Source organism: Magnetococcales bacterium (genome assembly GCA_015231755.1).
GTDB lineage: Bacteria > Pseudomonadota > Magnetococcia > Magnetococcales > Magnetaquicoccaceae > Magnetaquiglobus.
In genome coordinates, this window is the sequence record JADGAZ010000008.1 from 1 (window position 1) to 57,671 (window position 57,671).

At 59.3% G+C, this 57,671-nt stretch carries 52 protein-coding genes (1 of these 52 running past the window's edge); 30 read left to right on the plus strand and 22 right to left on the minus strand.

Going from position 1 to position 57,671, the window contains the following annotated elements; translation table 11 throughout:
* Positions 1-368 precede the first annotated feature (368 nt).
* The 7 genes from HQL98_06770 (at position 369) to HQL98_06800 (ending at position 8,844) form a co-directional block, all read left to right on the plus strand.
* Positions 369-632 carry a hypothetical protein gene (locus HQL98_06770; GenBank protein ID MBF0271745.1) on the plus strand — a complete coding sequence of 88 codons (264 nt, stop codon included), beginning with the start codon at positions 369-371 and terminating at the stop codon, positions 630-632.
* Between the two features lie 68 nt (positions 633-700).
* On the plus strand, positions 701-1,189 hold the full coding sequence (locus tag HQL98_06775; GenBank protein ID MBF0271746.1) for a hypothetical protein: 489 nt from the start codon (positions 701-703) through the stop codon (positions 1,187-1,189).
* 101 nt (positions 1,190-1,290) lie between these two features.
* Positions 1,291-3,249, plus strand: a complete 1,959-nt coding sequence (locus tag HQL98_06780; protein MBF0271747.1) for a M10 family metallopeptidase C-terminal domain-containing protein — start codon at positions 1,291-1,293, stop codon at positions 3,247-3,249.
* A gap of 27 nt (positions 3,250-3,276) precedes the next feature.
* Positions 3,277-3,609 (plus strand): hypothetical protein, encoded by a 333-nt coding sequence (locus HQL98_06785; protein ID MBF0271748.1) that lies wholly within the window; start codon positions 3,277-3,279, stop codon positions 3,607-3,609.
* A gap of 30 nt (positions 3,610-3,639) precedes the next feature.
* The gene (locus tag HQL98_06790) at positions 3,640-5,793 is read left to right on the plus strand and encodes a peptidase domain-containing ABC transporter (GenBank protein ID MBF0271749.1); all 2,154 of its coding nucleotides are present in this window, start codon (positions 3,640-3,642) and stop codon (positions 5,791-5,793) included.
* The gene (locus HQL98_06795; GenBank protein ID MBF0271750.1) at positions 5,783-7,591 is read left to right on the plus strand and encodes an HlyD family type I secretion periplasmic adaptor subunit; all 1,809 of its coding nucleotides are present in this window, start codon (positions 5,783-5,785) and stop codon (positions 7,589-7,591) included. The genes HQL98_06790 and HQL98_06795 overlap by 11 nt, the downstream gene beginning before the upstream one ends.
* Positions 7,592-7,788: 197 nt before the next feature.
* Positions 7,789-8,844: an NAD(P)-dependent alcohol dehydrogenase gene (locus HQL98_06800; protein MBF0271751.1), complete on the plus strand. Its 1,056-nt coding sequence runs from the start codon at positions 7,789-7,791 to the stop codon at positions 8,842-8,844.
* 186 nt (positions 8,845-9,030) lie between these two features.
* Here the strand turns inward: HQL98_06800 and HQL98_06805 are convergent, their stop codons facing one another.
* The 3 genes from HQL98_06805 to HQL98_06815 form a co-directional block, all read right to left on the minus strand.
* Positions 9,031-10,245 (minus strand): cation transporter, encoded by a 1,215-nt coding sequence (locus tag HQL98_06805; GenBank protein ID MBF0271752.1) that lies wholly within the window; start codon positions 10,243-10,245, stop codon positions 9,031-9,033.
* Positions 10,246-10,334: 89 nt separating this feature from the next.
* On the minus strand, positions 10,335-10,544 hold the full coding sequence (locus HQL98_06810) for a PepSY domain-containing protein (protein MBF0271753.1): 210 nt from the start codon (positions 10,542-10,544) through the stop codon (positions 10,335-10,337).
* 213 nt (positions 10,545-10,757) lie between these two features.
* Positions 10,758-11,360: a cytochrome b/b6 domain-containing protein gene (locus HQL98_06815; GenBank protein MBF0271754.1), complete on the minus strand. Its 603-nt coding sequence runs from the start codon at positions 11,358-11,360 to the stop codon at positions 10,758-10,760.
* Positions 11,361-11,481: 121 nt separating this feature from the next.
* On the opposite strand from HQL98_06815, the gene HQL98_06820 reads away from it, so the two are divergent.
* Complete coding sequence (locus HQL98_06820; GenBank protein ID MBF0271755.1) at positions 11,482-12,147, plus strand: response regulator transcription factor; 666 nt, start codon at positions 11,482-11,484, stop codon at positions 12,145-12,147.
* Complete coding sequence (locus HQL98_06825; protein ID MBF0271756.1) at positions 12,144-13,511, plus strand: hypothetical protein; 1,368 nt, start codon at positions 12,144-12,146, stop codon at positions 13,509-13,511. Before HQL98_06820 ends, HQL98_06825 begins: the two co-directional genes overlap by 4 nt.
* 25 nt (positions 13,512-13,536) lie before the next feature.
* Here the strand turns inward: HQL98_06825 and HQL98_06830 are convergent, their stop codons facing one another.
* On the minus strand, positions 13,537-14,430 hold the full coding sequence (locus HQL98_06830; GenBank protein MBF0271757.1) for an EamA family transporter: 894 nt from the start codon (positions 14,428-14,430) through the stop codon (positions 13,537-13,539).
* 292 nt (positions 14,431-14,722) lie between these two features.
* On the opposite strand from HQL98_06830, the gene HQL98_06835 reads away from it, so the two are divergent.
* From HQL98_06835 to HQL98_06875, 9 genes are all read left to right on the plus strand, one after another.
* A complete protein-coding gene (locus HQL98_06835) occupies positions 14,723-15,823 on the plus strand; it encodes an ankyrin repeat domain-containing protein (GenBank protein ID MBF0271758.1) in 1,101 nt (366 codons plus the stop codon).
* A gap of 224 nt (positions 15,824-16,047) precedes the next feature.
* Complete coding sequence (locus tag HQL98_06840) at positions 16,048-16,986, plus strand: ribose-phosphate pyrophosphokinase (GenBank protein MBF0271759.1); 939 nt, start codon at positions 16,048-16,050, stop codon at positions 16,984-16,986.
* A 129-nt stretch (positions 16,987-17,115) separates the two neighbouring features.
* Positions 17,116-17,709: a 50S ribosomal protein L25/general stress protein Ctc gene (locus HQL98_06845; protein MBF0271760.1), complete on the plus strand. Its 594-nt coding sequence runs from the start codon at positions 17,116-17,118 to the stop codon at positions 17,707-17,709.
* 44 nt (positions 17,710-17,753) lie between these two features.
* Positions 17,754-18,341, plus strand: a complete 588-nt coding sequence (locus tag HQL98_06850; GenBank protein ID MBF0271761.1) for an aminoacyl-tRNA hydrolase — start codon at positions 17,754-17,756, stop codon at positions 18,339-18,341.
* Positions 18,342-18,368: 27 nt separating this feature from the next.
* Positions 18,369-19,478: a redox-regulated ATPase YchF gene (gene ychF / locus HQL98_06855; protein MBF0271762.1), complete on the plus strand. Its 1,110-nt coding sequence runs from the start codon at positions 18,369-18,371 to the stop codon at positions 19,476-19,478.
* Between the two features lie 26 nt (positions 19,479-19,504).
* Positions 19,505-20,251, plus strand: a complete 747-nt coding sequence (locus HQL98_06860) for a class I SAM-dependent methyltransferase (GenBank protein ID MBF0271763.1) — start codon at positions 19,505-19,507, stop codon at positions 20,249-20,251.
* A gap of 72 nt (positions 20,252-20,323) precedes the next feature.
* On the plus strand, positions 20,324-24,253 hold the full coding sequence (hrpA, locus tag HQL98_06865) for an ATP-dependent RNA helicase HrpA (GenBank protein ID MBF0271764.1): 3,930 nt from the start codon (positions 20,324-20,326) through the stop codon (positions 24,251-24,253).
* 189 nt (positions 24,254-24,442) lie between these two features.
* Positions 24,443-26,620 (plus strand): PAS domain-containing protein, encoded by a 2,178-nt coding sequence (locus tag HQL98_06870; GenBank protein ID MBF0271765.1) that lies wholly within the window; start codon positions 24,443-24,445, stop codon positions 26,618-26,620.
* Positions 26,617-28,494, plus strand: a complete 1,878-nt coding sequence (locus HQL98_06875) for a GAF domain-containing protein (GenBank protein ID MBF0271766.1) — start codon at positions 26,617-26,619, stop codon at positions 28,492-28,494. The genes HQL98_06870 and HQL98_06875 overlap by 4 nt, the downstream gene beginning before the upstream one ends.
* 37 nt (positions 28,495-28,531) lie before the next feature.
* Here the strand turns inward: HQL98_06875 and HQL98_06880 are convergent, their stop codons facing one another.
* Positions 28,532-28,987, minus strand: coding sequence for a cyclic nucleotide-binding domain-containing protein (locus HQL98_06880; protein ID MBF0271767.1), 456 nt, complete (start codon positions 28,985-28,987; stop codon positions 28,532-28,534).
* Positions 28,988-29,021: 34 nt separating this feature from the next.
* Here HQL98_06880 and HQL98_06885 point away from each other — a divergent pair, with 34 nt between their 5' ends.
* Positions 29,022-29,252 (plus strand): hypothetical protein, encoded by a 231-nt coding sequence (locus tag HQL98_06885; GenBank protein ID MBF0271768.1) that lies wholly within the window; start codon positions 29,022-29,024, stop codon positions 29,250-29,252.
* A 27-nt stretch (positions 29,253-29,279) separates the two neighbouring features.
* Here HQL98_06885 and HQL98_06890 read toward each other — a convergent pair whose 3' ends face one another.
* The 7 genes from HQL98_06890 to HQL98_06920 all read right to left on the minus strand — a co-directional run bounded on the left by HQL98_06890 (position 29,280) and on the right by HQL98_06920 (position 35,167).
* Positions 29,280-30,128: a symmetrical bis(5'-nucleosyl)-tetraphosphatase gene (locus tag HQL98_06890; protein ID MBF0271769.1), complete on the minus strand. Its 849-nt coding sequence runs from the start codon at positions 30,126-30,128 to the stop codon at positions 29,280-29,282.
* Between the two features lie 31 nt (positions 30,129-30,159).
* Entirely contained in the window at positions 30,160-30,645 is a 486-nt protein-coding gene (locus tag HQL98_06895) for a CYTH domain-containing protein (protein ID MBF0271770.1), read from the minus strand.
* Between the two features lie 23 nt (positions 30,646-30,668).
* Positions 30,669-31,418, minus strand: a complete 750-nt coding sequence (locus tag HQL98_06900; GenBank protein ID MBF0271771.1) for a hypothetical protein — start codon at positions 31,416-31,418, stop codon at positions 30,669-30,671.
* 75 nt (positions 31,419-31,493) lie between these two features.
* Positions 31,494-31,928 (minus strand): CBS domain-containing protein, encoded by a 435-nt coding sequence (locus HQL98_06905; GenBank protein ID MBF0271772.1) that lies wholly within the window; start codon positions 31,926-31,928, stop codon positions 31,494-31,496.
* Positions 31,929-32,028: 100 nt separating this feature from the next.
* On the minus strand, positions 32,029-32,520 hold the full coding sequence (gene rimI / locus HQL98_06910; GenBank protein ID MBF0271773.1) for a ribosomal protein S18-alanine N-acetyltransferase: 492 nt from the start codon (positions 32,518-32,520) through the stop codon (positions 32,029-32,031).
* The gene (gene tsaB, locus HQL98_06915) at positions 32,517-33,233 is read right to left on the minus strand and encodes a tRNA (adenosine(37)-N6)-threonylcarbamoyltransferase complex dimerization subunit type 1 TsaB (protein ID MBF0271774.1); all 717 of its coding nucleotides are present in this window, start codon (positions 33,231-33,233) and stop codon (positions 32,517-32,519) included. The genes rimI and tsaB overlap by 4 nt, the downstream gene beginning before the upstream one ends.
* Positions 33,230-35,167: an ATP-dependent DNA helicase gene (locus tag HQL98_06920; protein MBF0271775.1), complete on the minus strand. Its 1,938-nt coding sequence runs from the start codon at positions 35,165-35,167 to the stop codon at positions 33,230-33,232. Before HQL98_06920 ends, tsaB begins: the two co-directional genes overlap by 4 nt.
* Positions 35,168-35,275: 108 nt before the next feature.
* On the opposite strand from HQL98_06920, the gene HQL98_06925 reads away from it, so the two are divergent.
* Positions 35,276-35,707 (plus strand): 6-carboxytetrahydropterin synthase, encoded by a 432-nt coding sequence (locus tag HQL98_06925; GenBank protein MBF0271776.1) that lies wholly within the window; start codon positions 35,276-35,278, stop codon positions 35,705-35,707.
* On the plus strand, positions 35,704-36,333 hold the full coding sequence (locus HQL98_06930) for a 7-carboxy-7-deazaguanine synthase QueE (GenBank protein ID MBF0271777.1): 630 nt from the start codon (positions 35,704-35,706) through the stop codon (positions 36,331-36,333). The genes HQL98_06925 and HQL98_06930 overlap by 4 nt, the downstream gene beginning before the upstream one ends.
* 22 nt (positions 36,334-36,355) lie before the next feature.
* Here the strand turns inward: HQL98_06930 and HQL98_06935 are convergent, their stop codons facing one another.
* From HQL98_06935 to HQL98_06970, 8 genes are all read right to left on the minus strand, one after another.
* Positions 36,356-37,327: a hypothetical protein gene (locus HQL98_06935; protein MBF0271778.1), complete on the minus strand. Its 972-nt coding sequence runs from the start codon at positions 37,325-37,327 to the stop codon at positions 36,356-36,358.
* 35 nt (positions 37,328-37,362) lie between these two features.
* Complete coding sequence (locus HQL98_06940; GenBank protein MBF0271779.1) at positions 37,363-38,049, minus strand: DUF3782 domain-containing protein; 687 nt, start codon at positions 38,047-38,049, stop codon at positions 37,363-37,365.
* A gap of 153 nt (positions 38,050-38,202) precedes the next feature.
* Positions 38,203-38,910 (minus strand): hypothetical protein, encoded by a 708-nt coding sequence (locus tag HQL98_06945; protein ID MBF0271780.1) that lies wholly within the window; start codon positions 38,908-38,910, stop codon positions 38,203-38,205.
* A gap of 122 nt (positions 38,911-39,032) precedes the next feature.
* Positions 39,033-40,250 (minus strand): 6-phosphofructokinase, encoded by a 1,218-nt coding sequence (locus HQL98_06950; protein MBF0271781.1) that lies wholly within the window; start codon positions 40,248-40,250, stop codon positions 39,033-39,035.
* Between the two features lie 84 nt (positions 40,251-40,334).
* Positions 40,335-41,471, minus strand: coding sequence for a CHAT domain-containing protein (locus tag HQL98_06955; GenBank protein ID MBF0271782.1), 1,137 nt, complete (start codon positions 41,469-41,471; stop codon positions 40,335-40,337).
* The gene (locus HQL98_06960) at positions 41,468-42,730 is read right to left on the minus strand and encodes an amidohydrolase (protein ID MBF0271783.1); all 1,263 of its coding nucleotides are present in this window, start codon (positions 42,728-42,730) and stop codon (positions 41,468-41,470) included. Before HQL98_06960 ends, HQL98_06955 begins: the two co-directional genes overlap by 4 nt.
* Positions 42,727-43,431, minus strand: coding sequence for an MTAP family purine nucleoside phosphorylase (locus HQL98_06965; protein ID MBF0271784.1), 705 nt, complete (start codon positions 43,429-43,431; stop codon positions 42,727-42,729). The genes HQL98_06960 and HQL98_06965 overlap by 4 nt, the downstream gene beginning before the upstream one ends.
* On the minus strand, positions 43,428-44,063 hold the full coding sequence (locus tag HQL98_06970) for an outer membrane protein assembly factor BamE (GenBank protein ID MBF0271785.1): 636 nt from the start codon (positions 44,061-44,063) through the stop codon (positions 43,428-43,430). Before HQL98_06970 ends, HQL98_06965 begins: the two co-directional genes overlap by 4 nt.
* Positions 44,064-44,140: 77 nt before the next feature.
* On the opposite strand from HQL98_06970, the gene HQL98_06975 reads away from it, so the two are divergent.
* Complete coding sequence (locus HQL98_06975; protein MBF0271786.1) at positions 44,141-44,641, plus strand: hypothetical protein; 501 nt, start codon at positions 44,141-44,143, stop codon at positions 44,639-44,641.
* A 17-nt stretch (positions 44,642-44,658) separates the two neighbouring features.
* Here HQL98_06975 and HQL98_06980 read toward each other — a convergent pair whose 3' ends face one another.
* Both HQL98_06980 and HQL98_06985 read right to left on the minus strand, forming a co-directional pair.
* Entirely contained in the window at positions 44,659-45,513 is an 855-nt protein-coding gene (locus HQL98_06980) for an alpha/beta hydrolase (GenBank protein MBF0271787.1), read from the minus strand.
* Positions 45,510-45,935, minus strand: a complete 426-nt coding sequence (locus HQL98_06985; GenBank protein ID MBF0271788.1) for an NUDIX hydrolase — start codon at positions 45,933-45,935, stop codon at positions 45,510-45,512. The genes HQL98_06980 and HQL98_06985 overlap by 4 nt, the downstream gene beginning before the upstream one ends.
* A gap of 281 nt (positions 45,936-46,216) precedes the next feature.
* Here HQL98_06985 and HQL98_06990 point away from each other — a divergent pair, with 281 nt between their 5' ends.
* The 8 genes from HQL98_06990 to HQL98_07025 form a co-directional block, all read left to right on the plus strand.
* Positions 46,217-48,661, plus strand: coding sequence for a phosphotransferase (locus HQL98_06990; protein ID MBF0271789.1), 2,445 nt, complete (start codon positions 46,217-46,219; stop codon positions 48,659-48,661).
* Between the two features lie 10 nt (positions 48,662-48,671).
* Positions 48,672-49,793, plus strand: coding sequence for a hypothetical protein (locus HQL98_06995; protein MBF0271790.1), 1,122 nt, complete (start codon positions 48,672-48,674; stop codon positions 49,791-49,793).
* A 159-nt stretch (positions 49,794-49,952) separates the two neighbouring features.
* Positions 49,953-51,494, plus strand: coding sequence for a D-alanyl-D-alanine carboxypeptidase/D-alanyl-D-alanine-endopeptidase (gene dacB, locus HQL98_07000; GenBank protein MBF0271791.1), 1,542 nt, complete (start codon positions 49,953-49,955; stop codon positions 51,492-51,494).
* Between the two features lie 95 nt (positions 51,495-51,589).
* Complete coding sequence (locus HQL98_07005) at positions 51,590-53,338, plus strand: AAA family ATPase (GenBank protein ID MBF0271792.1); 1,749 nt, start codon at positions 51,590-51,592, stop codon at positions 53,336-53,338.
* 7 nt (positions 53,339-53,345) lie between these two features.
* Entirely contained in the window at positions 53,346-55,082 is a 1,737-nt protein-coding gene (gene tadA / locus HQL98_07010) for a Flp pilus assembly complex ATPase component TadA (GenBank protein ID MBF0271793.1), read from the plus strand.
* A gap of 118 nt (positions 55,083-55,200) precedes the next feature.
* Entirely contained in the window at positions 55,201-56,787 is a 1,587-nt protein-coding gene (locus HQL98_07015; GenBank protein MBF0271794.1) for an AAA family ATPase, read from the plus strand.
* Positions 56,769-57,257: a hypothetical protein gene (locus HQL98_07020; protein ID MBF0271795.1), complete on the plus strand. Its 489-nt coding sequence runs from the start codon at positions 56,769-56,771 to the stop codon at positions 57,255-57,257. The genes HQL98_07015 and HQL98_07020 overlap by 19 nt, the downstream gene beginning before the upstream one ends.
* Positions 57,254-57,671, plus strand: partial view of a tetratricopeptide repeat protein gene (locus HQL98_07025; GenBank protein MBF0271796.1) — the beginning only. It continues 872 nt past the right edge of the window; the window shows 418 of its 1,290 coding nt (coding positions 1-418); the start codon lies at positions 57,254-57,256; its stop codon lies off the right edge, out of view. Before HQL98_07020 ends, HQL98_07025 begins: the two co-directional genes overlap by 4 nt.

Sequence of the window (57,671 nt, forward strand, 5' to 3'; positions counted from 1 at the left end):
GTCAATAATCACATTGTCAAGGCTTGGCACCTTCGTTTCTGATCTGAACGGTTACAAATTATGAATTAAAACACCCAGCACTTCCGGCCTTTTATATACGCTTGAATGGGCATATGAATATTTTGTGACGACATATGATTGTATAGTACTTATTCAGTTATACTATAAAGTATTATGGCACATTTTCGCCGACGAAGTCTTCCAAGATTCAACAAAACAAGAAAATAATATTCTTGGCATTTCGATTAATTTAATTTATTGTGAAACTCAGGACACAATAACTTAAAAATAGAATTTTATGGACCCTCCATAAGAACCGAAAGAATCAATCCAGCGGTTTCACCACAACGTTGACTGGGAGAATGATGATGCCTGATATTTTCGCGGATGCCGTGCAACATGTCGACTTTTCCGGGGGATTGGTGCGCCTGGAGCTGGTTTCAGCCTATCCGCCGGAAAAGTCCGGCGACGACCGGATCAATTTGCAACAGAGCGGTCGTTTGATCATGCCTTTGGATGGATTTCTCTCCACGTTTCAGGCCATGCAGAATTTGATTGATCAATTGCTGAAAGCCGGGATTGTGCAGAAACGTCAGGAGGGAGACGCCGCGATGCGCAACCTGCCGACATGAAACGAAGCGGATGGTTTTTGCTGTTTGCGGTATTCTGGATCTCCCCAACCCATGGGATGAGTCAGGCCATGTCGCCTAATCCATTCCATGGGGGCGTTTCCCGTTTGGGGGTGTTGTGCCGCGTGCAGGATTCTTCCACCTCATCCGATGGAACCGGTACACCAGATCAAACCACCGCCGAGGTGGTCGGAGTGGCCATGGTCGATCTGCTCTCCAACTCCATCCAATCGTCCAGGGTGGTGATAGAGCGGTTGCAGGAAAACAGCGATGCGTTGGCAGACCCCGGAACCCTGGTGATTCTGCTGCATGGTCGGATTGTCGCCCTGAGCGCTTTGACCGGGACGAAGTCGGGACGATTGCTGCTCTTGTCCATGAACATGTACCGTCATCATGCCAGCGATGGGGGACGCTCCCTTTTTCCGGCAGCACCGGTGGTGATTCTTTGGCCATCCGGGACGGATTGGGGGGGGGCTGACCATTCCGCACTTCAGGCGTTACACAAGGCGTTAGCCAGTCTGATCACGGCCGCGGGAGTTGAAAAAGTCTCCCCCTTCTGATGGGGCGCAGTGGCCGATCCGGTTCTTGAACACAGGTGGTTGCAACCTTTGCCGCGCATCAACGGTTCAGGAAGGAACGACCAATACCAGGGAGTATCGCCATGACGACCAGCAACCTACCCACCACCACTGATGGGGCTTGGTGGGCAGACAAACCCGATGCCACACTGCAACAATATATCAGCACACTGGATAGCGGACAGCATTGGGCCAGCAGTGCGGGCACCACCACCATCACTTACAACATCATGAATCAAGTCCCCAACAGTGGAGAACTGACCGAGGCGGCCGGATTCACGGCTTTCAACAGCACGCAACGAGCGGCGGTACCGGTGGCACTGCAATCCTGGTCGGACGTGGCCAATGTGCGTTTCGTCGAGACCTCCGGATTGGCCAATATCAATCTGGGCGCCTCTTCCACCACCCAGGGCGGCGGCACCTACACCCGCAAATGGATTTCCGGCCCCACCACCATTGCCCGTGCCAATATTTGGCTCAGCACCTCCTGGGCATCCAATCAGCAAATGGATCCCGGTCAATATGGTTTGACCGTCCTGATCCATGAATTGGGCCATGCCTTGGGCGTCAACCATTCGGGCAACTACGATGCAATCAATGGACAACCCATCGAAGCGGGACGTCTGTATGGCAACGATGACCGACAGCACTCGATCATGTCCTATTTCCAAAGTCCCGCCTATCTGAACCAACATCTCTATCCGTCGTCGCCCATGTTGATGGATATTGCGACGATCCAGGCCATGTACGGTGCCAACACCACCACCCGCACTGGAAACGATACCTATGTCTGGACGGATAAAGCCAGTTTCATCTCGGCGATATGGGATGCCGGTGGCACGGATACCATCAATGCGGGCAATCAGACCCTCCGTTCCATCATTGACCTGAATCCCGGCTCTTTCAGTTCCATCGGCGCCATGCCCGATGGCAGTGGCCCCGCCATCAACAATCTGGCCGTCGCCTACGGCGTCACCCTGGAAAACGCCATCGGTGGCAGTGGCAACGACACCCTGTTGGGCAACAGTGTGGCGAATGTGCTGACCGGCGGAGCGGGAGACAATCTGTTCAACGGTCGTGGCGGCAACGACACCCTCATCGGCGGGAGTGGCACCAACAGCTATCTGTTTGAAGGGGAATGGGGACAGGATACGCTGATCGCCCCCAGTGGCAACAATCTGCTGACCTTCAGGGATGTCGACCGCAGCCAGTTGCAATTTTCCCGCTCCGCGGACAACCTGATCATCCAGGGCAAAGGATCGAGCAATCAGGTGACGGTCAATGGCTATTATGCGGCCGGCTATTCCAGTGTTTTGGCAGATTCTGCAGGCCCCTTCACCTTTTCCCTCGTCACCACGACGGCTGCCGTAAGCATCACCGGGGCAAGCCTTTCGGTAACGCCGGTCGCCACGTCGGGAATGGTCGCCTCATCCCGCACGGGAGAGAAAACGACCGGAACGGGCAGCCCGGTGATCTTAAGCGCCATACCCGTGTCGACCCAGAATCGGGTAAGCGGAAGCGATCCCGGCGATCCTTTGATCCTCTCCGCTCTGGCCGTCAATCACACCAGAAGGGGAACAAGCAACCCGGAGGCCCTGGACGCCGCGCTGGTAACGGTCAGAGACCGCTCGGGCGGAAATGGACTGCACGATCCTGCCGCGCCGACCATGGCAACCGGGCAACCTCTGGCCACCCGTCTGGCTGGCTTGCGTGCCAGCGCCATACTGTCCCGTGACAACAACCAGGACACTCCATTCACCGTGACGGCCAATGCGGGCAACCATGCCGGGCAGACGCATCGGGGATTGGCCCTTGGCAATGATTATGTGGGAGTCGAGGGTTATGCGGACAAAGCGGATTATTCTTTAAATTTCTCTGGCGACAGTGGCCACTCTCCGGACCATGGATTGGGCTTTCATGCGCCACTGCACCCCCTGACCTATCGCGACGGCACCGGACCGGGGATCAACACGTTTGCCATGGTGGAGGATCCCGGCATGTCCAGGGCGCCTATGCTGGGCACTCTGGTCGGCAAAAGTTGAAAAAGACGGGACCGAAGGAGGACGCTTATGGAAAAACCGGTGGAAACAATTTTTGCCCATACCCTTGGACGAGCCGATTTGATCGGCGGCGTGGTTCGCTGTGAATGGACGATTCTGGTCCCGGATGACCAAGAGTCAGAATCTCCCCGATCGGTGACCACCCATGCCCTGATCATGCCGGTTGATGGATTCTTGCGCGCCTTCACCACGTTGGAAGCGTTTGTCCACAAGTTGACCGCAACGAAGGGGATTGGTCCGCAAGAAGAACGCGGGAAAAACCGAGAGGAGAAGAATGGCGTCCACCTGGAAGAGCCGTCGGGTGGCATGCCAAGACCGCCAACCTCCCCCAATTTCATGTGACCTGTTACCCAACCGTCGCGCCGGACTTCCATGGAGACTCTCAGCACACAACAACAGACCGCATTGAAAACCCTGGAAATGGTGGCCCGCCATCACGAAATGGATGTCAGCGTGGAGCGCATCATCCACGATTACGCCATCGGCACGGCCCCCATTGAGTCCCGTCTGCTGTTGCGCATCGCCCATGACCTGGGCTTCAAGGCCAAAAAGGTCGCCATGAACTGGGACGAATTGACCCGTCTGGGGGCGGCCTATCCGGTGATTGCGCGTTTGAACAACGGCAACAGCGTGGTGTTGGCCGGTCTGCGTCAGAAAGATGGGGTCGAAGAGGCGGTGGTGGCCGACCCCTTGGCGGACCGGGCTGGATTCATCTTTGTCGGCCGTGACCATTTCGAGGCCATGTGGCAACATGAGGTGATTTTAATCAAACGGCGTTACCGCTGGGACGACGAACAACAACCGTTTGGTCTGCGCTGGTTTGTGCCTGAATTTCTGCGGCAGGGGTCACCTTTCGCCCATGTGGCGGTGGCTGGATTGTCCCTGCACGCCATCGGGTTGATCACGCCGCTTTTTTTCCAGATCGTCATCGACAAGGTGCTGGTACACAACAGCGAGGCGACCTTGACCATCCTGGGAATCGGGGTGGTCATCGCCATTTTTTTTGAGTCGATCCTGGGCTTTTTGCGCAACTATCTGTTGTTGCACACCACCAATAAAATGGATATCCGTCTCGCCTCCCGCACCTTCGCGCATCTGCTGTCACTCCCCCTGACCTTTTTCGAGAACCGCTCCTCCGGTGTGATCATCAAGCATATGCAGCAGGCCGAGGTGATCCGCAATTTCATGACCGGAAAACTCTTTTCGACGGTCATGGATACCTGGGCCTTGTTCATCTTCCTGCCGGCGCTGCTGTTTTACAGCGTGACCATGACCATGGTGGTGGTACTTTTTTCCGGGCTGGTGGGGCTAACGCTGCTGGTGGTGATGCCCATCTTTCAGAGGGAGATCGAACGGCTCTATCGTGCCGAGGGCAAACGGCAAGGACAACTGGTCGAGGTGATTCACGGCATGCGCACGGTCAAATCCCTGGCCCTGGAGCCGGGATTGCGGCGCAGTTGGAGCGACAGTTCGGCCCAGGCCATCACCATGCAGATGCGGGTGGGCAAAATCTCCATCAGCGCGCAAGCGATCATCGGTTTCTTGGAGAAATTGTTATCCGTGGTGATTGTCTGGCTTGGGGCGGTGCAAGTCTTCCAGGGCGCGCTCACTGTTGGAGAATTGGTGGCCATTCAAATGCTGGCTGGACGGGTCAGCTCCCCGCTGGTGCAACTGGTGTCGCTGATCAATGAATTCCAGAAGACGGCCATGTCGGTACGCATGCTGGGTGAGATCATGAATCACCCGCCGGAACAGGCCATGACCCAGGTGGGGTTGCGTCCGCCCCTGCAGGGAAAAATCACCCTGGAAAGGCTGACATTCCACTATCCGGGCATGTCGGTGCCAGCACTCAACGACATCTCGCTGACCTTTGGCGCCGGCAGCATGGTCGGAATTGTGGGACGTAGCGGTTCCGGGAAAAGCACGCTGTTGCGTCTGCTACAGGGGCTGTATCTGCCGCAACAAGGGGCGATCCGCTTTGATCAGCACGACATCCGGGAGTTGGATTTTTCTCATTTGCGCCACAATCTGGGGGTGGTGTTGCAGGAGAGCTTCTTTTTCCGTGGCACGGTGCGCGAAAACATCGCGCAATCGTTGCCAGGAGCCTCGTTCAGCCAAGTGGTGACCGCCGCCCATCTTGCCGGCGCCGATGAATTCATCCAGCGTCTCGCCCAAGGCTATGAAACCCTCCTGGAAGAGAATGCCGGAAACCTTTCCGGCGGACAAAAGCAACGTCTGGCCATTGCCCGGGCAGTGCTGTCCCAGCCGCCCATCCTGATTTTCGACGAGGCGACCAGCGCCCTGGACCCGGAAAGCGAGGCGATCGTGCAGGACAATATGAGCCGGATCGCGCAAGGGCGGACCGTAATCATGGTCTCGCATCGTTTGGACACGCTGATTGACGCCGATCAAATTTTTGTCCTGGAGCAAGGGGAGGTGGTGGATATGGGTACCCATCAGGCGTTGCTCTCCCGGGAAGGAATTTATCGCCATTTATGGTACAAGCAGCATCGTCATGAATCGTGACCCGTCCATGAAGCCTGATGAAACGACCTCCGACCCGGTGGATGGAGATGGGGTGATCGAGGTGGTGGAACGGTTGTATGAGCGGGGCCAACTGATCTTCCAGGAAGGAGAGAGGGGCGATTGCGCCTATCAGGTGGTGGCAGGCCAGGTAGAGTTGTTCAAACAGTCGCAGGATGGTCCGTTTCGCTTGGCGATCCTGGGCAAAGGCGAAATTTTCGGCGAAATGGGCGTGATCGACAACACACTGCGCAACGCCTCTGCCCAGGCCCTGGAGTCGTTGACCCTGCGGGTCTATTCGCGGGAGGCCTTTTTCCAACTGCTGCGTCAGCGTCCGGAAAGTGCCCTGTCCGTGATCAAAATGGTCACGGCGCGGTTGCGTCAGGCCGACGACAACATCGCCCATCCTGATCGGGTGCAGACGGTCGGTGCGCATCCATCCCATCCATCGGGTTGGTGGAGGGGATGGTTTGGCGACAATGCCCGGCGTTTTCGTCGGGTGCGCCTGGAATTCCAGCCGGACGCCATCGAAATTGAAGAGCAACCGCTCCCCATGGCGGCCCGACTGATTTTTTTCACCTTGATCCTGTTCTTTCTGGTGGGGGGAGGATGGGCCTCGCTGGCGCATCTGGATCGCATTGTCAGTGGCGAAGGCAAACTGGTCACACGGGCATCCAGGATTTTCATTCAGCCTTTGGATACCATGATCGTTCGTTCCATCGATGTGCAGGTGGGACAGCAGGTCAAAGCCGGACAATTGTTGGCCCAGTTGGATCCGACTTTTGCCGAGGCCGAGGCCATTTCCAGCCAAGCCTCCATGCAGAGCTTCGCGGCGCAGGTGCAACGACTGACCGCGGAGCTTGAGGGGGAGACGCCCACGCAATTTTCCAAAGATCCCGGCGAGGAACGATTGCAACGCGGAATGCACGAGTCGCGTCGATTGGAGCGGAACAGCCAGCTGTTGGCCACCGATGAGACGATCCAGGAGTTGCGCGCCCGTCTGCACTCGACTCGTGAGGATCATCACGCCTTGCAGATCGATCTGGCCATCCTGATGGAACTGGAAAAGATGCGCCACGATCTGCTGGAGCAGGGTCATGGTTCCCGGGTGGCCTGGTTGGAAACCAAACGGCAATTAAGCACCTCCCAGCGTGACAGCATGCGTTTGTTGAGTGGCGTAAACGAAATCGGTCACAAATTGGCCGCTGCGGAGGCTCAACGCGGCGCCCTGACCGGGGAGTGGCGAAACAAGGATGGTCAAGAACTGATGATCGCCCAACGCGAGTTGATCAAGTTGACCGAAGTGGTGGCCAAACATGCGCGGATGCTCAAGCTGGTACAATTGACGGCTCCGGTTGACGCGGTGGTGTTGGAAATCGCGCCCCGCACGGCGGGTTCGATCATTCGCCAAGCCGAGGTGCTGCTCACCTTGATCGCCGTGGATATGCCGCTTCAGGCGGAGGTGAACATTTCCGCGCGCGATATTGGGTATCTGCGCCGGGGGGATCGCGCCAGGATCAAACTGGATGCCATCCCGTTTCAGCGCCACGGCACATTGGATGGCGAACTGTTGACCGTGAGCGAGGATATTTTTGAAGAGGAGATCGCCGGACGCAAACAGCCAATCTATCGGGCCAGGCTCTCGCTGGAGCAAAAAAATTTGCGTGACATCCCGCCAGATTTCCGTCTGATTCCCGGGATGAGTGCCATTGCCGAAATCAAAGTCGGAACCCGCAGTTTGCTTTCCTACTTTTTTTATCCCATCATGCGCACGCTGGACTCCGGTTTGCGAGAACCATGAAGGTGTATCAGTCTGTTGATAAAATTCATTGCAAGGCCATTACATCCGCAACCAATCCTTGGTTTGCCATGGTCTACTCAGTATATGTATCGAAATTGTATTCATGTGGGAAAAGAAAAACCGGTGGCCGCAAACCGGAACAGGCCTGACCAGCATCCAAACCATACCACGCATCCATTCATCCGGGAGAAAAAATCATGACCATGAACATACTCGGTTATGCCGTACAGTCCGCCGAAGAGAAGCTGGCCCCCTACCGTTTCGAGCGCCGCGAACCACGTGCCAACGATGTGGTCATCGAAATCCTCTACTGCGGCGTCTGTCACTCGGACCTGCATCAGGCCCGCAACGACTGGGGAGGCAGCATCTACCCCATGGTGCCCGGCCATGAAATCATCGGGCGCGTGGTCAGCGTCGGACCGGAGGTTACCCGTTTCAAGTCAGGGGACCGGGTTGGTGTCGGGTGCATGGTGGACTCCTGCCAGCATTGCGCGTCCTGTGAACAAGGGCTGGAGCAATATTGCGAGGCGTTCCCAACCTTCACCTACAATGCGCTGGATCGCCACGACAACAGGCCCACCTTCGGCGGATATTCCGAAAAAATCGTCGTGTCGGACCAATTCGTGGTGAAAATTCCCGATGGCATGAATCTGGCCGAGGCAGCACCGCTGCTATGCGCCGGAATCACCACCTGGTCGCCGCTGCGCCACTGGAAGATCGGCAAGGGCAGCAAGGTGGCGGTTATCGGCCTGGGCGGGCTTGGCCATATGGCGCTGAAACTGGCGCACGCCTTGGGTGCCGACGTGTCGCTGTTCACCCGTTCGCCGGGCAAGGAGCAGGATGCGCGGCGTCTGGGAGCGCACACGGTCGTGCTCTCCACCGACGAAGGGCAAATGGCCGCCGTGCAAAGACAGTTCGACCTGATCATCGACACCGTGCCAAGCGTCCACGATCTCAATCCCTATCTGCCCACGCTGACGCTCAACGGAACGCTGGTGCTGGTCGGCTATCTGGGGGATCTGCATCCCATGCTCAATACCGTATCGTTGATCATGGGACGCCGATCCGTGGCCGGTTCCGTCATCGGCGGCATCGCCGAAACCCAGGAGATGCTGGATTTCTGCGGCCAGCACGGCATCACCTCCGATATCGAGGTGATCCGGATCCAAGAGATCAACGAAGCCTACGAACGCATGCTCAAAAGTGACGTGAAATACCGCTTCGTGATCGATCTGGCTTCCCTGAATGCCTGAAAAAACGAACCCTGGCGATACGATGCAACGCCAGGGTTCACACCCTTCCGGCCAGGAACCGGTCGAGTAGTCGATCATCTTTGTTTCATCCAGCCCATCGCCGCACCCCGACCCGCTTCACAGGATAGTCATGACTGGCAACGCGGGTACGGCAAGCGGTTCACGTTTTAACGACAAAAACCAAGCTCACTCCGTGTCCCGCTGATCCTCCACCGATCTCAAACTGGTGCGCACTTCCACGACGCCTTTGTCGGCGTTCAACAGGCGGTCGCACAACTGTTGCACATCGGCATGGATCTGTTCAAAGGTGCAGGATTCATCCACTTTCAGCACCAGATCCAGATGAATCCCCTTGCGGGAATAGTTGGGTTGCAGTCGAATCACTCCGAGGACCGGTTGACCAGCCGGGATTTCTCCCACGATCCAGGTCATGATTTCCTGTCGTGTGGCGAGGATGGGCACATTGCTCACCAGATCGTCTTCGGTATCGACATGCACCACCACCTCGGTGATGGCGATCACATGTTGCAACAGACTGAACTTGACCTTTTCCGCCACCTGATGGCCTTCGGAAACAGTCAGATGCATCGGCACCACCACATGGACATCCACAATGATATCCGGTCCCAACTGCCGGGGAGTGACGAAATGGGCGGAAATCACTTCGGGGATGTCGTGAATCACCTGATTGATCTGTTCCCGGATCTCTTCGTCCACGGCTTCCGTGGAGTCGGTCAACTCCTTGATGGCATCATGTCCGATTTCCAGACCCACCTTGCTGACGAAAAAGGCCACGGCCACAGCCGCCACGGGATCAAGAATCGGATAGCCCATCAAGGCGCCCCCGATGCCCAGCATGGCGGCAAACGAGGAGATCGAATCGGCCCGATGGTGCCAGGCATTGGCCATGATGATGTTGGATTTTAGTTTCCGGCCCACACGCACGGTGTAATGAAACAGGGCTTCCTTGGTGGCGATGGAAATCAACGCCACCCAAAACGCCATTTGACCGGGTGCGGTCAATTTGTCCGAGCCCATGCGCTGGACCGCGTCCACCACGATTCCCACCGCCACAAGCAGCAGAATGACGGCCAGCAACAAGCTGATCAGCCCTTCAAATTTGCCATGGCCATAGGGGTGTCCCTCATCCGGTTTTTTGCGGGCGATTTTCATGCCCACCAGCACCACCAGATCGAACAGCAGATCCGCCCCCGAGTGAAATCCCTCTGCCACCAGGGCCGCCGATCCGGTCATCAGGCCAATGATCAGTTTCCCCAGGGTCAACAGGGTATCACCCGCCGTACCCACTTGCGTGACCCGCTTGGCTTCGACATAACGGACATCCCTGGTACTCGTGACCCCGTGTGACCCGTGTGACCCGTGCGACCCGTGTGGCATCATGATTTCCCCTGACTTGAGAAAGATTGAATAGGAACAGCATGGCTTAAAAAGGCCGGCATAGGCAAGGTTACAAAGCCGATCGATCACGCCTACTGTTTCTTTTTTTCGTGCAGGAATTGTCCGGTCCTGGCGTCGAACTCGTATTCCATGACCGATCCTTGTTCATCGAGCACATCCACTTCATAGATGAACCTTCCCTTTTCGTTTTCCAATTCGACATCGATGAGATGTTTCCCCCGGACCCGATGATCGCCATTCAAGATGCGCTCCAAAGGCAGGATCTCCCCGGAGCGCACCATCTGTCGTGCCAATTCGTGGTCGGTATGATGGGATGCCTCCGGGACCGTTTCATGGGATTTGGCCAGACAAGGACTGATACCCCATGTCGCCACGAACAAGAAAATACCATGCCACAGTTTGATGCGACAGTCGGTCACCATCCGGCATGCAGATGCAGGGTTCATGGCGGTATCCTTGGTTGCGTGTTCACGGGGTATCAGGCCTTGGAGCGTTCACACGGAACGATTGGAGGATGGATTTTTTTCCCACACCCGGATCATGGCGCCCATACTGCCATGGCCAGACCATTGATGCAAAATACCCATGACTCCATGGACCACCAGATACAACCACATCAGGCTGCCCAACACCTCGTGGACCTCCTTGATGTCGTGGACCAATCCGCTCATGGCGCCATTTTTCTCCATGCCGAAGAAAAGAATGGTGCCACTCACCCCCAACAGGGTGGCGGCGATCAATCCCAACCCCTGAATGGCGCTGGCCAGGGGACTGGCTTGAGCGGTATCGGGCAGACGGAATTCACGCACATGGTTTACGTACCGTTTCACATCCTCGCGAATGGCTCCGTAGCGTTCCGGCGAAAACCAGGGAAACAGCAAGGCGAACGGGATGTCGCCCCCCCGCACCAAACACCAGATCCAGTGAACGATGAGCAAGACCAGCAACACTTGACCCCAAATCTCGTGCAATGCATAGAATGCATTCGCCGATCGTCCCGGTTTTGGGTGTATCATGAGCAAAGAGTTCAGGAGTTGTCCGGTGATGCCGATGGCCATCATCAGGTGCAGCAGTCGTGTGACGCGATCATAGAGCATGGTTTGAATCCTCGTTTTGTTTGAAGTAGATGAAACCGGATTTTAAACAGGCCAATATGAAATGAACCTGAAAAAATTGGCGCTGCATTTTTTTTATTAAAAAAAGTGAAAGGAGTCTGGTGTGCGTCTGTTACTGGTGGAAGACGACAACGCTCTGGCTGCGGGTGTGCAAGAGAGTCTGGGGCGGGCCGGTTTTGCGGTGGATGTGGCCTCCAACGGGGTCGAGGCCGAGTATCTGGGCAACGAAGAGCCGTATGACGCGATCATTCTGGATCTGGGATTGCCGGAACGGCCCGGTCTGGAGGTGCTGCGAAACTGGCGCAAGGGAAACAACAATGTTCCGGTGCTGATTCTGACCGCCTGGGATGCGTGGCACGAGCGGGTGGACGGATTCAAGGCGGGAGCGGATGATTATCTGGGCAAACCGTTTCACACCCAGGAGTTGATCGTCCGGCTGATTGCCCTGATTCGTCGCAGTCACGGCAGGCTGCAAAGCGCCGTGCAGGCGGATGGCTTGGTGCTGGATGAACAGCAGCAGTGCGTGATCCTGTCTTCCGGGGAGCTGAAGAAATTGACCGGAACCGAATTCCGTCTGTTGCGTTACCTGATGTTGAACCCGGACCAACCCGTTTCCAAAACCCGTTTGACCGAACATGTGTACGAATACGACGAAGACAAGGACAGCAACGTCATCGAGGTCTACATCAAACGGTTGCGCCTGTTGCTGGGGCCGGAGCGCATCGAAACCCGTCGGGGCCAGGGCTATGTTTTTCGGAGTCGCGTATGAACCCGTCGTTGCAAAACCGTCTGGCCATTGGTCTGGCCATGGTGTTGATTCCGGTCTTTCTGGGTCAATGGATCCTGATGAGTGTGGCCCTGAATCGCATCAACACCGAATACGTCACCTCCCGGCTCGCCCATGACGCAGAGGCGCTGTTTGTCGCCTTGCAGTTTCCCCCCGCTCATCCCTCGACGCCCCGACTGCTGCCGGCCCGCATCAGTCCCATCTATGTGCAGCCCTGGTCGGGTCACTATTATCATGTACAGGTGGGAGACACGGTATTCCGCTCCCGCTCGTTGTGGGATACGGAACTGGTGGTGCCGGAAATGGGATCCCGTGTCGTCGAAACCCATACCATGATGCAGGGTCCGCGCAACGAACCGATTCTGACCCTGGTGCGTCGGTTTCACAAGCAGGAGCAGACCATCACCATCCTGGTCGCCGAAGAGGTCAGCCTGAACGACCGGATCGTCCAGACCACCCAGGTCTGGTACGCGGTCATTGCCTTGTTGGCGGTTGTGGTGCTGTTGATCCTGCAACGGGAAATGGTCAAACGTCGTCTGCATCCTTTGAAACAGGCCAAAGACGAATTGCAGCAACTGGAACGGGGCACGTTTCACACGCTCACCACCACCTCGGTGCCGTTGGAGCTACTGCCTTTCATTATCGAGATCAATCGGTTGTGGTCGATTCTGGCCAATCGGCTCAAAAAGTCGCGGGAGGTCAGCGGCAACTTCGCCCACAACATCCGCACGCCGCTGACCGTCTTGCTGCAATTGACGGAGAAACCGGAACTGGATCCCCATCCCGCGTTGCGCACCCGGATGCAGCAGCAGATCCAGACCATCGGTGCGTTGTCGGGTCGGATTCTCAAACAGGTGCGCATGGCCGGCTCCACCCAGGCCGCCCCCCCCATCGACGCGGGCGCTGAATTGACCACCCTGGTGGAAATGATGGAACAGATGTATGCCCACAAGGCCATTCGGGTGGAGGCCCACATTCCCGCCGGGTTGTCCGCCGGGTTGATGATCTCGATGGATCGGGAGGATCTGCTGGAGTTGGTGGGAAACCTGCTGGACAACGGCTGCAAATGGGCCAAAACCACGGTACGGTGTACGGTGGAGCGGGATTCCGGGTTACAGATCACCGTGGAAGACGATGGTCCCGGCTCTCCCCCGGAGCAGTTTGAACAGATCCTGAAACGGGGCGGACGGGCGGATCAGAGCATGCCCGGTTATGGCATCGGTCTGGCGGTGGTGCAAGAGATTGTCACGGTGTACAACGGTGAGCTGGTATTGGGGCGTTCCGAGGCATTGGGGGGATTTCAGGTTCGGGTGCGGCTGGATGCCAGCCGCCTGCTTTATGCCTGACGATTCCTGACGGGAAAAAATTCCCTCACAGGGATTCGGCGTTTTGCAGCCGTTTGCCGGGGAGACCCCACTGAAACAGGGCCAGACCGGCAAGAATCAGGATCGTACCCAGAAGCAATCCGCCATGGATCTGTTCCCGGTTGAACGCCACGCCGAGCCACAGGGCCACCGCCGGAGAGCTGAGGGTGACCAGCGAAGCGTTGGCGGCGCTGACCCGGCTCAACAGATAATAAAAGCAGACGAATCCAAGCCCGTTGCCCACCAGTCCCAGATAGACGATGGCCAGTCCGGAGCGGGTATACAAAGCCTCGGTGGGCCAGGGTTCTCCGGAGAGCAAAAACACGATCAGAAACAGCGGAAAGGCCACCCACAGAGATCCGGCGGCGACCCACATGGGAGCGATGTCCCGATTCCATTGTTTGATGCCGACATTGCCCGCCGCGTAGATGACCACGGAGAGAATCACCGCCGCGATGCCGATGGGGGTGTTTTCTCCCGCGATGCCGGAGTGGGCGAAGATCACCACCAGTCCGAACAGCCCCATGAGCGATCCGATCCACTTTTGCCGGGAGAAGGGTTCTTTCAACCAGGCCGCGGCCATCCATCCGGTCAGGATCGGTCCCAGCCCGAACAGCACCGAGATCCAGCCCGAGGGAATGTAGCGAGCGCCCCAATAGACACACAACATGCTGCCGAACAGATTGAGCCCGGCAATCAAGGAGACCACCAGCAGTTGTCCCAGGGAGGGTGCCGGGTGTCGTTTCAGCCAGGGGATCAGCAACAAGAACAGAACCACTCCGATACCGATACGGGCCATGACGGCAAAGCTATAACTCATGCCCGCCTGACTCCACTGAATCGCCAGGGGGGTGCTGCCCCAAATGAACGTGAGTGTCAAAAACGCCATCCAGATTGGCATGAATCCGATTCCGTGCGAGTCAGGTTACCCCCGAAAGATTTCAGTATAGGCCTGCTGTTCATCGGATGCAAAGCCGGGCTGCTACCCTGGAGCGAAAGCAAGCGGAAATGGTGACCGTCTCTGGAGAAACACCCCTTCTAAAGAGGCGATTGTAAGAGTCTGTGGGAGCGGTTCCAAACGGGTTGCAGGATGGGGCACGCTTATTGCGATCGTTGGGTTTGTCGATCTTAAGGATTGGCTTGCAAAAACCTTGTCGCGCGCCATCTGGCCGCCCTATTAGGATGCCCTGACGATGAAACCCGTTGCCAATCGGTCCGTATCGAAAACCCTCCATCGGTCCTTGCTGTGCGCCCTGGTGACCCTGGGCATGACCGCCACCATGGAGCGTGAACTGTTGGCCGCCTCCGGAACTCCCACGGAGAGCCAGACGGTCCAACCGATCCGAAGTTCCACCCGGACCCCGTTGCACAAGGCGATCGAGCTTGGGGAGCTGGAGGTTGCGATGCAACTGGTGGCCACGGGTCAAGACATCAACGTGCCGGACAGTTTCGGACTGGTTCCTTTGCATTTTGCGGTGATCCAGGGAAACGCGTCGCTGGTGAAGGCTTTGCTCGACAAAGGCGCGGAGGTCAACCACCGGGATCAACGGGGGGATACCGCCTTGCACATGATCGCGGCCAACAGCGGTTCCGAGGAGTTGACCCGCCTGTTGCTCGGGAAAGGGGCCAAACCCGATATACGCAATCGCACCGGTCAAACCCCGCTGCACTGGATTGCCGCCGAGGGAAAACTGGGACTGGCCCGACTGATGCTCACGGCCAAGGCGGATATCAATCTTCAGGATGAAACCGGGGATACTCCCCTGCAATGGGCGGCGGAGGCCGGACACGACAAGATGGTCGCCTTGCTGGTGGAAAACGGCGCCGATCCCAATTTGGCCAATGCCCTGGGTCGCACGCCGTTGTACTGGGCGGCCCGTTCCGGGGACATTCCCATGGCCGAATATCTGTTCGCCATGAAGGCCAAGCTGGATGTGCGTTCCACCACTGGGGACACGCCCTTGCACTGGGCGGCGGGAGAAGGACATGGCGCCATGGTCAAGTTTCTGATCCGCTGGGCCAGCGACATCAACCCCACCGCCGAATATCAGGAAACCCCGTTGCACTGGGCCGCCATGCACGGTCAAGAAGAGGTGACGGCCATCCTGTTGGCCCACGGCGCCAATCTGGAAGCCAAAGACAAGGTGGGCAACACCCCCATGGCCCTGGCCAAACAAAAAGGTCACGAAGCCGTGGTCAAGCTGCTCGCCGCCCGGGAGAACGCCCTCAAGACCGCGAAAAATGGATCCTCGTCGCTGCGGGTGGCGGCCAACCGACCCAACCTGGAACCTTAGATCCCGGTCTGATTCTCCCCTCTTCCCCCGGAAAAAATCGTTTCCGGGGGATTTTTTTTTCATTTTCCGATCCATTCGCATGCCATGGGTTGCGTTTCGGGCGACGAGCGGGTATATTCCCCTGCTGTTTTTTTGTCGCTTTTGAAGCGGAAACCCAGACCGCTCCATCCGGTGACGTGATCCATCCGTTCCCATTTGATTTCGGATATTCTGAATCCATGTCCATCGAAAAAATGCGTATTTTTTCCGGAACCGCCAACCCCGAACTGGGACGCCGGATCGCGGAATACCTCTCGGTGCCCATGGCCAACGCCACGGTCCGACGCTTCGCCGATGGCGAAATCTTCATCCAGATCGACGAAAATGTGCGCGGTCGGGATGTTTTCGTGGTGCAACCCACCTCGAATCCGGCCAACGATCACATCATGGAACTGCTGATCATGGTGGATGCCCTGCATCGGGCCTCGGCGGGACGGATCACGGCGGTGATTCCCTATTATGGTTACGCCCGTCAGGACCGTAAAGAGGCCGGACGCACCCCCATCACCGCCAAACTGGTGGCGGATCTGCTCCACGCCGCCGGGGTGCAACGGGTGTTGACCCTGGACCTGCACGCCGGTCAGATTCAAGGCTTTTTCAACATGCCGGTGGACAACCTCTACGCCACGCCGGTGCTGTTGGCCGCGGTACGCAAATGGGGCATCGAGGACGCGGTGGTGATCTCCCCGGACATCGGCGGAGTGGTCCGGGCCCGTTCCTACGCCAAACGGCTGCATGTCGATCTGGCGATCATCGACAAACGTCGTCCGGCCCCCAACGTGGCCGAAATGCACCACATCATCGGCGAAGTGGAAAACAAACACTGCATCATCGTCGATGACATGGTGGATACCGCCGGCACCCTGACCAAAGCCGCCGAAGCCCTGTTGCGTCATGGGGCGATGTCCGTGGCGGCGGTCTGTTCCCATGGTGTGCTTTCCGGCCCGGCGGTGGAGCGCATTCAGTCGTCGGTGTTGACGCGCCTGCTGGTGACGGACACCATTCAACTGAGTCCCGAGGCCATGGCGTGTCCAAAAATCGAAATGCGCAGTGTGGCCCCGCTGCTGGGGGAGGCCATCCGCCGTATTTGCGACGAGGAGTCGGTGAGTTCCCTGTTCGTGTAAACGTGCATGATGGGGGGAGCCCCCCTCACCCCCAACCGTGAAAGCGAAAAACGACTTTCACGGCAAAATCAACCGCTGATTTTTCCATTTTGGGTGATCAGGATTTTCTTTAAGTAAAGGAGTGGCATCATGGCTATGATTATGGCTCAAACCCGTGAAGGTCTTGGCAAAGGGGCCTCCCGTCTCATGCGTCGCAATGCGCGCGTTCCCGCCGTGCTGTATGGTGGAACCCGCCAGAACCGCAATCTCTCCCTGGATCAAAAAGATCTGCTCAAGCTTCTGGATACCGAAGGCTCCGGACTGCGCACCCATCGCCAGGACATGGTGATCGATGGTGATGTCCGCGTGGCGGTGCTGCTGCGGGACTACCAGATCCATCCCGTGACCGGCATGCCGGTGCATGTGGACTTCATGCGTTTCGATCCCGACCAGATCATTCACGTCCGGGTTCCGATCCATGTGAGCGGCGAAACCAAATGCCCCGGCATCAAGGCGGGTGGCGTGATGGACGTGATCCAAAAGGATGTGGAAGTCCACTGCCGCGCCGATGATCTGCCCAATTTCATCGAAGTCTCGATTGCCACCTTGGACATCGGTGACGCGGTTCATGTCAAGGATCTGGAACTGCCCAAGGGCGTGGAAATTCCCCACGAGGACAACTTCACCCTGGTCACCATCGTGGGCACCCAGGCCGAAGCCGTTGACGCCACCGTCGAGGGGTGATCATTCGGTTTCGCTGCCACGCTGACTGACAGGATGATCAGGCCGTGAAGCTTCTGGTCGGGCTTGGCAATCCGGGCGAAACCTATGCCCGGACCCGTCACAATCTGGGACAGGATCTGCTCGCGGAGGTGGTCCGTCGTTTCGGAATGCCTGCCGGCAACAAGCGGTTCCAGGGGGTTTTCGGGGATGGACGGATCGAGGGGGAGCGGGTTTTCTGGCTGGTTCCCGAAACCTACATGAATCTCTCCGGGGAGGCGGTTGGCGCAGCCATGCGCTATTTCCGCCTGACCCCTCCCGATGTGATCGTGTTTCACGATGACGTGGATCTGGCCTGCGGCAAGGTCCGCATGAAAGCCGGCGGCGGCAACGGCGGACACAACGGCCTGAAATCGATTCAACAGATCATCGGATCTGCGGATTTTATCCGGGTGCGCCTGGGCGTGGGTCGTCCTCCACCCGGTATCGATACGGCCCGTTTTGTGCTGGCCGGATTCTCGCCGGACGAGCAGATGGCCCGTGATCGGTTGTTGGAACAACTGCCTCCGGTGGTTCCCTGGATACTCAAGGGGGATCTCAACGCAGCCATGAACCGTTTGGGTCTGGAGCGGGACAAGCCCCCCCATTCTTCTTAAAATCAACACCATTCAAGGAGCCCCCTCATGGCCGTGAGATGTGGCATCGTGGGACTGCCCAATGTGGGCAAGTCCACCATTTTCAATGCCCTGACCGCAGCCGGCGCGGAGATGGCCAACTATCCGTTCTGCACCATCGAACCCAATCAGGGGGTGGTGGCGGTGAACGATCCCCGGTTGGACGCCTTGAGCGCCCTGTTGAAATCCAAACGGACCATCCCGGCGGTGATGGAGTTTTTGGACATCGCCGGACTCGTGAAAGGCGCCAGCAAGGGGGAAGGACTGGGCAATCAATTTCTGGGTCACATCCGTCAGGTGGAAGCCGTGGCCCATGTGGTGCGCTGTTTCATCGACGACGACATCACCCATGTCCACGACAAGGTGGATCCGGCCCGTGACATCCAGATCATCGAGACGGAACTGATGCTGGCGGATCTGGCCGCTTTGGAGAAACGTCACAAATCCATCGCGCAAAAGGCCCGCTTCGGCGACAAGGATACCAAATCCCTGGCGGCCCTCTACGACACCCTGATGGCCGGACTGGACGCGGGCGTGCCCGTGCGACGCCAAAAACTGACCCCGGCGGATCAATTGGAGATCCAGGAATTGTTCCTGTTGACCGCCAAGCCGGTGATGTATGTCTGCAATGTGGCCGAGCATGAGGTGGCCGCCGCGCAGAAACCCGGCGCACATCCCCTGGTGGATGCGGTGCGCGCCATTGCCCAGGAGGAAGGGGCGGGCATGGTGGCCATTTGCGGCTCCATCGAGGCGGAAATCGCCGAGTTGAACGGCGAAGAGCGGCGGGCATTTCTGGAGGATCTGGGGCTGGAAGAGTCCGGATTGGATCGCATGGTCCACTCCGCCTATCATCTGCTGGGATTGATGACCTATTTCACCGCCGGTCCCCAGGAAGCCCGGGCCTGGACCATTCCCCAAGGTTCCACCGCCTATGACGCCGCCGGAGCCATCCACACCGATTTTCAACGGGGTTTCATTCGCGCCGAGGTGATCGCCTACAAGGATTACATCGCCTCGGGTGGGGAACTGGGCGCCAAGGAGAAGGGTCTACTGCGGGTGGAAGGCCGGGACTACCTGGTGGTGGATGGGGATGTGATGCACTTCCGGTTCAACGTGTGAACCCGAACGACCCCGAGCGCGCCGGGCTGGTGGTGACCACCGCCGATCCGGAGTTGCTCCCGGAGGCGGAAACCCTGGCGGCTAGGTTTGCCTTGCCTTTGCTGGCGTGGAACGAGACCGGGGATCGACTGGTGTTGAACGTGACTCGGGAACGCTGGGAACTGGTGGAGCGGGTTCGGGGTCGGGGCCAACCGGTTGGTGTGGAATTTTCCGCCGCCATCGCCCAGGCGCGGCGTCAGGAGGGGTTGCGTCAGACCCTGGCCCGGGCGGTGGGTCTGAAAAGCGGCGTGCGGCCCCAGGTGCTGGACGCCACACCCGGACTGGGACGGGATGCGTTTGTGCTGGCGGCCTTGGGATGCCGGGTGGAGATGGTGGAACGCTCCCCGGTGATTCACGCCCTGCTGGAAAACGGCTTGCAACGCGCTCTTCAGGCCGGACTTCCGGAAGCCGAACGCTTGACTCTGGCTCTGGGGGAGGCCAAAGAGCGTCTTGGCCGATCCGGGGATGGGTTTTTGGCGCCGGAGGTGGTCTATCTGGATCCCATGCACCCGGAACGCACCAAAGCCGCCCTGGTGAAAAAAGAGATGCGCCAGTTGCGCGCCGTGGTCGGGGACGATCCCGACGCCGAGGCCTTGTTGCACACCGCCCTTCAAGGGGCGCGTCAACGGGTGGTGGTGAAACGGCCCCGTCTCTCCCCTCCCCTGGCCGACAAGACGGCCCATGCGGTGGTGACGGGCCGGACCGTGCGTTACGATCTTTATTTTACAGCCTGATGCCCATCCAAAAGACCAAAAGCCTGCCGTACCGATCCACGTCACCCCACCTTTTTTTCCATGGAGATTCCCTTGAGCCATACCGGACTGCCCGGCATGGGCCTGCTGGCCCACTGCATGATCCGGGACCGCCATGCCTTGCGGAAACGATTGCTGGATTTGACCCGGCAAACCCGGAATCCCAACACGCCCCCCGAACCTGCCCGGCTGGAAGCCCTGCGTGCCGATCTGGAACGCTCCCGCGCCGAACGGGAACGCCGTCGCGCCGCCATTCCGGCCCTACGTTTTCCGGAGGATCTGCCCATCACCGAGCGTCGCGTCGAGATTGCCGAAGCGATCCGCAAGAGTCCGGTGACCATCGTGCGGGGGGCGACCGGCTCGGGAAAGACCACCCAACTGCCCAAAATTTGTCTGGAACTGGGCCTGGGCAGCGGGGGCATGGTGGGGGTGACCCAGCCGCGACGGATCGCGGCCCGTTCCATCGCCGATTTTCTGAGTCGGGATCTGGGGGGGGCCGCCGAGCGTCTGGTGGGACACAAGGTGCGCTTCAACGACCACACCGCCTCTGAGACCCTGGTCAAGATCATGACCGATGGGATTCTGCTGGCCGAAATCCAAAGCGATCGGCTGTTGACCCGTTATGAGGCGATCTTGGTGGACGAGGCCCACGAACGCAGCCTCAACATCGATTTTCTACTGGGTCTGCTCAAGCAGATCCTGCCCAAACGTCCGGAATTCAAACTGATCATCAGCTCCGCGACCCTGGACGCGGACAAGTTCGCCCGTCATTTCGATCAGGCTCCGGTGATCGAGGTGTCGGGGCGCACCTATCCGGTGGAGACCCGCTACCGCCCGAGGGTGGTGGAAGCCAGCGAGGAGAACGATCTGGAGGAAGCGGAAGAGTCGAGCCTGGAAAGCGCCGTGGTCAGTGCCGTGGCGGAGTTGTCCCAACCCGGCATGCATGGGGATATTCTGGTTTTTCTGCCCGGAGAGCAGCAGATCCGGGAAATCGGCGAAACCCTGGGCAAAGGAATGGGACCGGGGATCGACATTTTGCCCCTGTTCGCCCGTTTGTCGGGTGCGGATCAGGAGAAAATTTTTCAGACCGGGGGCAAACGGCGGGTGATTCTGGCCACCAACGTGGCCGAAACCTCCATCACCGTGCCGGGGGTGCGTTATGTGGTGGATTCGGGACTGGTGCGCATCAGTCGCATCAGCGAACGGATGCGCATTCAACGGCTTCCGGTGGAAAAGACCTCCCGTTCGTCGGCGGACCAACGCCAGGGACGGTGCGGTCGGGTGGCGGAAGGAATCTGCATTCGACTCTATTCCGAGGAGGATTACCTTTCCCGTCCCCAGTTCACCGACCCGGAGATTCTGCGCACGCCCCTGGATGCGGTGATCCTGCAAATGAAGGCCATGCGCATCGGCGAGATCGAGGTATTTCCCTTTGTCGATCCCCCGGCTGCCCGGGCCATTGGCCAAGGCATGCGTTTCCTGGAAGAGTTGGGGGCCATCGATGGGGATGGTCATCTGACCCACATCGGCAAACAGGTGGCCCGTTTTCCCCTGCCTCCCGGATTGGGACGCATCCTGCTGGAGGGGGGACAACGGGGACGGCTTCGGGAGATTCTGATTCTGGTTTCGGCCTTGTGTCTGCCGGACCCCCGGGAAGAACCCCAGGAACGGCGGGATACGGCCCGCCAGTCCCATGCCCGCTTCAAGGATGTCCAATCGGATTTTGTCGGCATTTTGAATCTCTGGGGGTTCATCCAGCAAGGCCGGGTGGATTATCCCTCCAACAACGGATTCCGCCGTTTCCTCAAGGAGAATTTCCTGTCACGGGTGCGGGTGCGGGAGTGGCTGGAGATTCACACCCAACTGGAGGAGATGAGCCGGGAGATGGGCTTGCGTCCCAACGAGACCCCCGCCACTTATGCGGAGATTCATCAGGCGTTGCTGCCGGGTCTGTTGGGCAACATCGGCTGCAAAAATGATCTCAAGGAGTTTGCCGGCCCTCGGGAGACCCGTTTTTTCATTCATCCCGGCTCCGCCCTGCACCGCAAGCCACCGGCCTGGATTGTGGCGGGGGAATTGGTGGAGACCTCCCGTCTGTATGCCCGCACCTGCGCCCGCATCGAGCCGGAGTGGCTGGAAGTGGCGGCGGATTCCTTGTGTCGTCGCTCCTACACCCTGGCGCACTGGGAAAAACAGCCCGGACAGGTGATGGCCACGGAACGGGTCACCCTGTTCGGCTTGATCCTGATCGCCAACCGCAAGGTCCATTTCGGGCCCATCAATCCGGTGGAGTCTAGACAGATTTTCATCCAGTCGGCCCTGGTCGAAGGACAGTTCAACTCCAGCGCGCCGTTTTTTGTCCACAATCAGGGTCTGATCGCCGAGGTGCGGGAACTGGAACACAAATCCCGCCGCCGGGATCTGCTCACTCCGGATCCGGAACGTTACGCCTTTTACGACGCCCTGCTCCCGGCCTCGATTCACAGCGCTCGCCGTTTTCACGAATGGTACGCCGAAGCCCGCAAAAAGGATCCGCGCATTCTGTATTTCGGTCGGGAGGATGTGCTGCGGCGCGACGATGGAGAGATCAGCGGCGAACGTTTTCCCGGTCATCTGATCATCGATGGTCAGGAGTTCGCTCTGGAGTACACCTTTGATCCCGGCGGCAACAACGACGGCGTGAATGCCCGCATTCCCCTGTCCCTTTTGAATGGTCTGTCTCCTTTGCCCTTCGAGTGGCTGGTGCCGGGACTGTTGCCGGACAAGATTCTGGCTTTGCTGAAATCCCTGCCCAAGTCGTTGCGCCGCCCCCTGGTGCCTTTGCCCCAGAGTGCCGAGTGGTGCATGAGTCAATTAACGAAACCTGTAGGCTCCTTGAAGGTTACGTTAATTCAATTATTGAAATCCAGAAACGGCTGTGATATCCCCCTGGACGCTTGGCAAGGGGAGACCTTGCCCGATCATCTGCGCATGAATTTTCTGATCGTGGACGACTCCGGCACCCGCGTGCTCGGACGGGGCCGGGATCTGGAGGCACTGCGCAGCGAACTGTGCTCCGACGCCCGTGAACGGCTCTACAAACTTCCCAAGACCGATTGGGAAAAAAAAGGCTTGACCCGTTGGGATTTCGGTCCGATTCCCGAACAGGTGATCCTGGATGCCGGCGGGATACGGATTCACGGCACCCCGGTTTTGCAAGACGACGGGGATTCGGTCTCCTTGCGGCTGATGAACGATCCAGTGGGCGCGACCGCCGTCACCCGACAGGGCTTGACCCGGCTGTTCATGCTGCATCTGGCTTCGGTACTCCAGGGGATCCGGCGCAGCCATCCCCTTTCCCACGAGGCCGCCATGGCCTTTTTGACCCTGACCATGGGCAAACCCGCTCCCCAGGTGGCCATGGTGGATCAGGTGATCGGACAGGCCATCACCCAGGTGTTTCTGCCGGCGGAAGGATCCATCATCCGCGATCCGGATGAATTTCATGCCCGACTGCAATCCGGACGCAACCGACTGGTGCCGGCGGTCGCGGCGGGCATGGCCCTGGCACAACGCATTCTTATCGCCTATGCCCAGGTGCGCCGCTCCATTCAGCAGGCTCCGCCCCCGGTCCTGAAAGAGGCGGTCCCGGACATCCGGGAACAACTGACCCATCTGCTGCCGGCGGATTTCATGCGCTCCACGCCTCCCCTCTGGCTGGAACGGCTGCCGGTCTATCTGCAGGCCATGCAGGTGCGTCTGGACCGCTGCGCCCGGGATCCGGTCAAGGATACCCGTCAGGCGAGCGAAACCGTGCGCTACTGGCAGGAGTATCGCAAACGGGCCGAACGACACGCCAAAGAGAATCTGCACGATCCGGAACTGATCACCTTGCGCTGGATGCTGGAAGAGTTTCGTATTTCGTTGTTTGCCCAGGAACTGAAAACCATCCTGCCGGTTTCCCCCAAGAGACTGGCGGCTCAACTGCAAAAAACCATCGCATGATCGCAAAAACAAAGCATCATCCACCCCTGTGCGACCCGGTGGGCTGTCGGGGCATGGCCTCTCTTGGCAACGCACCAAGCATCCTATATGATCTTGATCAGGAGTGAATCACTCCTCATAACCGGTGTCCAGATTGCCGGATGGGCCATTCCCGGCGCCCAACTGTGAAAAGTTCATTGTGGAATCCCCATGAGCCGTGGCAACAGCCAGAATCCGCATCAAACCGTACACGCCCTGACCCCAGATTCCGGCGGACAGAATGCCACGTTCATTCATCGCCAGTTGGACCGGTTGGGACTGGCAACGCCTTTGATCGTCCTGATCGCGGCTCTGGGGGTCATTGTGCCGTTTTATCTGCTTCAGGCCCGGCCCCTGGCGGAAAACAACACCTTCATGCAGCAACGTCAGGTGGCGGAACGGGTGATTCACGAGTTCAACGCCCTGGCGGGTCAAATCGACGCCCTACTGCTCACCATGCGGGATTGGACCCGGGATGAACGCATCAGCCTGGATGATCCGGAGTCCTTCAACGGTTTGCTGATTCCGGTGATTGAACAACATGCCCTGGTCAGCAGCATTCATCTGGCCACGGACGCCGGACGGGAACTCATGCTGCTCAAAACCCCGGACGGTTGGAAAAACCGCATTTCCCATCTGCCCAAAACGGCGAATCGTCATCATTGGTTGTTGTGGCGGGATGCCCGCACCCCAAGCGGCGAAGAGTGGCGGGAACAAGATTACGACATGCGCCGTCGCCCCTGGTTCATCGGCGCCTTGGAAAGCACCGAGGAAGAGCACATCCACTGGACCCCGCCCTATCAGTTCGCCACCACCAAGGAACCAGGCATCACCGCCTCGATGGGCTGGACCGATCCCAAATCCGGTCAACGTTATGTGGTGGCCTTCGACATTTTGTTGATGGACATGTCCCGGTTTACCAACCGGTTGAAATATGGACACCACGGTCAGGTCGCCCTGCTGGACGCCGAAGGCAAGGTTTTGGGACTGCCGCATCATGAGCGGTTCCAGAATGACGAGGATATCCGCAAAGCCGTCTTGCAAAAACCGGATGCTCTGGGTCTGACCATCCTGTCGGCTGCATTGTCCCGCGCCCAGGGCGGCACCGAACACGAACTGCTGACCATCCAACCGGACTCCAAAAACAATGAACCCTGGCTGGTGGGCATTCATCGCCTGTTGATCCACCAGCAGGCGTTCCGGGTGGTGACCCTGGCCCCCGAAAGCGATGCCCAGGCGGTTTCCGGCCATCTGGTGGCGGTGCTGTTCGGGGTGATGGGAACGATTGCCCTGGTGGCCATGCTGGCCGCCTTCGGTCTGGTGAACGCGGTACGCCGCTTGATCGAACGGGCCTTTGCCGATCTGGAGGCCAGTCATGTCAACGTCGAGGGGCAGACCGCCCGCCGCACCCTGGTGGCCAAGATCGCCGCGCGTTTGCAACAGGCCCATACCCCGGTACAACTGGCGCAAACCCTGCTATCCGAAATCGCTGTGCCCTTGAATCTGGGACAAGGCGTCTTGTGTCTGTGGGACGAAGAGTCCGGACAACTCTCCGCCCTGGCCCGATACGGTGGCGTCGGTCAAACCGGCGAGGATCTGGCCCAGCCTCTGGGACCACTGTTGCGGCAATGCGCGGTCAATCGGGTTCCCATCACCCTGAAACAACCCGGACAGGACTATTTCCGTATTCAATCGGGACTCGGCGACACCCTGCCGGCAGCGGTGTCGATTCTTCCGGTGGAGCATGGGGGGCGTCTGTTCGCCGTGCTGGAACTGGCCACCTTCCGTCTGTTGGAAGAAGCGGATCACACCTTGTTGGCGGATCTGCAACCCATCGTGGCCATGAGCATGGATATTCTGCTCAGGGCCGCCCGTACCACCGAACTGTTGGCCGAAACCACCGCTGCCGTGGAACGCAGCCGTCTGATTCTCGAAGCGGTCAACAACGGCATTGTGGGACTGGATCAGGATGGAGTCATCACCTTTGTCAATCGGATGGCTCTGGAGATGCTGGGCTATCGCGAAGAAGAGACCATTGGCCAACCGTTTCATTTTTTGATTCATCACAGCCATCCGGATGGTCGTCCTTTGCCCATCGAACACAGCCAAATCCTCAGAACCCTGCGGGACGGCAAACCCCGCTCCCGGGAAGACGAAACCTTCTGGTCCAAACAGGGTGAGTCTCTGCCGGTGGGCTGTTCCACCACCACCATCAATCGAAATGGACAAGTGATCGGTGCGGTGGTGGTATTCCACTTCAGGCGCGGCCACCATTTTCACGAAAGAGCCAAACGGTTGTCGGGCCTCATCCCCACCGAAACCCCATCGGGTTCCCAGGGAGCACCATGACCATGACCGTCGCTTTGAGAAACTGGTTGCTGCTCAAGCCCCGTCAGGCGATCCTGTTGGCCCTGCTGCTGGCCCTGTTGGCGGGTTTCCTGGCCAGTCATCTGTATCAGGATCTGATGGTGGAAGATTTCCAGATCCTGCTCGACGGTCAGGTGCAACGGGAGGCAGCGCGCCTGGAGATGGAAACCATACGCGGTCAGGCGATGGGGGTGGCTTCCCTGTTTGGTCTCAACGAACCTCTGCTCAAGGAACTGGTGTTGGGCAAGCGCACGCCCAACGATCCCGATGGACTGGCCCGCATGAAAACCGCACGGATCATGCTTGGCGCGGATGGCATCTATATTATGGACAACACCGGAAAAATCGTTGTCCACGAAACCGATCACGAATTGAGTGTCGGGAAGAACATCAAGTTCAGACCCTATTGGCAACAGGCCATGGCCGGCAAACGGAACGTCTATCTGGCCGTGGGATCCAAATCCGGGGAACGGGGCATTTATGTGGCCGACGCCATCCGGGAAGGCACCTCCCAAAGCGGGACGATCATCGGCGTGGTAGTGATCAAAATGCTGGGAGAGCAGCTCGATCAAAGGTTGACGGGATTTGGTGTCAAGGCGTTGTTGCTTTCGCCCCAAGGGGTGGTGTTCGCGTCCACCCAGGAGGAGTGGCTGTTTGCCATCAACGGTCTGCCCACGCCAACACGGATCGAGGAAATCACCAAGCTGAATCAGTTCGGCAAAGCCTACGAAAATGGTGGACTTCCCATATCCCTGCCCTTTGACGCCACCGCACCGGAAGTCTGGATCGACAACAAGCGTCACGTTCGCTCCACGGCGTTGCTGCACTGGAACGATCCAGCCGGGGATTGGTCACTGGTGCTACTGGGAGACCTGGAGCCTGTGGTTCCGACGTCGGTGATGGGCACCATGGGTATTTCGGCGGGATCGGGGCTGTTCTTTTTGTTGCTGGTGGGTCTGCGGGCTTTCCGGGAATCCCATGCCCGACGCGATGCGGTGGCCAAAACCCAAGACGCCGCCGAAAAACTGGTGGCGGAGGTCATGATCAAAAGTCGTCAGGCCGAGGTGGGCGCCTCCTTGCAGCAGGCCCGCAACCTGCCGGGACTGGCCCAGGCCTGGTTCAAACAACTGAGCGATTTCCTGCCCCTCCATCAGGCCACTTTTTATGTGCTGGAAGCCGATCTCTCCGACGGATCGGTCCTGACTTTGGCGGGGCGTTTTGGCGACGATCAGGCTCCGGCCCGGATCCCCCTCGGAGAAGGATTGCTGGGACAATGCGCCCTGGACCGTCAACCGTTGACTTTCGATCTGCCGCCGGATGATTTCTGGCATATCGGATCCGCCCTGGGGGAGTCCGTCCCCCGGGCCATGCTCATTCTGCCGGTCATGCGCAGCGAGCGTCTGTTGGGCATTTTGCAACTGGCTTCCCTGGATCCGGACTTTCCCGAACATCGAACCCAGATCGAAGAATTGACCCCGTTGTTGGCATCCAACCTGGAAATCCTGCTGATCGCCCAGAAAACCGAAGAGACCCTGGCCGACGCCCAACAGGTGGAAGCGTGGTTCATGGCCGTGATTGACGGCATTCCGGATCCCATTGTCGTGGTCAGCGACCAGGGACAGGTCATTCTGGCCAATCAGGCGGTACAACAGGAGTTCGGCCATGAGGGACCATTGCCCGATATCCTGCCTTTGACCCGATTGCTTCCGGATGGTTTGACGGGCACTCCCGGGGTGGTTTCGGCTCTGCACCGGGACCGCACCCTCTTCAAGGTCAGGGTGTCCACCTTTCCGGTTCCCGCCCATCCCCGTTTTCAAGGTGGAATCGGTCTGGTGGTCCAACGCCATCCGCTTTGACCCCCCGCAGACTTGGAAACCATAAAACGGTCAAGGATCAAGGCACCATGGCCCCGTCGTATCCGGTCATTTTCCGGATCGTCTCCAGGCGTTCCAACAGCAGTTTGACCGCCTGATGCTGAACTTTCACCTTCATTTCCGCGGGCAGCAGGGAGAAGTGTTTTTCTTCCAATTGAAAGATCAAACACTCGTGTGTGGCCACCACATCCGTGGAACGGACCTGACGGGCCACGAAGGCAATCTCTCCGAAGATGCTGCCTGCGTGCAAGCTGGCCAGCACCACCCCGGGACTGCTCCGTTTCACCACCTTGACCGAACCGGTGACCAGGACGAACAGGGTACGATCCATGCCCCCTTCGCAGATGATGTATTCCCCAGGTTGGCAAATCTTGAAAAAGCCATTATGGTAGACATGCGCCATTTCCTCGGGGGTAAAATCCCGAAAAAAATCGATGCCGGTGAGACTCTTTTTGATCGACTCCAACGCACCCATTGTTCAACCCTCCATTGCCCGCTGGAACCATATCATGCACACCGATTGGATCGTTCTTCCGGAAAAACGCCGCGCCATACACAACCCGACCGGTTTGATTCTTGAATTCCGGGCCAGCACCGACGGATCCGGCGCCATGTCGGTGGATACCCCCAATCCCGAAGCCCTGCCCGATTCCCTGCGCGACCAAGCCGAGGCGTTGGTGATGGAGGCGTGGATGCTTTATGCCGAGGCATCCGAGCGTGCATTGCGGGATGAAGCGTAACAAAATCGGCCTGTGAGGCCAAGGGGATCATTCGGCGGTGACGTAACAGGGGCATGGAATCTGGGTGATGGGAGCATCCGGATGATCCAGACGGACCGCCGTGAGTTTGCCGCCGTAGACACAACCCGAGTCCAATCCCAAAAATCGACCGGTGCGGTTCAATCCGGCGATGGCCCAGTGACCATAGACCAGTCGCTCCCGGCCCGGCCAATCCAGGAGATCATGCCACGCACGATAAGGGGAATTCGGTTCCAATCGAAAGGCCTCCCCCCCGCTTTTTCCGGGGATCGACCAGACCACACGGCCATCCGGTTGACAAATGCGTAGACGGGTCAATACCGACAAAACGAAATGCAGGCGGGCCTGTTCGTCATCCGGGCCGGGATCCTGATCGGGCAGTATCGCGGGGAATTGGGCAAAAAACGGACCGATGCGAGCGTCATCCAGAAACAAGGCGTGCAGTCGCCGTGCGCAATCTTCGACTGTTTCCGGGGTCCAACCCGGCAGATAACCGGCATGGACCATGCGCACGCCCAATTCGGCATCGTGATGGATCAATGGCAGCCCCCGCAACCAAGCGTAAAGTTCCGGCAGATCCGGGGCCTTGTCGAAAAAATGCATCTGTCTGGAAAAAGAACGATCCGGACGACCGCTCAACCCACTGATGGCCCGCACTTCGTGATTGCCCATCAAGGAGATGGCCCGATCTCCCAGATCCCGGACAAAACGCATCGTACCCAGGGAATCAGGCCCACGGTTGATGAGATCGCCCACAAACCGCAACTGGTCCCGACCGGGATGAAAATTCACGGCCTGCAGGAGGGTTTTCAACTCCGGCAGGCAACCATGCACATCTCCAATGGCATAAACGGCCACGCGGTATTCCCTTTCAGAAAGACGAACAGGGTCAATCCATCGGTTCCGTGTGCCCCCAGAGGGAATAGGGGGTATGGACCAGACTGGCGTTGAAATAGCGTGAATCGGTCGAGACCTCCCGGCCGATCCAGGATGGCAACGCCACCTGCTGGTTCTCATCGGCCAGTTCCACCTCGGCCATAATCAATCCCTGGTTGTCCCCGTGAAATTCATCCACCTCCCACACCACATCCCCGATGGGAATACGGTAACGAATTTTTTCGATCCAGGGACGCTCGCACAAGGAGTTGAGCAAAATCCGGGCGTCGGCCTTGGGGATTTCGTATTCAAACTCCAGCCTGGAATATCCCTCGGAGATTCCCTTGATGGTCAAAGTGGCCTTTTCCCCCGCGATGCGCACCCGCACCACCCGCTCCTTGACCGTGGACAGAAATCCCTGTTGATACTCCACCCCCTGCCCCAGTCCGCGCCAGCCATCGCCTTTGACCAGAAAACGGCGTTCAATCTCTTTGCCCATGACAGTTTCAGTTCCTTGTGAGATCAGGGTAGCAGATCCTCGGTCCACTCCTCGTCCATGCCCACGAGCGGATCATCCCCGCGCAAGACGGAAGCAAAAGCGAGCATGGCCTTGCGGGCGCTGCCGATGGGATAATAATAGGCGTCCCAGTTGTCATTGCCTTCCCCATCGTGCAACGGAATGACATGATCGAACTTCCAGGCTTCGCGCATTTCGGTGAGGGCGCTGGAACACCGTTTTTCAATCTCCTCCAGGTCGCGCAACGACAAATGCAGCTTCTGGCGTGCGGTGCGGTGCAACAGTTTGCGCCGTTGCACCTCGGAGACGAATTTGTTGAGGTCCACCCCGATGGGCAAGGATTTGATATACAGAATCTCTTCCCGGGACAAAGGCGAAAGAAAAATCGATACCGCTGGATATTGCTCGAACAAACCCGCCTCCCGCAGGCGACCCGGAACAAACGGATTGCCCTCGAAGAAGGGAATCTGTCCGGCATCGACAATCCGCTGAATCTGGGCCACTTCCAAAGCCTGCAACTCACCGCGCACGTCGGCGACGATAAAACCATCCTTGATCCGCATCGCCTCGATTTCGCCACGGGGCCGGAAGTAACAATCGACGCCTTCCTCCTCGCCCGGTCGCGGGGGCCGGTCGTTGAACAAAACCAATTGTTTGAACCGGGCCATCAATTCGGGATAAAACATCCGCATGCTGCGGATCAAAGGCCCTTTGCCGATGCACGACGGCCCGGCGACCAAAACAAAACGCTGCATCCAGGAACTCCTTTTCGCAAGACGCTTCCGGCCGGTGCGATCACCGGCCGGACGAGCGGATTCAATACTCCATGCTTACAGGTCCAACTCCCGCTTGAAGATGGCTTTGTGGATATCCCCCAGACTGACGATGCCCACCAGTTTGTCACCGTTTTCCACCACCGGAATGCGACGGAAGCGGTGCAAATCCATCTGAGAGGCGGCCATCAAAATCGGATCGTTGGGGGAGACGGAAAAAACCCGTGTGGTCATCAAATCTTCCACCCGTTTGGTGAGGATCTCCTCATAGGTCTCTTCCATGGACTCGAAGTCCATTTGTTTCAGGGGATCATGCAAAAAAGTGCGGTAGCCGGGCAACAGGCCATTGAGGATATCTTTCTCGGAGATGATTCCGATCAGTTTATTGCCTGCCTCCACCACGGGCAGCCCACTGATTTTGTTTGTACAAAGAATCGCCGCGACAGAGCGGACGGAGTCTTCCCTTTTCGCGGTACGCACGTTACGGGTCATCACGTCTTGAACGAGCATGGGCGTTATCCTTGATTGGTGTCTAACGTCTGGGAAAACACTCCCGGTAAGAGCCCAAGGGTTTCCTATAATCTGTAATTTGTCAAGCAAGAAAAATTTTTTCCTTGCCCGACTGCCCCTTTCCAAGACCCGAGGAATGGATCATCACCACAGCATCCTCGGGTCCCACGGGACCAAATCGATAGTATCCCCGACGCACTCCCACCGACACAAAACCCAATCCCTGGTAGAGCGCACGGGCCGCCATATTGGAAACCCGCACCTCCAGTACCACACACTGTCCCGGCTTGACAGCGACCTCTTGAATCAACGCCTCCACCAATCCCCGTCCCAACCCCTGGCGCCGGAAGGCGGAGGCCACCCCCAGGGTCAACAGATGCCATTCGTCGAACAACGGACGGGCCACCGCATAGCCGGCCAGGGTCCGCTCCCCGGAGATCATCACCTTGAGCCAGCCACCCAGACGGATCTCCTCCAGGAACATCTCGACGCTCCAGGGAGCATGCGAAATCTCCTGCTCCAAAGCGGCCACCTCACCCACAACCGTTGAATCCATCGGCAGAAAACGTATCATGCGCCTGCCATCCCCGCACCGGCTGGCTCTTTGGCGTCGGCCCGTCGCAAATACTGAGGCTCCAACGCCTCCACCGGCAGCAACGCCTCCCGATTCACACGCCCAGCCATCTTTCCCAGCAAAGCCACATCCAACGACCACCGTTCCGGATTGACCATTTCGCAACCATGATCCAACAGGGGTTGAAACCGGTCCGCGTACATAAACAGACCGTTACCTGTCAGACACAACCGGGTGCCGGATTGTTCCCGCAATCCAAGCAACTCCCTGGCCAACTCTTCCGGATTCCACACTCCCGGAGCCAATCGCACCACCGGATCCGGATAGGAATGACTCTCATACACGGCAGCATACACCTCTCCCCGACGTGCGTCGAGAATCGTCACGATCCAGCCTGGTTCCCCCGCACCCGCCGCCACCACTTCCAAAGTGGAAAAACCCACCACCGGCGTGCCCAGAGCCAAGGCAAACCCCTTGGCCATCCCCAAGGCGATGCGCGCTCCGGAAAAGGTTCCTGGACCCAGAGTCACGGCAAACCGTTCCACATCCGCCACCCGCCACCCGCACGAATGCATCAACCGATCCAACTCCATCGGGAGCATGGCCACATGTCCTTCCGGCCCCTCGAATCCTCCCTGGGCCACCACCCGCTCCCCATCGAGCAACGCCACCCCACCCCTGGAAAACGAACTGTCCATCGCCACGATTTTCATGCGAAGAATCGGCGTACCGCCTCCATTTCATGAGTGACCGGCGCAGCCGGCAGACCGGCCAGAAACAATTTGCCATACCATTTGTGGGTCAAACGGGGATCCAGCACCACCATCACCCCCCGATCCGCCGTGGTGCGCAACAAGCGTCCAAGACCTTGTTTCAAAGAGAGAATCGCCTGTGGCAACGACATTTCGCGAAAGGCATTGCGACCGTTCAATCCCATCCAGCGTTGTCGGGCCGCCACCATGGGTTCACCCGGAGAGGCGAAGGGCAATCGATCCACCACCACCAAAGAAAGAGTCTCCCCCGGCACATCCACCCCCTCCCAGAAACTGGACACCCCAAGCAGTACCGAAGAGGTCTCTTTCTTGAAGGCGTCCAGCAAAGCCCCCTTGGCCGCATCCCCCTGACTGAAAACCCGATAGGGAATCCGTCCCTCCAACCCTTCCCGCACCAGTTCCAGCATGCGAAAACTGGTGAACAGACACAAGGCCCGACCCGAACTGATCGTCAACAAAGCGAGAATTTCCGCCACCACCGCCGAGGCGAATCCCGGATCCACCGGATCCGGCAAATGGCGCGGCAGATACAACAGGCTGCGGGTCGCATAATCGAACACCGGGGGCAGACAGCATACCGTCACATCGTCGGGTTGGAATCCCATCTGCTCTTGAAAGAAAACAAAACCCTCCGGTCCCGGAGAAGAGGTCAAGGTGGCCGAGGCAAAGATGGCGGTCTTGGCCCGGGGATGCAACAAGTCCCGCAAAATCGGTCCGGTCTCCAGGGGCGCGGCGGAAAGAAAAATCCCCCGATTGCGGGTTTCGTACCAGTAAACCCGTGACGGATCGTTCAAGGCGCGAATCAACCGGGTGGCGTCCTGCATCTCTTCGGCGCGCCGACCGCAGGCCGCCAAGCCCACCGAACGGGCACGATGGGATTCCAACGCCTCTCGAAAATGGTGCAAGGCCAACTCCACCGCGTGAATGGCATGGCCCGGTTCCTGATCCAGATCCTCCCGGGTCAGGCCGATTCTTTGATCTTCCATGGGAAAGGCGTTGCGCAACCGGAAGGTGGCCTCTTCCATGCCGGCCAATGCCCCCATCAGGGCATCATCCCCGCCTCCCACCTCCTCGAACTCCCGGCGGGTGTCCCGGACCAGATCCCGAAGCTTGTAATTGCTGATTTCAATGGCGAAAAAACGGGTGGCCACATCCGGGATCCGGTGGGCTTCGTCAAAGACCAGGGCGTCGTATGCCGGAAGAATCTCCCCGAAGCCCCCCTCCTTGACCGCCAGATCGGCAAAAAACAGATGATGATTCACCACCACCAGATCCACCGCCCTGGCCCTCTCCCGGGCACGGTTGAGAAAACAGGCCCCGTGATCCGGACATTTGCGACCCGGACAATGATCCCCGCCGGTGTGAATGGCCGACCACAGCACCAATCCCTCCGGCATATCCCGGAACTCGTCCCGTTCTCCGGTTTCGGTTTTTTCCGCCCAGGCCTCCAACCGCAACGCCCACTCCCGTTCCCGTTCCGGAACCGGCAGACCCGCATGCCGAAACGCCCGATAGCGATAAAGGCATAAATAGTTGGCCCGCCCCTTCAAGGCGGTAGCGGTGAAAGGATGCTCCACCGCCTGTCGCACCAAAACCAGATCCTTTTCCATGATCTGATCCTGCAACGCCTTGGTGGCCGTGGAAACGATCACCTTGCGACCCATGCTCAACAAGGGCAGCAGATAAGCCAAGGTCTTTCCGGTACCTGTCGGAGCCTCCACCATCAAGGTTCCCCCGGCGCGGGCGGTCTCCACGACCCGATGGGCCATGAGGGTCTGAACCGGTCGGGTTTCGTATCCATGGAGCGTGTTGGCCAGACGACTGCCGGAACCGAACAGCCCATCCACCAAGGTTTCAACATCCGAGGTTGTCATACTGCATTCTCAAAATCGACGGTCGATATAAAGATTGCAGGGTAACCCCGATTCAGGGAAAGTCGCAAGCATTGATGCCGCCCCACTCCTTTGTTAGAATCCCCTCTCATGGAAATCGCCCGCACATTCACTTTCGACGCTGCCCACCACTTGATCCACCACGACGGCAAATGCCGCCGTCTGCATGGTCACGGCTATCGGCTGGAACTGGTTTTCTCCGGACAGCCCCGACTCCCTGCCCCGGATGAGCCGCAATCCGGCTTTTTGGTGGATTTCGGCATCATCGATCGTCTGGTGCGTCAGGAACTGATCCAACAAAAACTGGATCACTACCTGCTCAACGAAACCCTTCCCGAACTGCCCTATCACTCCACCGAATATGTGGCGGCCTGGATCGTGGGCTGGTGCATGACCCATCTGGATGGACGGAGCGAACTGGGAACCACCCGAATCGCCCGGGCGCGACTGTGGGAAAGCGAACGGGCCTGGGCCGAAGCCACCCGGGAAGACGCCATTGGACTCGGATTCGCCCCCCCTTGAATCACGACGCTTCCCCACTTTATCCGATCTGTGACATTTTCGTTTCGATTCAGGGAGAAGCGAGCTGGACCGGGCGTCCCATGGTCTTCGTGCGCGCCTGGGGATGTCCCCTCTCCTGCCCCTGGTGCGATGAACCGCTGCATCGGGATCCACATGCCCGACAACTGCTTACCCGCGAAGCCATCCTCGCCGCCGTGGCCCAGGTGGCTCCGGGACTGTTCAACGTGGTGCTGACCGGGGGGGAACCCCTGGCTCTGCCGGATCTCTCCGGTCTGGTCTCCGCCTTCCAGCAAAACGGCTACTGGGTGGCCATGGAAAGCAGTGGTCAAGGTGGCCCCCTGCCGGATCCCCCGGTGGATTGGCTCACCCTCTCCCCCAAAACCCCGCTGCCGGAATCCTTTTATCAGGCCGCCAACGAGATCAAATACATCCTGGGGGCCGATTCGGGTTCTCCGGCCCTGATCCTGGAACAAGCCGCCCGGCACCCCAATGTCTGGGTCCAGCCCCGCGCCCGGGGAGACGCACCGGATCCCAGGGCCGTGGCCCGTTGCCTGGATTTGACCCTTCAGGCCAAAGGACGGCTACGTCTTTCCTTGCAAACCCACAAGTATATCGGCGCACGCTAAAAAAAATCGGATCCGGAAAGGATCATCCTCCCGCTTCTTCCCGCAGGGCGCTCCACAGTTGGGGAATGGTCTCGTCGTGACGGCCCTGCACATAAAATCCCTCGCCCCCATCCGCCACGGTCCGGGCGAGCATGGTTTTCCAGGGGCGGAAATAGTAGTCCGGATTCTGTTTGCCCGGCTCCTGGTTCACCGTGGCGGGCAAAGGCTTCAAGTCGCAAACCAGAGTGGTGAACCGGGAGATGGAACGCCTTTCCGACGCGGCCACGTTGCGCACCATGGACAGCGCCTTGAGATAGACCTCCGGAGCCATGACCGCGCTACCGAAATTGATCACCACCCCCTCTTCAAGACGCTCCAACAGGGCGGCGAATCGCAAAAAATCCCGGTGGCTGGTCTGGCCATAAGCCGCGCCGTCGCAGTTGGCATGGGGATGGATGATGTCATGGCCGATGCCCACATGCACCGTGGCCACCACCCCGTGACGCCATGCCCCGGCCAAAAGACTTCGGTTGGCATAGGGATAATCACCCTGGGCGATCTCCTGCCCCACCGCCTCCCCCAGTCCCAAACCGTTTTGGGCCGCCGTGGTAATGATGTCGTTCAACCGTCCCGTCTCTTGCCACATGCCAAACTGGCCATCGCGAATGTAACGGGCCACGCTTTCCGTGGTGGCCCCGATCAGCGCCAGCTCAAAATCGTGGATCACCACCGCGCCGTTGACCGCCATGCCGGTGATCCATCCCTGTTCAAACCAGTCCAGCAGATAGGCCTGCACCCCGGAACGGGGCACATGTCCCCCGAGCATCAACACCACGGCGGCCCCACATTCCCGGGCCTTGAGGATCTGCCGGGCCACCACCCGCAAGGAATCGTGGATCACGGGTCGCGGGACAAGGGGAAGCAGACTGGAAAGGTCCATGTCGTGTTGCCGTTCCGCCAGAGGTCTGAGCCGTAAACGACGACAATCAAATTCACGATAATCAGCGCGGGGCATGATCGAGCCTCACTGGGGGGATGTCGGGAGAGATGCTACCAAAAACGGGGAATAAAGTCCGCGTCATTCGCGAAACGCAAGGTATCGCCGGACTGTTCGATCACAAACAATCCTTTGCGAATGGCAAAGCGGGAGACATTCTCATCGATCACCATGGCCGCCACCGCGCCAATGGCCCGTTTGTCCGCATAGGCTGGCAGAAACGCCTTGAACTCCTCCAAACGGGCCAAATGTTCCCGCACATCCTCGATGGAAAGCTTGCTTTTGACTTCAACCAGCACCACGGCATCGGTATTCACCACGAACAGGTCGATTTCCAGATGACGACTACCCGGCAGATCCGCCTCCACCCGACGGCTCACCATGTGGACCGGAATCCCCCGTTGCGCAAATAGGGTCTTGCAGGCCGGCGCCACCAAGCCTTCCACAAACTCCCCCAGACGACTGCCCAACCGGTCCAACTTGCGATCCGTCTCCTTCATTTGCGCGCTGGTGGCCTTGATCATACGGTCGGTCTCTTGGAGCTTAAGGTCGGTCTCCTTGAATTGCAGGGCAGTCTCCTTGAACTGCCGGTCGGTCTCCTGCATTTTCCGATCAGTCTCCTTGAACTGCCGGTCGGTCTCCTGAAACAAAAGATCCAGTTTGGCATTTCGTTCACGATTTTCGCGAACCATGGCCTGAAACATCTCCCAGACACTATCAAAGGTGGCGGCTTGTGGCATGGCGATTACTCCGGGTTGTCGCGGATTCATGAATCACAGCATACCCGATTTTCACCAGTCAAGAAACATCCTTTTCCGCGCCTTCTTTCGATGTCGGCAAAAATTCAGGGTGCCCGCAAGCGACACGAAGCAATCGCGGGGCAAGGAGGGTCTTTACCAAAAACGGGGGATAAAATCCGCGTCATTCGCGAAACGCAGGGTATCGCCGGACTGTTCGATCACAAACAATCCTTTGCGAATGGCAAAGCGGGAGACATTCTCATCGATCACCATGGCCGCGACCGCGCCAATGGCCCGTTTGTCCGCATAGGCTGGCAGAAACGCCTTGAACTCCTCCAAACGGGCCAAATGTTCCCGCACATCCTCGATGGAGAGCTTGCTTTTGACTTCAACCAGCACCACGGCATCGGTATTCACCACGAACAGGTCGATTTCCAGATGACGACCACCCGGCAGATCCGCCTCCACCCGACGACTCACCATGTGGACCGGAATCCCCCGTTGCGCAAACAGGGTCTTGCAGGCTGGCGCCACCAAGCCTTCCACAAACTCCCCCAGACGACTGCCCAACCGGTCCAGCTTGCGATCCGTCTCCTTCATTTGTGCGCTGGTGGCCTTGATCATACGGTCGGTCTCTTGGAGCTTGAGGTCGGTCTCCTTGAATTGCAGGGCAGTCTCCTTGAACTGTCGGTCGGTCTCCTTGAATTGCAGGGCAGTCTCCTTAAACTGCCGGTCGGTCTCCTGCATTTTCCGATCAGTTTCCTGAAACAACAGATCCAGTTTGGCGCTCCGTTCGCGATTCTCGCGAACCATGGCCTGGAACATCTCCCAGACACTATCAAAGGTGGCGGCTTGTGGCATGGCGATTACTCCAGGTTGTTGCTGATTCATGAATCACAGCATACCCGATTTTCACCAGTCAAGAAACATCCTTTTGCGCGCCTGCTTTCGATGGTCCGGGAGAGACCATCAGGCCGAATCGCTCAAGTTGGCAGAATCCGGGGCACCCGGGGCGCCCGCAACCGGAAGGCATCCGGCATGCCGGAACCGAGCAGCGGGGTCAGATAGAACTTGAAGGCGTCGGTGACATCCGTGCCCTGGGCATTGATGAACATATCGGGCATGGTGCGGGTCTTGCCGGCCAGAGAGATCATGGGATCCAGGCGGTATTCCACCGCATAATGGCCCATGCGATGGATGGTCACCGAACCGCAGGCATGGTTCCACAGGGCGAATTGACAGGCTTTTTCACCCACTTCCCGGGCTTCGCGCTGGTCTACATCCGAGACCACCCCGAGAAACGACCGTTGCAGATAGCCGAAGGTATCTCCCCGCACCCGTTTGATGCCCAGATTGTCGCGGATGGCGTTGGTGAGCAGATCGGCCAAGGCACCGGTGCCGGACAACTGCACATTACCATGGGCATCTTTTTCCAGGGTACGGGCCAGCAGGGAAGAGAGAATCGGAGTGCCCTGGGCGTCGTGGATCCCCTCGGAGACGGCGATCACGCAGCGACCCAGTTTGTCATAGATGGATTTGACCTCACCCAGAAAATGCCCCATATCGAAATTGCGTTCGGGCATATAGATCAGATGCGGGCCATCATCCCGGCATTTGCGCCCCAAAGCCGAAGCGGCGGTGAGAAAGCCGGCGTGACGCCCCATGACCACCCCCACATACACTCCCGGCAAAGCCCGGTTGTCCAGATTGATGCCGGCGAAGGCGCTGGCCACGAATCGGGCTGCGGAAGGATAGCCGGGGGTGTGGTCGTTGACCATGAGATCGTTGTCGATGGTCTTCGGAATATGGATGGTGATCAGGTCGTAATGGGCCTTTTTGGCAAACTCCTCGACAATGCGCAGGGTATCCGACGAATCGTTGCCGCCGATGTAGAAAAAGCAGCGTATATTGTGAGCCATCAGGACTTTGAGGATTTCCGCGCAATATTTTTCGTCCGGCTTGTCCCGGGTGGAGCCCAAGGCCGAACCGGGGGTATCCGCGACCCGTTCCAGATTGTGGGTGGTCTCCTGGGTGAGATCCAGAAAGGCTTCGTCGATGATCCCGCGCACGCCGTACAGCGCGCCGTAGACCCGTTCCACGCGGGGGAACTTGCGTGCTTCCAGCACCGCGCCCACCAGGGATTGATTGATGACCGCCGTGGGGCCGCCGCCTTGGGCGACCAGAACTTTGCCGGGTTTCATGGCTATCCTTCCTTCGTGTACTTTTCTTTCAAAGGGTCCGTGACAGGAGCCGGAGTCCACCCCGACACCAGTCTGCACTATTGGTCATTTTTCATCGTCATGCAACGGTTTTGAGCAACGGTTCACCCGGAAACCGGCATGAAACAGATACGGCTGTTCCCCTCGGGCGTGGAGTGTGGCCAGACTCCACCCCGGACGCCCCAGGGAGTCGGTCAACGGCAGAATGGCTCTTCGGGCGAGGGTCAAGGCCCGATCCACCGCCGTGCCCGCAGCCAATTCGCGATACAAGGCGCGCAGAAAGGGGATGGATTCTCCCGCCAGCAAGGTTTCCGGCCAGGCCAGGGCCATGGAAAACGCTCCCGTGGCGACGATCCCCTGAGCCAAGGCCCCGGTGGCGGCCATGGGGGGAGCCTTGCCCGATTCACGACCGGACAGGATCATCAATCCGGCCCCGGAGTGACGCAACAGATCCCGGACCATCTCTCCGGAAGTACGGGCGTCGGCTTGACCATCCGGCTCCTCGAAGGCAAAAAAGCCCTGGGTGCCCCGGATCAACGCCGGCCCGGACAGATGAATCACATGGGGTTGCCATTGATGGATGGCCTGTTCCAGATCTGCCCATCCCCGTCCTGACGCGATGTGGGCTTCGATTGCGGGTGCGTCCGGATCCTGTTCCCGTTCCTCCGGGAGGCAAAGCCGGAAGGCGTTTTCTTCCTGCACCGCCTCGGGCCAGTCAAATCCTTGCGGGGAGCAGGCCATGAACAGCAGGCGCAATGGACCCGGAGAAAGGGCGCGACAGCGGTTCAGGGCGGGCAGGCCAAAGGGACGACGTTGCACGCCGAAACGGTTCGCCAGTCCCAGAGGTTGACCCTCCGGGGGCACCAGGGCCTCCCAGGGCAGATGCACCAGTTCGGCCACATCCGAGGTCACGGCCAGCATCACCGACTGGCCTGCCGGCAGTTGTGGCATGACCGCGTCCCAATCCGGGGCGAGCCACAGATGAAACAGTTCGACCCCCACCGCCAGGATCGCTTCTGTAGCCAGGATTCCCGGACCAGGGGATTTCAGCAGTTGCCGACTCCCATCGACCACATGACGCAACGTGGCCAGATCCCCTTCCGTGACCAAACGGGGCGGCGAGCATGCACGACCCTGCCATGACAATTGAGTCGCAAAGCCGCCTTCGGAACGAACGATTCGCAATTCCAACGCGGGATTCACGGCGCGCACACCCGGGCGGCTATGGCGCGGGCCTGGTGACGGATCTCCTCTTCTCCGGGGATGATCCGGTTTCTCATCAGGATCTTGCCATCCACGATCATGGTGTCCACCACGTGCCCGGTGGCGGCATAGACCAGATTGGAGACCAGATCGTGTTCCGGGGTCATTTCCGGATCCTCGTTTTTCAGCAACAGCAAATCGGCCCGTTCCCCGGGAGCCAGACGACCCGACCGACCCAGCAGGGATGCCCTGGCACCGGTGGCCACCTCCCAGGCTTCATGGGCCGGCAGGGCGGTGGGATCGTGTTGGGCGTGTTTCTGGATCAGGGCGAGAAATTTCATCTCCTGGAACAGGTCCAAGGAGTTGTTGGAGGCGGCCCCGTCACTGCCCAGGGCAATCGGAATGTTGCGGGCCGCCGCCTTGGCGAAGGGAAACACCCCCCCCACAGCCAGTTTCATGTTGGAGACCGGATTGGTCACCAGCGTGGCGCCACGGGCGGCGATCAGATCGAGTTCGTCGTCGTCCAGCCACACCCCGTGGGCCAGCAGCACACGGGGGGTCAACAATCCCTGGCGATCCAGATGCACCGCCGGACGGACCCCGTGTTGTTGCAGGCACTGTTCCACCTCGTGGTGGGTTTCGGAAAGATGGATGTGGACCGGCAGGTCATGCCGTTCGGAAAACGCCGCGGTCCAGCGCAGACTGGCGGGGCTGACGGTATAGATGGCATGGGGTGTGAGGGTGAAACGGACCCGTTCGGAATAGCGACTGGACTCCTCGAAGGTCTGCTCCGTCAGACGACGACAGGCGGCGGCCTGATCTTCGCCGGCCACGTCGATCATCACCGCGCCCACTCCCGCCCTCAGACCGCTCTCTTCCACGGCCCTGGCCATGCCGTGAAAGTGCCAGTACATATCCTCGAAGGCCACGGTCCCGGAGCGGATCATCTCCAGACAGGCCAATCTGGCTCCCCAATAAACATCGTCTGCGGTCAGACGGGCCTCGGCGGGCCAGATGCGGGTTTGCAGCCACTGCATCAAAGGCATGTCGTCGCCAAAACCCCGGAACAGGGTCATGGAGGCATGGGTATGGCCGTTGACCAGTCCCGGTGTGGCGGCCATGCCCTGGGCGTCGAGAAGTTCCGAGTGGTCCAGAGGGGTCAGGGCCGATCCCATGGCCTGGATGCGACCCTGGGAGATTTGAATGTCGATGGGTGCCGGCGCCCCCGGCAAACGGGTGTTGCGAATAAAAAGGTTCATAGCGAAAGCGTCAGCAGAAGGGTTTCGAGAATCAGCAGCAGTTGCGATTCGTTGGCTTTGACCTGTTCCTTGAAGGCGGCGAAGGTGAGGGGGGATTCGGTCAGGCCATTGGCATAGTTGTCCACCACGCACATGGCGGCGTAGGGCACCCCCAGATCGGCGGCCAGCACGCATTCCGAAGCCACGGTCATGCCCACCACATGGGCGTGGGGTTGATACATACGGATTTCCGCCGGGGTTTCAAAGCGGGGTCCCTGGGTTTGCCAATAGACCCCCTTGTCCCGGGGTGCCGGCAGATCGGTTTTGCCCCACACCTCCAGGATGCGTTGACGCCATTCGGCATGGAAGCCGGGAGTCTGGTGTCCCCGGGCATCCTCGAAATACGACAGATTGACGTGAGGCGCCAAAAAATCATCCGGCACCACAAAGGTGCCCGGCGGAATGTCGAGACGCAGGCTACCCACGGAACTGATGGCCAGAATCCGCTTGGCTCCGGCCAGATGCAGCGCCGAGAGGTTGGCCTTGTGGTTGATCATGTGGGGGGGCAGATAGGTGCCCAGGCCGTGACGCTGCAAAAAGAGCAGACCATTTTGCTCCAGCAGCGTGACCGCTCCATAGGGGGTCTGGATACGGCGCGGGGCCGCATCCTGAAAACGGCGGGACTCCAGCAGGCTGGTTCCGCCAATCAGGGCAGTGGTCATTCCTTGTGGTCCGGGACGCTGGAATCTTCGGGAGGCATGGTTTGAACGGTATCCGGATCCACGGCAGGCTCACGGGACCAGAAACGCCACCAGGGTTTTTTGGCAGTGTCGGCAGAGGCATCGGCCTGGGGCGGTTTCGCCTCCAGAGAGGAAGACTCGGATCCGGTTTCCGGTTTCGCCGGTTGGGCCGAAGGGTGAAGATTGGTGGCCGGTTTGGCGTAACTCCGATCCCACAGCCAGTTCACCCAACCCTGATCGTTGTTGGCTTCGGGCATGGTGGTGGGATCCCAGGGTTTGTCCTGGAAGTTCTTTTGCACATCCCGCACCACGCCGTTGGAATCGAAGGTGATTTCAAGACGGTTGGCCACCCGGGAAAAGGTGCGTTGCACGTTCTTGAATTTGCGATCCTGAATGTAGAGCCAGCGGTTGCCATGGAAGGGATTGACGAACGTGGGCGGTCCCAGCCATTCGATCACCTGGTTGCGGGTGGTGACGCCGGGTTGGATTCTCGCTGTGGCATCCGGGGTCAAAATGACGCCGCTTTCGTGGATCTGAGCTTGACAGCCCGCCAGGGCAAAGGCGACGATTACAACACGAGACAGGGACAACGGGGAGCGATGGGGTCTGTTCATGGTTTTCCCGGACAGGTGAAACGGTAGTATGGGTGCGTCCCATGATACCCATTGACGCAGGCGGGAGCAAAGTTTCCATGTGGTGGTTTGCGCGGAGTTCGACAAAAAAAGATCAATCCCACGGGTTGCGACCCTTGGCCATGGGGCTTTACGACCGTCTGGCCACCCGTGCCCTGGCCCTGACCGGCGGGGAGCGGCTGGGCATTCCGGATGATTTTCCGTTACGATTCGATGTGATGATCCTGCTGGTGGCCGGCATGCTGCACCGGTTGCGTCATGCCGAAAACGGCAAGGAGCTGTCCCAGGCCCTGTGGGAGATGACCTATGAGGGATTCGAGGAGAGTCTGCGCAGTCGGGGGGTGACCGACATGGGCATGGGACGGCGCATGAAGAAATTGGTGCTGCAAGGCACAGGCCGTCGCGACGCCTATCTGGCGGCCTGGGACGGACAGGATCCGGAGGCCCTGCGGGCCGCCGTGGCCCGCAATGTGTTGAACGGCGCGGATCCCACCGACACGCGCATCGATATCGTCTTGGCCGAGGTGGAAAACAGCGCCGTTGAGTTGCCCTCCGAGTAAGGGGCGGCTCATTTTTTCTAAGGAACGCTCGCCAGAAACTGCCGCAACCCCTCTTCCGCCAGCGCCCCCCCCTGATTGAAGCTGATGTTGTGGTGGCCGTGAGTCTCCAGGTAGCTTTTTTGCGGGGGGCAGGCGGCCTCGAACAAGGCCCGACCGTGACGCGAAGCGATCACCTCGTCATCCCGGCTGTGGATGATCAACAGCGGCAGGCACAACTTCTGGATTCGTTCCAGATTATCGAAACGGATCCGGCTCAACAACCGGATGGGCAGAAAGGGATAACGATCCTCTCCCACGGCGGGCACCGACAGGAAGGTGCCTTCCAGAATCAACGCCCGGGGAGGATGACGGAGCGCCAACCAGGTGGCCGCTCCCCCTCCCAGGGAGTGCCCGAAATAGATGATGCGTTTGGGATCGATCTTGAGGCTGTTGGTGAGGTGGCCGTAGGCGGACAGGGAGTCGGCGTACAGTCCGTCCTCGCTGGGTTTTCCTTCGCTTTGGCCGTAGCCTTGATAGTCGAACAGGAAAACGCTCAAGCCCTGCCTGCGGAACAGCTCCACGTGGGCCCGCAGTCCGGATACGACACTGGCGTTGCCATGAAAAAACAGAATCACCGGTTTTTGTGGCTCTCCGGGAATCCACCACCCATGCAGGCGCTGGCCCTGGCTGTCGAAAGCGGCGTTTTCGTAACCCATGCCCCAGTCTGCGGGGGTGGCGTTCAAGCCCCGTTTGGGATGAAACACCATGCCGCTTTGGGCAAAATAAAGATATCCGGCGATCCCCCCATATCCCAGCACGACCAGCAGCAGGACCCCAACCAGAATCCGCCGCATCCCCCCCCCGCCGGGTTGCGATCCAGCCCGTGAGATCATGGATCCATCCGGGCCAAAAAGTCCGGTACCTGCCGAATCATGTCCCGCAACGCCTCTTCCCGCACCCGCTGGGCCGCTTCGTCCAAAGAGAGCCAGACCCGTTCCCGGAAGCTTTCCAGCCAGTGATCCCGCACCTTTTCCACCCGCATGACAAACACCTCGGCCACGCAGATGCCGCCCCATTTCTCGTACTCGAACACGCCGATGGACTGCGGCCATACCCGACCCTCGATGCCCGCCTCCTCCAAAGCCTCCTTGGCCGCGGAATCCGCCGGGGAAAGCTCCGGCTCGACGATTCCCTTGGGCACGATCCAGCGGCTTTTGTTGCGGGAGGAGATCATCAGTACCTGCAAGGCGTCACCATTCATCCGCACCGGGATCACCGCAGACTGTTTGTAGTAATAATCCGGAAATTGACTCATACCCCTGACTCCTGAGCGACATGAAAACCGATCCACCGCAAAGCGATCCTTTTAAATCCCGGCACCACAACCATAGCAGCAATCCGCCTGTCATGCCACCGAACACGCCCCACCGCAACGACAAATTATGTACATGAACTCGACAAAACCGACCCGGAATGGCTACCATGGCGATCCATGAGACCTTTCGTCCCCTGCATGATTTCCGGCAACAGCGGTCATGACGCTGCCGGCAGGGAGTGGAACCATCCATCGCATCCCAACAGGAGCCAGCTTGCATCATGGGCGTCATCAAGAAGGTGCTGTACCGGGGCCAGATTCTCGGCAAACCGCGACATCGCAATCTTTTCCTCGATATGGAGGAAAACATTCACATCCACTACCGGGATCTACGCATCGAACTGAGCCGGAGCGAATTTGAAGAGATCAGCGAAACCTTCCGCAAGCAATCGGCGGAGTTGCAGGCGATCATCCATGAAAAGGAGTATCAGGATGGCAAACTGGCCAATGCCAATCAGGATGACGTGCGCATCTGGACCGAATCCCAACTCAAGCACGAGGTGACCTATCATCCCCGACGGGTCTCCATCGAGGCGTGCAGCGACGGATATCATCTGCACTATCGCAACTACAAGATTCTCATCGACGAGGCGGATTTCCGCGAGTTGGCCCGACAGTTCCAACGGTTGGATCCCGACGCCCCGTGCGCCTCCACCTACGCCGAAGTGCTGGAACTGCTGGAAGCCAATGAGTTGGATTTCATTCTGGACTCCGGCAACGCCCCAGCCGAAACCATGAGCCTGCGGGTCGCAGCCCACCATCTGCCCAAGGTCCGCGACATTTTCAAGCTGATCGGTTTTACCCACGAGGCGACCCCGGAAGGCAGCCTTTATCAGGGCAATCCCCTCAAGGTGCTGGTGCGGGGGGAGAAAAAAGGCTCCGGATTGGACTTCCGCGCCTTGCGGGGGCTCAACCATACGGAACGGCTGGTGGAGTTCCTGAGCCGTCACGGGGCGGGTCTGGATCCCAATCTTTTGAACCGCATCAAGTGTCAAGTGCTGGATCTGTACCACTCCTTGACCGCCGGACAACCGGCCTACGTGGCGTGTGATCCCCAGTTCTGGCTTTATTCTCCCGCCAGCGGTCGGGTGATCTTTCCCCATTCGGCCACCTCCGCCGGACCGGAAGCGGCCAAGACCCTCTATCGGGCCTGGAGCGCCCTGCTCACCAAACTGGACATGGCCTTCATCAAGCCCACCAAGGTCCGTTTCGACCCCGAGGCGCAACAGGCCCTGCAACAACGGGTGACCGATACCTTGCTGGCGGAAGTGGCCTCCCGGGCGGCGGTGAATCGGGTCTATCTCATGGGCTCGGCCCTGCGGGGAGAGATGGGGTATTATCTGGCGCCCTTTGTCCACGGTCCCAACGCCAAACTGGGTTCGGATGTGGATATCCTGATCGAAATCCATCCCGAACGGGAACAGGATCTGCCGGCCAACTGGCAATTGATCAATCCCGAGTCCGCCAGCAGCGGTTGCGCGGTCTACCACATCACCCAGATCCCCATGGCCAGGGACACCTCCGCCTGGAGTACCCTCCATCCCCATCTGCCCTTCATGCAGCATCTGGTGGATGCCTATATTTTCTTCCCCTCCAAGGGCAACCGGGAGGCCAAAGACGCCTTCTTGAAAAAATTCAATGCCAAGGTGGTTCACGACCGGCTCAAGAATGGCATCGTTCCCGCCTCCGGCCCCATCCAGGATCTCACCCGTCAAGTGCGGGAACGCTACGGCATGCCGGACGCGGTGGTGGAACCCATGCGGGTCTCCACGGAAAATCTGTTGTACAAGATCTTCCGGGGGGAGAACGAAACCATTCTCAAGCTCTTCAAGGTGGCGGGCAACTACCACAGCAAACGCATCGTCGAACACACCGCCTACGAAGAAGCCCTCATCCACGCCCTGGTGGCCCGTGGCGTGGAAACCGCCCGCATCCTGCCGGCCCTGCCCGGTTCGGCCTCCACGGTGGATGGCCATCCGGCGCTGCTCTTCGAGCGCATCCCCGGCCTTCCCCAGTCCAAGCCCGAATATCCCCTGGACAAGATCGGCGCGGCCCTGGCCCATCTGCATCGGGTGCAGATCAATGACCCCGTGCCTTTGCCCGCGGCTTTCACCTTCGAGGAGTCCTGTCAGATCTGGCTGCCTTATTTCGCCACCTATCAGGTCAATCCGATTCTCTCCCCGGAACTCCAGACCGCATTCGCACAACTGGCGCCGAGGGTTCAACCCTTCCTGGACGAGTCCTACCGTCAGACTCTGCACCAGGGAATGCACCAGGTCCATAATCACGGGGATGTCACCCCCAAAAACGTGATCATCACCCCGGAAGGATTGACCTGCTTTTTTGATTTCAACAACTGTTATCACGGTCCGAGAGTGCTGGATCTGCTGGATGGAGGATTTGAGTTTTCTTTGGCGGACAAATACATCCATCTGGCGGATTTCGCCCGTTTCGACGCGCTTCTGACCCACTACGCCGCCCACGCCCCCTTGAACGAGGCGGAAATCCGCACCCTGCCCCGTTGGATCCTGCTGGTGGGGATCATCAAGTTCATCAAGGAGGTGCGGGTACTGGTGGAACGACCCAAGGAGGCGTTGCGCCGGCAACGGGCGTTGGCCATCGCCGGCTTCCTGGCCACCCGGGATGATGGCGTCGCGGCAGAATGAGGGGAAGAGCATGGACGGATTTCGTGACCGCTTCCAGGGGGTGATCCGGTGGGGATTGCCATTTTTTTTGGTCGGGTGGCTGACTGTGCCCGCCCGGGCCGAACCCTGGATCGGTCTGCGTTTTGTGGTCCACGAGACCGGCGGGGAAGAGCAGACCACCACCCGTCAGGCCATCAAGACCCAACTGGCGGAGCATGTGGCCACCATCAACCGTTATTATCACGACAGTCTGGTGGCCATGCAGGCCAGAATCGTCGCGGTGGCCTTCTCCCGGATCCAGGCCAGCGAGGCCACGGAGATTCTCGACGACATGCGCCATGAGCGTCGTGGCTTCGAGGGACTGTTCCAGGAGGCCGACCGTTGGGGCGCCGACTTCACCGTGGCGGTGACCCGCTCCTTGACGCTGAAGGGCAAGCCCGGCTGTGGTCGCGCCCTGGCGGTCAACCAGACCCGCGAGGCCATCTCCACCACCCAAAACGCCCTGATGGTCTACAACGCCGTATGTGGCGCCCACACCCTGGCGCACGAACTGGGCCATCTGATGGGGCTGAATCACGGGCGATTGGTGGACTCCTGCCAACCGGGCCAGGGACACACCTCGGCCCTCACCCCTTATGCCCTGGGCTTTGGGATGGGCAACTGCGACGGTCGGCCTCAGCCCGGGGAGTTCGGCACCATCATGGTGGGGGGATGGATGAAACAGGTGCTCGGCAACGACAAGGCCAGTCTGCCGATTTTTTCCAATCCCCGCCTGCACGACCCCCGCTGCGGGGTGGCGCAGCGTTGCGGCGACCCGGAAACCGGCGACGCGGCCCGGGTGTTGAACGAAAACGCTCCCCTGTACGCAGCCCACGAAGAGCCGGATGTGGATACCCTGCCGTTCGCGGATCCGGGGCTGCGGACCTGTCTCGACAAAAAATATCACGGCGTGGAAATCGCGGATCTGAAACAATTGCACTGCCCCGATCAGGACATCCGCGACCTGACCGGCATCGAGCAACTGACCGCCCTGGAGGCTCTGGATCTTTCCGGAAACAATCCGTTGCCCTGTGCCGCCCTCACCCCTTTTCAGCTCCGTTTCAGGGCCGACGCCCTCCATCCGCCCCAGCATTGCGCCCCGCCTTCCCCGTGATCACACACCCTGACTTACGCATGAGGCATTGCGCAAGCGTCACAATGCGGGTTTAATTCGCTTCCGCTAATGGGATCCATCCCATTGTGTGAATCCAGAAGATGCCTTGTCCGGCCCTGGATTCAGGCTCCCTTGATCTTCATTGACCGGAAAGCGCGCATGTCCAGAATGGTTTGTCTCCTGCTGTGTCTATTTTTGCTGACCCCGGCCCCCACAACGGCTGCGGCGGCTTCCACCAGCAAACAGGCGCAAAGCGCCACCAAAAAACGCGCGGCCAAGTCGGTCCAATCCAGCAAGGCGGCCAAAAACGCCCGGGGCGCCGAAAAGCCCCCCGCCAACCGGCCCCTCACCCCCCTGGAAGGAACCTCCCGTCTGGGTTATCTGCTGATGGATATCCACTCCGGGCAACTCCTGGAGGTGCAGCACGATTCCGAACTGTTCATTCCCGCCTCGGTGGCCAAGGTGCCCTCGACCCTGGCGGCGCTGCACATCCTGGGGGCGGATCATCGACTGGTCACCACGGTGCAAAGCAACGCCCCTGTGGTCAACGGGGTGTTGCAGGGGGATCTGGTGCTGGTGGGGGGTGGAGATCCCTCCCTCAACATGACCGGCTTGATGGATCTGGCCAATCAACTGCAAAGCCGGGGAATCTATCGCATCTCCGGTCGCTACCTCTACGACGAATCCGCGCTGGTGGCCCAACCCAACATCAGCGACGAACAAAACGAGGAAGAAACCTACAATCAGGGACTCAGCGCCCTCACCCTGGATCCCAGTCGCATCCGGCTGAAATGGATGATGACCCGCACCGGGGAGATCATGACCCAAACCACTCCCAATCTGGATTACATCTCCCTGGTGGCCGGCCCTTCTTCTCCAACCGGACCCACACTGGTCTATCTGGGGGGAGACCAGAAAGAGCAGTGGCGTCTCAATCCCCGTGGCGCCCGTTCCGGCTGGGACTGGTTGCCCCTGAAAAAACCGGGACGCCACACGGCCTTGGCGTTTCGGGAATTCTGCCGTCAGGCGGGTCTGCATCTGCCGGAGCCCGTGGCGGGACGCACTACCCCCAACGCCAGCATCCTCGCCAGTCGTTCCAGCGAGCCTGTGAGCGAACTGGCCCGTTTCGCCCTGGAGCACAGCAACAATCTGTGGACCGAACTGATCGGCATGATGGCCGCCGGACGCTTGAGCGGACAACCCCAATCCGCCTCCAGCGCCGCCCGCATCTTGAGCGACTGGATCCACAAACAGCTCCCCCAGGTGGACTGGAGCGGCTTTCACATGGCCAACAGCAGTGGACTCTCCTCCGTGAGCCGGGTCACCCCCCGACAGATGGCGGCCATTCTGCTTCTGGCCAACGCCGCCCCGATTGGTGATCGGGCTTATGCCTCGTTGCTGCCGGTTTCCGGCTGGAAAGGAACCCTGGCGGGTCGTTTCGCCGGTCCCGACACCGCCTACCGGGTGTGGGCCAAAACCGGTACCGTGCTTTATGGCAAGGCGTTGGCGGGTTATCTCTACACCAAGCAGAACCGCCGTCTGGTGTTCGCGGTTTTCGCCAGCGACTTTGAAAAACGCAAAAACTTCGATGCCCGGATGGGTCATCATGCCCATGGCGACATCAGCCAGGGTCGCAGTTGGAACAGTCTGGCCACAGCTCACATCAACGCCCTGGTGGAAAGGTGGCTGCGCACCTATTGATTCCGCTTATATGGCTTGATTCTTGCATAAAAAGCATCCAGAAAACCATACCGTCCACCGCCATATTCTCCACATCCGGAGAAGGGAATTGTGACATGTATCTGGATCACTTCGGCCTCCAAGGCTATCCATTCGCGCCCACACCCGACCCCGAACGATTTTTTCCCGGAGGGGGACGGGGGGATATCCTCAATGCCCTGCGCGCCGCCATTCTCGCCGACGAGGGATTCATCCAGCTCATCGCTCCCCCCGGATCGGGCAAGACCATGCTGTGCCGGGTATTGTGTCAACAACTCCCTCCAGCCACCCACGCGGCCTTGCTGCTCAATCCCAATCTGCCCCCCGAGGCGTTGATCCCGGCGATTTTAGGGGAGTTCCGCTTTCCGGTGCCCAACCGCAACGATCCTTTGTTGCTGCGTCAGACCCTGTTGAACCAACTGGCGCTGCTGCATCGCAACGGCACCCGCGCCCTGCTGTTGATCGACGAGGCCCATGCCATGCCCCTGGCCACCCTGGAAGAACTGCGTCTGCTGGGCAACATGGAAACCGGACGGGCCAAATTGTTGCAGGTGATCCTGTTCGCCCAACCCGTGTTTGAACAAAACCTGCAATCCGTGCCGAACCATCCGTTTCTGGATCGGGTCACGACCCGGCTCACCCTCGAACCCCTGACAGCACCGGAGACCGCGCATTATCTCAATGCCCGGCTGCAATCCGCCGGATTCCAGGGCAAACGGATTTTCACCCCCATGGCGGCATGGAGCGTTCATCTGGCCTCTTCCGGCTGTCTGCACCGGATCAACCGGTTGGCCAACCGGGCCTTGCAACGGGCCTGCGCCGACTCTTCACGGGTGGTGAAGATGCGTCACGCCCTCTGGGCCGCACGCCAGGATTCCACCCATCGTCCAATCTCACGCCGGTTTCGCCCGGTGCTGGCGACCGCCGGCGTGGTGACGCTGCTGGCTGCCGGGGTGTCGTCCCATCCCTGGACCAGCCTGTCTTTGTCCCTGCCCTCCCCCATGGCTCTGATGGCCGAACGCACAATCCAACCCCAGGTGGCCGAACGCAAAGTCGAACCTGAGCGCACAATCCAACCCCAGGTAGCCGAACGCAAGATCGAGCCTGAGCGCACAATCCAACCCCAGGTGGCCGAACGCAAAATCGAACCTGAGCGCACAATCCAACCCCAGATGGCCGAACGCAAAATCGAGCCTGAGCGCACAATCCAACCCCAGATGGCCGAACGCAAACCCGATCCCCAGGCGCTTCCCTCTCCACTCCCCCGCGCCCCGGAACCGGTCGTGGCCATGGTCGCTCCCCAACCCGAAACCAAACCTCCGGCCCCCCTGGCGGACCCCACCCCGGAGGAAAAAACGGTTGCGGTTCCGGATGAAGTTCTGTTTCTGGCGGATGCTTCCGGGAAACCCGACCCGGCTGACCAGACTCCGGCCTCTTCCACGCTCAACGGTGTGCCCTATCTCAAGCCCAACGATCCTTTAAAGGAGGCCATTCTTGCTTCCCATCGCTGGTTGGAGCAGAGCAACGACCAACATCACACCATTCAATTGGTCCAGTTGCGCCACGAAAACGGCTTGCAGAATCTGGCCGACAAATTGGCCGCGATCCAGCCGTCTCCGGGGCCGATGGAGTTGAAGCTGTTTCGTCTCAAGGACAACTCCTTGTTGATCCATCTGAACGAATGTCCCACCGCGGTGGCGTGCGAGGCGTTGATGAATCGTCTGCCCCTCTCCTTGAGATCCAGCCATCCCAGCGTGCGTTCTCTGGCGCGGCTCAAGACCACGGTGCAAAAACTGGCGTTGATCCCGCCGGTTCAAGCCGGATGACCCCACCATGAAAGAAAAACGTCGCCTGGGTGAAATTCTGATCGGTGCGGAGATGCTCACCCAGGACCGGTTGACCATCGCTTTGGCCGAGCAGAAAAAAACCGGTGAATTGTTGGGTCGCATCATTGTACGGCTGGGATTTGTTCCGGAACCGGTGATGCATGCGTTGTTGAGCCACATTCTGGATCAACCCGGCATCAATCTGGACCAGACCACCCTGGATCCACGCATCCTGAAGCTGGTACCCCGAAAACTGATCGAACGCCACGACGTGATTCCGGTCCACTGGGACCGCAAAAGCACCACCTTGACCCTGGCCATGGCCGATACCCAGGACATGGCGGTCCTGGATAAAATTCAGGCCAACATCCACTCGGACATCACCCTCAAGACCATTCTGGCGGAACATTCCGCCATATCCCGCGCCATTCAAAGGGCCTACAGCACCGAAAACGTGCTGGAGCCTATCCTGCGGGAACTGGAAAACAGTTTCCAGGTCCTGGAGAGCCTCCCCCCGGAGCAGGCCGGACAGTTCAGCCCCGTCATGCGTCTGGTGGAGATGCTCCTGACCGACGGCGTTCAACGGGGTGCGTCGGAAATCCACATCGAACCGGAGGCGGGCAGTCTGCGGCTTCGCTATCGTATCGACGGGGTCTTGTCGGAGATGCGGGAGCTGCATCGGGATCTGACCGCCGGAATCGTGATGCGCATCAAGACCCTGGCGGGCATCGACGCTCCGGATGTCTCCGCACGTGCGGAGGGCCGTTTCTCGTTGAAAGTCGCTTCCCGCATGATCGATTGCCGGGTTTTCCCGCAACCGGTCACCCATGGCGACAATCTGCTGGTGCGCCTGCGGGACCGCAACCCGGAACCCCTCTCCCTGGAAAGCCTGGGACTCTCCCGGCATACCCAGTCCATCCTCATGGAGATGATGGCCAAACCCGCAGGAATCATTCTGGCCACCGGCCCCAAGGGCAGCGGCAAAACCACCACCCTCTACGCCATGCTGGCCTTTCTCAACCACGAACAACGCCACATCATGACCCTGGAAGAGAGCCTGGCCTATCCCATGGCCATGGTGCGACAACAGATGATCGATGGGGAAAAGCATCCGGAGAACATTTCGGAAAACATTCCGGAAAAACATGCGGAATGGGCCTCAACGTTCGATTCCGTATTGCGTCAAGGATCGGATATTCTGCTGCTGGACGAAATCCGCAATCCCGCAACCGCCCGCATGGTGTTGCGCGCCGCCATGACCGGGCATCAGGTCTTCAGCACCGTGCAGGCCACCTCGGCCCTTGCGGCGTTCCAGGGATTGTTCGCTCTGGGCATTCCGGGTACGACCCTGGCCGGAAATCTCACCGGGATCATGGGTCAACGGCTGGTGCGTCGACTCTGTTCCCACTGCAAACAGCCCCATCAGCCCGATCCCCGGGAACAACGCCTGTTGGGACTCGGACCCGACGATCGCGCCACCCGTATCTTTGTGGCTGCCGGGTGTGAACGGTGTCACGGAATCGGCTTCAAGGGACAGGTGGCCATCATGGAAGCCCTCCTCATCGATGATGATGGCGATCTGTTGATCGAACAAAACCAGACCCGCACCGCTTGGCTCTCCCTGGCCCGCAATCAGGGATTCATCCCCATGGCCGACGAGGGAATCCGTCGGGTGCTGACGGGAGAGACCAGCCTGGATGAAATTCGCCGGGTGCTGGATCTGTCCAGGAGAATGATCGGATAATCCAATCTTCCCATTTAAAGATTCCATGGCCTGTTTCTTGCTCTAGAATGATCAACCCGCATCACGTTCAGAAGTGACGGGGTTATTGGATCGTCACCCGCCGATTGGGAAGAATACCATGTATTTGGATCACTTCGGATTCCACGCTCCTCCCTTTGCCATCACCCCGGATACGGAACTCTTTTTCGCCGGTGGAGAGCGGGGGGCGATTCTGGAACAACTGCTCCAGGCCATCCAGGCCGGAGAAGGATTCATCAAAGTCGTAGGGGAAGTCGGCAGCGGCAAGACCCTGCTGTGTCGATTGTTGTGCCGCAAGCTTCCGTCCACCACGCGGGTGGCGTTGTTACTCAATCCCGGCATCCCCCCCGAAGAGTTGATCGGCGCCTTGCTGCGGGAATTCCGGCTTCCGCCCCTGCTCGAAGCCGGACAGGCGGCGCAACATCAAGCTTTGCTGGAATTTCTGGTCACCTTGCAACGCCAGGGAGAACAGGCGGTCATCATCGTGGAAGAGGCCCAAGGCCTGCCTCCCGCCACCTTGGAAGCCTTGCGTCTGATCAGCAACCTGGAAACCGAACAGGTCAAGTTGGCTCCCATTGTTCTCTTTGGGCAACCGGCGCTGGACCGGCTGTTTCAAACCGGCCCCACCCGTCAAATTCTTGAACGAATCACCACCCATCTGACCCTGCCCCCCCTCTCCCTTGACGATACCGAAAAGTATTTGCGTAACCGGTTGCACACCACCGGATACCGGGGACCGACGCTTTTTTCTCCCGGCGCGGTGCGCTGCATCCACCGGGCGGCCCAGGGGGCCATGCGTCAGATCAATCTGCTGGCGGAAAAAGCTCTCGTTCAGGCCTCGCGCCAAGGTGCGCATCTCATCTCCAGCCGGCATGTGCAACAGGGAATCTCCACCTGTGAATTCGCCACCCGGGTCACATCCTGGCACCGTCCCGCTTTGGTCGCCGGGGGTATGGCGGCCCTGCTGGCGGGCAGCATGGCCATGCACTCCTGGGCGCTCAATGCGCCGCCGATCCTGCCCTCTTTGAGTTCGCTTCGGCCCGCCGCCATCGCTGTCGCGCAAAATCGACCCGATGACCCACCCGCCGAGGCCCGGATACCGGAAAGTCAGCCGGATTCCCCGACCGCCAACAGTGGCACCCTGTTGACCCTGGCCAGAACCCTTTCCATCCTGCCATCCCGTCAACTGGTCAGTCACACGGCATCGCTGTCCGAACCCCCTGTGGTTGCCCGGATTCCCCTGATCACCCCCATCAAACCCACCATCCGGGAGTTGGCCTCCATCCAGGAGAATCCGAAAAACGATTCGATGAGTGAAAGGGTCCGCGCCGCCCACCGTTGGCTGGAAGCGAGCCATGGCACCCGCTACACCATTCAATTGATCCATCTGCGCAACGACAGCGGCATCAACACGCTGGACAAGTTCCTGGCCGCCGCGCAGCCGGACCTGAATGCCCGGAAACTGAAAATTTTCCGCCTGCGCAATCAAAGATTGATGGTCTACTTGGGCGAATTCGACAATGAAACCGACGCCCAAGAGGCTTTGCAACGCCTGCCGCAGACGCTGCGTTCCGGCAACCCCCGGGTGTTGCCCCTGGACCGGGTCAAAACCCTGGTCCGTAACCATACCCGACCCGATGGATGTCAGCCTGGGCAGGAGAACAGCTCATGCGTTCCCGCCGCCTGAAAAACCGTCAAACCCGAATGGGATTGGGGATTCTGCTGGGCTGCGCGCTGAATTTTTCCGCGGGGTCCGCCGCTGCGGATCCGTTTCCCCGGGAGATGGGGGACGACACGATTCCCCCATTGGTGGCACTGGTACCGTTTCTTCCGGAAAGCTCCGAGGCGGACACCCTGGCCCAGGGGACCTTCACGCTGGTGGCCACCCATGTTCCGGTGGATGAACTGCTCCCCTCCCTGGCCCGGAAGGCGGGGCTAAATCTGGATCTGCCCCCGACGGTCCAGGGCAATGTGACCCTCAATCTCACCAACCGTCCCTTGAACGATCTTCTGGAGCAAATCGCCCAACAAACCGGAGCCCGGTTTCATATCCGTGACGGCAACACCCTGGCGGTCACACCGGGCAACCTGCTGGCAACAACCCGGGACTCCGGGAGTTCACCCGACAAGGGCGGCTCCCAACGGTTGCGCCGATGAGCCTGCTGCTCGACACGTTGCGCCGCGCCGAGGATCCCGGATCCGCGGATCCCGCCGCGCTCGAAGAGCCGATGGTATCCCTGCCCATGGATTTCACAGGGCTGGATCTGTACCGCATCGACGCGCCCGCCCGCTTCGCTCGCCCCGCCACAAGACAACCGGTCCGGATCGCGAACGGGCCGATCCGACTTTTCTACCCGGAAGTTTGTTCGCCCCACTCCCCCGCCCCGGTGGTCCAGGGATGGCATCCGGTTGGTCGCGCCGCTTTGCTCCACGGGGTGTTTCTGGGGGCTTTCCTGCTGGCCTCCACGTTGAGCGATGAACCGGTGCGGGAGCGTTCCGGACGATCCATCGATACCATCACCGAATCCCCGTCTTTGACCCTGGCCTGTTTCACCCAGTCCCCGTCCAAAG

Excerpts from the sequence above, each read along its gene's own strand:
- HQL98_07020 (MBF0271795.1), top strand. The coding sequence starts at position 56,769 with ATGCGTTCCCGCCGCCTGAAAAACCGTCAAACCCGAATGGGATTGGGG.
- HQL98_06875 (MBF0271766.1), top strand. The coding sequence starts at position 26,617 with ATGACCATGACCGTCGCTTTGAGAAACTGGTTGCTGCTCAAGCCCCGT.
- HQL98_06785 (MBF0271748.1), top strand. The coding sequence starts at position 3,277 with ATGGAAAAACCGGTGGAAACAATTTTTGCCCATACCCTTGGACGAGCC.
- tadA (MBF0271793.1), top strand. The coding sequence starts at position 53,346 with ATGAAAGAAAAACGTCGCCTGGGTGAAATTCTGATCGGTGCGGAGATG.
- HQL98_06800 (MBF0271751.1), top strand. The coding sequence starts at position 7,789 with ATGACCATGAACATACTCGGTTATGCCGTACAGTCCGCCGAAGAGAAG.
- HQL98_06895 (MBF0271770.1), bottom strand. The coding sequence starts at position 30,645 with ATGGGCAAAGAGATTGAACGCCGTTTTCTGGTCAAAGGCGATGGCTGG.
- HQL98_06795 (MBF0271750.1), top strand. The coding sequence starts at position 5,783 with ATGAATCGTGACCCGTCCATGAAGCCTGATGAAACGACCTCCGACCCG.
- HQL98_06870 (MBF0271765.1), top strand. The coding sequence starts at position 24,443 with ATGAGCCGTGGCAACAGCCAGAATCCGCATCAAACCGTACACGCCCTG.
- HQL98_06950 (MBF0271781.1), bottom strand. The coding sequence starts at position 40,250 with ATGAAACCCGGCAAAGTTCTGGTCGCCCAAGGCGGCGGCCCCACGGCG.
- HQL98_06880 (MBF0271767.1), bottom strand. The coding sequence starts at position 28,987 with ATGGGTGCGTTGGAGTCGATCAAAAAGAGTCTCACCGGCATCGATTTT.
- HQL98_06920 (MBF0271775.1), bottom strand. The coding sequence starts at position 35,167 with ATGACAACCTCGGATGTTGAAACCTTGGTGGATGGGCTGTTCGGTTCC.
- HQL98_06980 (MBF0271787.1), bottom strand. The coding sequence starts at position 45,513 with ATGATCTCACGGGCTGGATCGCAACCCGGCGGGGGGGGGATGCGGCGG.
- HQL98_06780 (MBF0271747.1), top strand. The coding sequence starts at position 1,291 with ATGACGACCAGCAACCTACCCACCACCACTGATGGGGCTTGGTGGGCA.
- HQL98_06770 (MBF0271745.1), top strand. The coding sequence starts at position 369 with ATGCCTGATATTTTCGCGGATGCCGTGCAACATGTCGACTTTTCCGGG.
- HQL98_06905 (MBF0271772.1), bottom strand. The coding sequence starts at position 31,928 with ATGACCCGTAACGTGCGTACCGCGAAAAGGGAAGACTCCGTCCGCTCT.
- HQL98_06845 (MBF0271760.1), top strand. The coding sequence starts at position 17,116 with ATGGCTATGATTATGGCTCAAACCCGTGAAGGTCTTGGCAAAGGGGCC.
- HQL98_06825 (MBF0271756.1), top strand. The coding sequence starts at position 12,144 with ATGAACCCGTCGTTGCAAAACCGTCTGGCCATTGGTCTGGCCATGGTG.
- HQL98_06775 (MBF0271746.1), top strand. The coding sequence starts at position 701 with ATGTCGCCTAATCCATTCCATGGGGGCGTTTCCCGTTTGGGGGTGTTG.
- HQL98_06810 (MBF0271753.1), bottom strand. The coding sequence starts at position 10,544 with ATGGTGCGCTCCGGGGAGATCCTGCCTTTGGAGCGCATCTTGAATGGC.
- rimI (MBF0271773.1), bottom strand. The coding sequence starts at position 32,520 with ATGATACGTTTTCTGCCGATGGATTCAACGGTTGTGGGTGAGGTGGCC.
- HQL98_07005 (MBF0271792.1), top strand. The coding sequence starts at position 51,590 with ATGTATCTGGATCACTTCGGCCTCCAAGGCTATCCATTCGCGCCCACA.
- HQL98_06965 (MBF0271784.1), bottom strand. The coding sequence starts at position 43,431 with ATGACCACTGCCCTGATTGGCGGAACCAGCCTGCTGGAGTCCCGCCGT.
- HQL98_06960 (MBF0271783.1), bottom strand. The coding sequence starts at position 42,730 with ATGAACCTTTTTATTCGCAACACCCGTTTGCCGGGGGCGCCGGCACCC.
- HQL98_06945 (MBF0271780.1), bottom strand. The coding sequence starts at position 38,910 with ATGCCACAAGCCGCCACCTTTGATAGTGTCTGGGAGATGTTCCAGGCC.
- HQL98_06940 (MBF0271779.1), bottom strand. The coding sequence starts at position 38,049 with ATGCCACAAGCCGCCACCTTTGATAGTGTCTGGGAGATGTTTCAGGCC.
- HQL98_06975 (MBF0271786.1), top strand. The coding sequence starts at position 44,141 with ATGTGGTGGTTTGCGCGGAGTTCGACAAAAAAAGATCAATCCCACGGG.
- HQL98_06790 (MBF0271749.1), top strand. The coding sequence starts at position 3,640 with ATGGAGACTCTCAGCACACAACAACAGACCGCATTGAAAACCCTGGAA.
- HQL98_07015 (MBF0271794.1), top strand. The coding sequence starts at position 55,201 with ATGTATTTGGATCACTTCGGATTCCACGCTCCTCCCTTTGCCATCACC.
- HQL98_06970 (MBF0271785.1), bottom strand. The coding sequence starts at position 44,063 with ATGAACAGACCCCATCGCTCCCCGTTGTCCCTGTCTCGTGTTGTAATC.
- ychF (MBF0271762.1), top strand. The coding sequence starts at position 18,369 with ATGGCCGTGAGATGTGGCATCGTGGGACTGCCCAATGTGGGCAAGTCC.
- HQL98_06805 (MBF0271752.1), bottom strand. The coding sequence starts at position 10,245 with ATGATGCCACACGGGTCGCACGGGTCACACGGGTCACACGGGGTCACG.
- HQL98_06985 (MBF0271788.1), bottom strand. The coding sequence starts at position 45,935 with ATGAGTCAATTTCCGGATTATTACTACAAACAGTCTGCGGTGATCCCG.
- HQL98_06815 (MBF0271754.1), bottom strand. The coding sequence starts at position 11,360 with ATGCTCTATGATCGCGTCACACGACTGCTGCACCTGATGATGGCCATC.
- HQL98_06935 (MBF0271778.1), bottom strand. The coding sequence starts at position 37,327 with ATGCCCCGCGCTGATTATCGTGAATTTGATTGTCGTCGTTTACGGCTC.
- HQL98_06900 (MBF0271771.1), bottom strand. The coding sequence starts at position 31,418 with ATGCAGCGTTTTGTTTTGGTCGCCGGGCCGTCGTGCATCGGCAAAGGG.
- HQL98_06830 (MBF0271757.1), bottom strand. The coding sequence starts at position 14,430 with ATGCCAATCTGGATGGCGTTTTTGACACTCACGTTCATTTGGGGCAGC.
- HQL98_06990 (MBF0271789.1), top strand. The coding sequence starts at position 46,217 with ATGGGCGTCATCAAGAAGGTGCTGTACCGGGGCCAGATTCTCGGCAAA.
- HQL98_06835 (MBF0271758.1), top strand. The coding sequence starts at position 14,723 with ATGAAACCCGTTGCCAATCGGTCCGTATCGAAAACCCTCCATCGGTCC.
- HQL98_06885 (MBF0271768.1), top strand. The coding sequence starts at position 29,022 with ATGCACACCGATTGGATCGTTCTTCCGGAAAAACGCCGCGCCATACAC.
- HQL98_06925 (MBF0271776.1), top strand. The coding sequence starts at position 35,276 with ATGGAAATCGCCCGCACATTCACTTTCGACGCTGCCCACCACTTGATC.
- HQL98_06995 (MBF0271790.1), top strand. The coding sequence starts at position 48,672 with ATGGACGGATTTCGTGACCGCTTCCAGGGGGTGATCCGGTGGGGATTG.
- dacB (MBF0271791.1), top strand. The coding sequence starts at position 49,953 with ATGTCCAGAATGGTTTGTCTCCTGCTGTGTCTATTTTTGCTGACCCCG.
- tsaB (MBF0271774.1), bottom strand. The coding sequence starts at position 33,233 with ATGAAAATCGTGGCGATGGACAGTTCGTTTTCCAGGGGTGGGGTGGCG.